The sequence below is a fragment of the Plantactinospora veratri genome (assembly GCF_036421995.1).
GTDB classification, from domain to species: domain Bacteria; phylum Actinomycetota; class Actinomycetes; order Mycobacteriales; family Micromonosporaceae; genus Plantactinospora; species Plantactinospora veratri.
The window spans coordinates 171811-229481 of sequence record NZ_JAZGQL010000027.1 but is presented as its reverse complement, the minus strand read 5'-3'; the positions used below and the strand labels follow the sequence as shown (position 1 = coordinate 229481).

The following is a 57671-nucleotide window of genomic DNA, read 5'->3' as shown; positions in this document are numbered from 1 at the left end:
CCCGGGATCCGGAGGTCAAGCGGGAGGCGGTCTGGTCCGGGCCGCTGCTGCGCCCGTCGACGCTGCTCGCCGAACGCGCCGGGACCGCGCTGCGGCTCCGCGACGGCGGCTCGTGGCTGGCGGTGCCGGACGCGGTGCACCCGTTCGACAGCATGCTCAGCGAGTACACCGATCCGCAGCGCGCTCCGGAGCTGCTCACCGTACGCGAGCGGATTCGCTCCTGGCGCTTCTACGACCATCTGCGTACCGACGTGGCCGCACCGGCCCGGCAGCCGCAGGTCGGTACCCGGACCCCGGTGCTCGGCCCGGACGGCGCCGACCTGGCCGCCGCGTTGCAGACGATCCGGGAGACCGGTGACGCCTCGGCGCTGGCGTCCGCCGTGGACACGGCGTTTCCCGGCACCGAGCTGGCGATCGGGGTCGAGTCCGGGCGGTTCGAGGTGCGGCTGCACCAGCCGGGCCTGCTGCGCCCGCTCGGCGGTGCGGAACTCTCCGACGGCACGCTGCGGTACCTGCTCTGGGTCGCCGCGCTGCTCAGTCCGCGACCTCCGGCGCTGCTGGTACTCAACGAGCCGGAGACGAGCCTGCATCCGGAGCTGCTGCGGCCGCTGGCCGGGCTGATCCTGGCGGGCTCGGCACGTACCCAGGTGGTGGTGGTCAGCCACTCCCGGGCGTTGACCGGCGCGCTGGAGCACGACGCGGCCGAACTGAGCACGATCGAGCTGGTGAAGGAGTTCGGCGAGACCCGGGTGGCCGGGCGGGGGCGTCTGGACGAACCGGCATGGCAGTGGCCGAAGCGCTAGGCAGCGGGCGTTTTCCCGCAGGGGTGGGGAGGTGACGACGTGTCGAGGCGCGGCACCGCGAGCTATGCCGGGGTGACCGGGCTGCCGCCGATCGTGTCGGCGGCGGTGGCGCTCGCCGAGGAGCTGGGGTTCGGGTGCTCGTGCCGGCTGGAACAGGGGCGGTTGCTCTCCGCGCTGGCGGCCGGCGCGACCACCGTCATCGGCGAGACCGGTACGGGCTGCGGCGTCGGGTTGGCCTGGCTGGTCGCCGGCCGGCGGCCCGGGGTCCGGGTGGTCAGCGTCGAGCGGGATGCCGAGCGGGCCGAACGCGTGGCCGGGCTCTTCGCCGACGTCCCGGAGGTCGAGGTGGTCTCCGGTGACTGGACCCGCATCGAGGCGTACGGCCCGTTCGACCTGCTGGTCCTCGACGGTGGTGGCAACGGCAAGCAGGGTGTGGCGGCGGATCCCGAGCGGCTGCTCCGGCCGGCCGGGTCGGTGGTGGTCGACGACTTCACGCCGCTGACCGGGTGGCCGCCGATGCTCGGTCCCGCGCCGGACGCGGCCCGGCTGGGCTGGCTCGACCATCCGGCGCTGCTCGCCACCGAGGTCCGGCTGGCGCCGGATCTCTCGACGGTGATCGGCACCCGCCGCCCCTGACCGGCCTCCGCCGACCGGCTGTGTGGGGGGCCGGCGCCATCCGGTCCGGGCACGCCGACCCTGGCGCGACCACTATCTCGTCTGCTTATCATAAGAGTTAGTCGATGTCTTCGACGAGCATCAGCCGCCGCCGGGTCCGCCGGGATGCCGGCCACGAAGGGTCTAGAGTTTCGCCGTGAAGCGCACCTCCAGGGACATCCGGATCGCCAACCGTTTCGAGGTGCTGCGCCGGATCATCGGCGTACCGATGGTGTCGCGGCAGCAGATCGCCCAGGACACCGGGCTCAGCCTCGCCACCGCGGCCAACCTGATCGGCGAGTTGCTGGAGCTGGGGCTGCTGGTCGAGGTGGGCTACCAGGACTCCGGCGGAGGGCGGCCCCGGGGTGTGGTCTCGGTCAACCCGGCCGGCGGCGCGCTGGTCGGCGTCGACGTGGCCGAGACGTACGTGCACGTCGACCTCTTCGACGCCGGGCTGGGAGTGCTGGCCAGCGTCGAGGAGGAGTTGCACCCGACGGAGAATCGGCCCGAGCAGGTGGTGACGCACATCGCCTCGGCGGTCGGCGCGGCGTTCGCCGAGGGCGGCGTCGACCCGGATCGGGTACTCGGGGTCGGGGTCAGCGTGCCCGGCCAGGTCGACCGCGAGGGCGGGGTCTCGGTGTACGCCCCGAACTGGGACTGGCACGACGTACCGCTGCGCGACCTGCTCGCCGGTTCGCTGGACCTGCCGCTCTATCTGGACAACCCGCTGCGCGCCTGCGTGGTCGCCGAGCTGTGGTTCGGGGCCGGCCGGGGGCGCGACGACGTGGTGGTGGTCAACCTCGGCACCGGGGTCGGCGCCGGCCTGGCCTTCGGCGGGACGCTCTACCGGGGCGCCACCAACAGTGCGGGGGAGTGGGGGCACACCACGCTGGTGGTCGACGGGCGGCTCTGCCACTGCGGCAGCCGTGGCTGCGTCGAGACGTACGTCGGGGCACCCGGCATCATGCAGACGCTGCGCGACCTGGCGCCGGACAGCGCGCTGCTGCACCCCGAGGACCAGACCTCGACCATCGAGGCGCTCGCCGCCGGGGTCGCCGCCGGAGATCCGGTGGCCGCCAAGGTGGTCACCGAGACCGCCCGCTATCTCGGCGTCGCCGTCGCCGACCTGGTCAACCTGGTCAACCCGGAGGTGATCGTGCTCAGCAGCTGGGTCGCGGCCCGGCTCGGCGAGGCGTTGCTGCCGGAGGTACGGGCGGTGGTGACCCAGCACGCGCTGAGCCGCCCGCTGGCGGCGACCGAGATCACGCTCTGCCGGATCCCCGGCAACCCGGTCAGTCTCGGGGCGGCGACCTTCGCCCTCAAACGGTTCCTCGCCGGCATCGGCACCACCGCCGGCGGCCTCATCCGGCAACGCTGACGTCCCGGCGGCGGATCTGCGCGCCCGATTGCTCGCCGCGTTCGACCGGGTCGACGCCACTACCTGCCACAGAGCCGCGTCCGTATATTCCCTGGGGTGACCTCACCCCTTCCCAGCACCGGCAACCAGCCTCCCCCGTTCGACCCACGCCGCGATGTCGGCCCGGTCTGGCTGCTGATCGGGCCGGCACTCGCCGCGTCGCTGGGTGCCTTCATGCTCGCCGTCATCATCGGGCCGGCATGGATCGCGATCCAGCGGGACATGGATCTGCCGGCGTCGGTACCACTCTGGATCTTCGTCGCCTACCTGCTGCCGGCGGTGCTGGCGGTTCCGGTCGGTGCCCTGGTCGGCCGGCGCTGGCCGACCGCCGTCACGTTGCCCGCGATCGTGCTGCTGACTTCCGGATCGCTGCTGACGGCGCTGGCCCCGGGGAGCGGTCCGCTGCTGGTCGGCCGCGCGGTGACCGGGTTCGGGGCCGCTCTGGCCTGGGGTGTCACGGCCGCACTGGTTGCGCGGGTGCGGGCACGGCGGGCGTGGACGGTGCCACTCGTCGCCGGCGCGGTGGTGGTGGGGCTGGCTCTCGGACCCGTGGCTGGGGCGCTGCTGGGCCAGACGCTCGGTTGGCGGTGGCCTGTCATGTTGGCCGTGCCGTTCGGGGCGGCGGCGTTGCTGGCCACCGCGGTGAGCGGGATCGTCGTGCTGGTGCGGCACGCGTCCCCGCCGGCTCAGCCGCCGGCCGTACCGTTGGCATGACGAAACGGGCGGTGTAGGGCAGTCCGGCCAGACCGATGGAACCGCTCGATCCGGCGATGCAACCGGCGCCGCTCGGCGGGCCACCGCTCAACGTCGACATTCGCCACCGGCTGTCCGAGGCACCCGAGCACCACTCGACGCGCCCGGTGCCGTCGCGGCGCTAGCCGGCCCGGAGCACGGCGAAGCCGCGCGGGGGGATCCGGACGCCGCCCGGCACCGGCTCGGCGCCGCGCAGCACCCGGCCGTCGACGGTCACCTCGACCGGGCCGTCGGTGTCGTTGGCCAGAAAGGTGTAGCGGCGGCCGTCGGGATGCCGGCGCTGGACCGCCTCGACCCCGGCCGGCGGGGCGGCCAGCACCGGCACCACGCCGGCCCGGCCGGCGAGCCGGGTCAGCAGCCGCCCGAGGTCGGCGTCGGCGAGGTGGGTACCGAGGTAGTGGGCGGTGCCCAGGCCGTGCCGCCGCCGGGTCAGCGCCGGAGCGCCGGCCAGCGGTCCGGCGGCGTACGTCAACAGCACCTCGGCGGTCTGCGCGGTGGCCAGCTCCGTCCAGAGTCGACCGTACGTGCCGTCGTCGAGCGGTACCCGCTGGCCGTCGTCGAGCGGGAAGAACTCCTCGACCCGTACGCCGAGCAGTTCAGCCCAGGCGCCGTACCCGCCGAGCCGGATCCGGTCGTCGGGGTCCACCACCCCGGCGTACGGGCCGATGAGCACGGTGCCGCCGTCGGCGACGTACCGGGCCAGGTTGTCGGCGTCGGCGTCGCTGACCAGGTGCAGCGCCGGGACCAGCACCAGCCGGTACCGGCGCAGGTCGCCGCCGGGCCGGGCGAAGTCGCAGGTGACGGTGGCGGTACGCAGCACCCGGTGCCACTGCTCCAGCAGCGCCACCGGTTCGGCGTCCACGCTGGGCTGGCTGGGATGCTGCTGGGCCCAGATACTCGACCAGTCGAGCAGTATGGCGACGTCGGCGACGACCTCGCTGCCGACGATCTCGGCCAGCTCGTCGAGTTCGGTGCCGAGCGCGACCACCTCGCGCCAGACCTTGGTGTCGGTGCCGGCGTGCGGCACCATGCCGGAGTGCCACTTCTCGGCCCCTGACCGGGAGGCCCGCCACTGGAAGTAGAGCACCGAGTCGGCGCCCCGGGCCACGTGTGCCAGCGAGTCCCGGCGCAGCCGTCCGGGCGGCTTGGCGAGGTTGCGCGGCTGCCAGTTGACGGCACTGGCGGCGTGCTCCATCAGCGCCCAGGGCCGGCCGCCGGCCAGCGACCGGGCCAGGTCGGCGATGAAGGCGAGATCGGCGTACGGGTCGGCGCGGTCGGCGCTCAGGTAGTGGTCCATGGCGACCACGTCGACCTCGCCGGCCCAGGCCCAGAAGTCCACACTCCAGCGGTCGACGAGGAAGTTCGTCGTCACCGGTACGCCCGGACTGAGCCGGCGCAGGACGTCGCGTTCGGCCCGGTAGCAGGACAGCAGTTCGGCCGAGGAGAAGCGGTGGAAGTCGAGCTGCTGGGTGGGGTTGGTGAAGCTCGGGGTCTGCCGGGGCGGGAGGATCTGCGCCCAGTCGGTGTAGCGCTGCGACCAGAACGCGGTACCCCAGGCGGTGTTGAGCGCGTCCAGGGTGGCGTACCGGTCGCGCAGCCAGCTCCGGAACGCCTCGGCCGAGGTGTCGCACCAGCAGCGGGCGACGTGGCAGCCGTACTCGTTGTTGACGTGCCACATGGCCAGTGCGGGGTGGTCGGCGTAGCGGGTGGCGAGCCGCTCGACCAGCGCCACCGCCGCCGCCCGGTACGCCGGTGAGCTGGGGCAGAACGCCTGCCGGCTGCCCCACCAGAGCCGACTGCCGTCCGGGCCGACCGGCAGCGACTCCGGGTGGGCGTGGCTGAACCAGGGCGGCGGGGCGGCGGTGGCGGTGGCCAGGTCGGCGGCGATGCCGTGCCGGGCGAGCAGGTCGAGCAGGCGGTCGAGCCAGTCGAAGTCGTAGCGGCCGGGCTCGGTCTCCAGCATCGCCCAGGCGAAGACGCCGACGGTGACCAGGCCGACCCGGGCGTCCTTCATCAGCCGGACGTCGGTGGCCCAGACCTGCTCCGGCCACTGCTCGGCGTTGTAGTCGCCGCCGAAGGCGAAGCCGGGCAGGGCCGGGAGATCGAAGGCCATGGCTAGATCGTCCGACCTGGACGCCGGGGCCGTCAACCGACCACAGAGGCTTATTCTTTGTCCTTGACGAAGTAGTTGCAGAAGCCTAGGCTACGGCTCACCCCAGCGACGCCATCCACCAGCTCCAATGCCCGCGCCGTTGCCGCGCGAGAAGGAGGGCGCACCATGAGCGGTACCCGTTCCGGCCTGTCCCGACGGCGCTTCCTCGGCGGCTCGCTGCTGGTCGTCGGCGGCGCCGTACTGCCGGCCTGCCAGTCCGACCCGACCGGCGGCGGGGGGTCGGCCAAGGTCACCCTCAACCACTGGTACCACGAGTACGGCGAGCAGGGCACCCGGGAGGCCGCGCTGCGCTACGCCGCCGACTACACCAAGCAGAACCCGGACGTCGCGGTCAAGGTGACCTGGGTGCCGGGCGACTACAAGACGAAGTGGCAGTCGTCGGTGCTCACCCCGGAGGGCCCCGACGTGTACGAGATCAACGAGGTCACCCCGGACATGGTGGCGCAGCAGCAGGTCGCCGTCCTCGACGACATCCTCGGCCCGGCCAAGGCGGAACTCAACCCGCACGCGCTCAGCCCGCTCACCCACGGCGGCAAGGCGTACGGCGTACCGATGATCATCGACGTGATGCTGCTCTACTACCGCAAGAGCCTGCTCGCCGGGGCCGGTCTCGCGGCACCGGCCACCCTCACCGACCTGGTCGCCGCGGCGAAGGCGCTCACCAAGGGCAAGACCAAGGGCATCTTCGTCGGCAACGACGGCCTCGCCGGGATGCGCGGGGTGCTGCCGTTCTCGGTCGGCCAGGCCGTGCTCACCGACCGGAAGGTCAGCTACGCCACCCCGGAGATCGCCGACGCCTTCGCCGTCGCCCGCCGGATGTTCACCGAGAAGTCGATGCTGCTCGGCTACGCCACCGAGTGGTACGACCCCGGCGCCCTGATCACCGGCGCCACCGCGATCGCCTGGGGCGGGCTCTGGGCGCTGCCCCGGATCAGCAAGGAACTCGGCGACGACTTCGACCTCGTCCCGTGGCCGGCGCACGGCCCGACCGGCAAGCCGGTGGTGATCCTCGGCGGCTGGTCCCAGGTGGTCAACGGCAAGAGCAAGCACGTCGACGAGGCCAAGAAGTACGTGCAGTGGCTCTGGTTGCAGAACAACGAGGTGCAGCAGGACTGGGCGCTGAGCTACGGCTTCCACGTGCCGCCCCGGGCCGGCCTGGCCGCCCAGGCCGAGCCGTTGCGGACCGGGCCGGCGAAGAAGGTGGTGGACCTGCTCAACCAGTACGGCACCCGGACCACCGCGCTCTGGGCGCCGACGGTCAGCAAGCCGTACGACGATGCCGCCTCCGACATCATCCGCAAGAACGCCGACCCGCTGGCGACGCTGACCGCCGCGGCGGGCCGCTCCCAGGAGGCGCTCGACAAGCTGCCCACGGTCTGAGGCCCGGTGTCCGTGCGTACCGGTCCACTCCAGACCGACACCGGGCCGGCGGCCCGGCCGGCGCCCGCGCCGGCCGGGCGCCGCCGGGTCGACTGGTCGGCCTGGCGGGCCTTCGTGCTGCTGACCGCGCCACTGGTGGTCGGGCTGCTGCTCTTCAGGTACGTCGCGATGGGCTGGGGACTGCTGCTCAGCTTCAGCAACGCCCGGGGCACCATCGCGCTCGGCGACTGGGCCGGGCTGGCGAACTACCGGACCCTCTTCGGCGATCCGCGGTTCCGCACCTCGCTGTCGATGATCGTGGTCTTCACCCTGGTGATCGTGCCGCTGACCTTCGCGATCGCGCTCGGGCTGGCCGTACTGGTCAACCGGCTGCGCCGGGGTCGGGCACTGTTCCGGACCACCTTCTTCCTGCCGGCCGCCGTCTCCTACGTGGTCGCCTCGCTGATCTGGAAGATGAGCCTGTTCAGCGGCGTACCGTCCAGCGCGGCCAACTCGCTGGCCGCCCTCTTCGGCCAGGAGCCGACCGCGTGGATCGCCACCGTCGACCCGCCGCTGTACTGGATCGTGCTGATCACCGTCCGGCTCTGGTTGCAGATCGGCCTCTACATGATCCTGTTCCTGGCCGGCATGCAGGAGATCCCCGGCGAGCTGTACGAGGCGGCCCGGGTCGACGGCGCGGCGGGCGAGTGGCGGCTGTTCCGGCACATCACCTTCCCGCTGCTGCGCAACACCTCGGTCGCGGTGACCCTGCTGCTGGTGATCGCGGCATTCCAGGCGTTCGACGAGTTCTACAACCTGCTCAGTACCGGCCTGGCCGGCGCGCCCGGTCCGGACGGCCGCCCGCCGCTGGTCTACCTCTACGACGTCTCGCTGGTGCAGCAGGACTACGGCCTGGGCTCGGCCGGCGCGTTCGTGGTCACCCTGCTGATCGTGCTGGTGACCCTGGTGCAGGGCCGGCTGGTCGGCTTCGGCCGGAGGGACGGATGATGAGCGACGACCGCCTCCCGCGCCGCCGTACCGCCCGTCCGATCGGCCGGGCCCGGATCGGCAGTTACCTGGCGGCCGTCGTCTTCGCGGTGCCGTTCCTGCTGCCGTTCTATCTGCTGCTGCGCAACTCGTTGATGACGCAGGCCGAACTCGGCGCCCTGGAGTGGCGCTGGTGGCCGGAGCGGATCGACCTGACCGGCTTCACCGACGCGTTCACCAACAGCAGCGCCCCGCTGGGCCGGGCACTGCTCAACTCGGCAGTGGTCGCGATCGTCTCGGCGCCGATCTCCACGCTGTTCGCCTCGATGGCCGGCTACGCGGTGGCCCGGATCCGGGTCGCCGCGGCAAGACCGGTCTTCCTGCTGGTCGTGGCAACCATGATGGTGCCCGGCGCGGCCACCTTCGTGCCGACCTTCGTGGTGGTCGGTTCGCTGGGCGGGGTGAACACGCTGTGGGGACTGATCGTGCCGGGGCTGTTCAACGCCCTCGCCGTGCTGCTCTTCCGCGGCTTCTACCTGCGTTTCCCACAGGAGATCGAGGACGCCGGCCGGATCGACGGGCTCGGCCACCTCGGCGTCTACCTGCGGCTGGCGCTGCCCAACTCGGCGGGGCTGCTCGCCGCGCTCGGCGTACTCTCCTTCATCGAGCACTGGAACTCGTTCCTCTGGCCGCTGGTGATCGGGCAGGACCCGGCACTCTGGACCGTCCAGGTGGCGATGTCGACCAACCTGACCGCCCAGGCGATCAACCTGCCGGCGCTCTTCGCCAGCGCGGTCGTCTCGGTCGTCCCGCTGGCCCTGGTCTTCCTGGTCGCCCAACGCTGGATCGTGCGCGGGATCATGGCGACCGGGATCAAGGGCTGACCGACGCCCGGCCCACCAACTCCCGGGGCATGGGGATCGGCATCACTTCGATGTCGGGAAATGTGTGACGGCAGGCCATGTCGGCGGATCGTCTGCGGGTCGTAACGTCGCGGCAACTTCCACCGTGATCCAGCCCACACCGCCGCCGGAGGTCCACCATGCGCCACAGATCCCGTCCTCGCCGCAGACCTCTCCTGGCCCGCCTGGTGCGGGCCGCCCTGGTGCCCGTACTGGCCGCGGTCGGCGTACTCGCCGCCACCGGACCCGCCCAGGCCGCCACCTTCGGCCAGGTGACCGGCTTCGGCTCCAACCCCGGCAACCTCACCATGTACGCGTACCGGCCGGACAACCTGCCCGGCAACGCTCCCGCGGTGGTGCTGCTGCACGGCTGCGCGCAGAACGCCAACGGCTACTTCGGCAACTCGGGCTGGCGCAAGTACGCCGACCAGTGGGGATTCGCGCTGATCGTGCCGGAGCAGAAATCGGCGAACAACTCGACCTCCTGCTTCAACTGGTTCGAGCCGGGTGACACCGCCCGGGGCCAGGGCGAGGCGCTCTCCATCAAGCAGATGGTCGAGCACGCCCGGAGCAGCTTCGGCATCGCCGCCAACCGGGTCTACGTCAGCGGGCTCTCCGCCGGTGGGGCGATGGCGGCGACGATGCTCGCCACCTACCCGGACACCTTCGCGGCCGGGTCGATCGTCGCCGGCATCCCCTACCGCTGCGCCACCAGCATGGTCAACGCGTTCAGCTGCATGAACCCGGGCGTCGACCGGAGCCCGGCCCAGTGGGGCGACCTGGTCCGGCAGGCGTACCCGGGCTACTCCGGCGCCCGGCCGAAGGTGGCGATCTGGCACGGCACCGCCGACTACACGGTCGGCACCGCCAACGCCACCGAGTCCCGGGACCAGTGGACCAACGTACTCGGCCTCCCGCAGACCCCGACCGGCACCTCGACCCTGCCCGGCGGCACCACCCTGGAGACGTACGGCGCCGACCAGGTACGCCTCTACCGGGTCGCCGGCATGGGGCACGGCACCCCGGTCGACCCGGGCTCCGGGGCCGAGCAGTGCGGCACCGCCGCCGCGTACTTCCTGGACACCATCTGCTCGGCATACCGGGACGCGCTCTTCTTCGGCCTCGGCACCGGTACCGACCCCGGCGACCCGGGGGATCCGGGAGATCCCGGTGACCCGGGCGAGGACCCGGTCTGCGTCACCGCCAGCAACTACGCGCACGTCCAGGCGGGGCGCGCCTACCAGTCCGGCGGGTACGCCTACGCGCTCGGCTCGGGCGCCCGGATGGGCCTCTACAACGTCTTCGCCACCACGACCCTGCGGCAGACCGGTCCCGCCCACTGGGTGATCGGCTGCTGAACGGACCCGTCCGGCGTCCTCCCCTGGCGGCGCCGGACAGCCGGTGGACTCCGGCCGGTCGGACACCTCGGCCGGAGCCACCGGGCCGGCGACTCAGCCCGCCGGGTCGGTCTCGCCCAGCTCCTGGGTCAGGTTGACCATGTTGCCGTCCGGGTCGTGCAGGTGGACCACCCGCTGGCCCCACGGCATGTCGTTCGGCGGACCCAGCACCCGCCCGCCGAGCGGCGCCACCTCGTCCAGCAGCCCGTCGACGTCCGGCACGGCCACGCTGAGGGCGATCCTCGACGGGGTCGAAAGGTCGACCTCCGCCTCGCTGACCACCCCGAGGTCGGAGTCGCCCAGTCGCAGGGAGACGTAGAAGACCGGCCCCTCGTCCGGGAACCGGCGTACCTCCACCGCGCCGAGCAACCCCTGGTAGAAACGCAGCAGGCGGGGCAGGTCGGGGGTGACGACGATCGGCTGCACGGTGGTCATGTCAGTCTCCTCGGGATCCGTCGTAGCACTCTCATCGAGAGGTACGGGGCGGAACGCCGGAACTCATCGGTCGACCGGCGGCACCTCGGCCGGCTGCCCGAAGAGGGTCACCAGCCGATCGGCGTCGAGGAACGTGGTCACACCCGTCACCAGCCCGTCGGCCACGTCGAGCAGGACCAGCCCGAACGGCCGGTACCCGCCCTCGGGAGCCGGCCGGAGCTGCCAGAACGCCGGGGAGCCGTTCGCCGCGACCGGGACGAGCCGGGCACCCGCGCACGACGCGGCCGGATCCAGCAGGGCCAGCCGGATCTGGTCCCGGCCCCGCAACCAGAACCGGACCGGCGGCATCGACATCGTGGCGTCCTCGTGCAGCAACGCCACCATCGCCTCGACGTCGTGGCGCTCGAACGCGTCGCAGTACCGGGCGAGCAGGTCCCGCTGGCCCGGGTCGGCCGGCCGGAACGGTTCGCCGGGGGCCCGGTCCACGGTCCGCAGCGTCGCCCTCGCCCGCTGCAACGCACTGGTCACCGACGCGACCGTGCTCTCCAGCAGTTGGGCGACCTCCTCGGCCCGCCAGCAGAGCACGTCGCGCAGGATCAGTACCGCCCGCTGCCGGGGCGGCAGGTGCTGCAACGCGGCCACGAACGCCAGCCGGATCGTCTCCCGGCGTAGCGCCAGATCGGCGGGATCGCCCTGCATCGACAGCGCGACACCGTCCGGGACCGGCTGGACGAAGACCCGCTCCGGTGCCGGTGCGCCGATGCCCGGCCCGTCGGCGGCCGGCCCGAGGTCCATGGCCAGCGCCCGGCGTTGCGGGCTGCGCAGCATGTCGAGGCAGATGTTCGTCGCGATGCGGTAGAGCCAGGTCCGCAGCGAACCGCGCCGCTCGTCGTACCGGTCGAACGACCGCCAGGCCCGCAGCATGGTCTCCTGGACGGCGTCCTCGGCCTCGAACCCCGAGCCGAGCATCCGGTAGCAGTAACCGGTCAGCTCCGTCCGGAACGGCTCCAGCCGGGACGTCTGCGCGTCCAGCCGGGATGTGCCCACCGGCGTCGTCTCCACCACCGGTCCGACCATACCCACCCCGGCCCGCACGGCCACCCGGAGGAACTGCCCGGGGACCGATGAGTTTCCCGCGCCCACCTCGTATCACCGGTAGGAGCGCCGGGGCGATGCGGCCGGACTGGAGGAGAGTTGATGAGTGAAGATCATTTGTGGGCCGAGGTACGGGCGGAACGCCAGGAACAGGTGGAACTGCTCGCCACGCTCCGCCCGGAGCAGTGGGACGCCTCCACGCTCTGCGCCGGCTGGCGGGTACGCGAGGTCGTCGCACACACCACGTTGCCGTTCCGGAACTCGTTCGGGCGTTTCGTCGTGGACCTGGTCAGGGCCCGGGGAAGCTTCGACCGGATGGCCGACCGGCGCGCCCGGCGCGACGCCGCCGAACTACCCGCCGAGCACCTGCTCGGATCGCTGCGGGACAACGTCGCGCACACCTGGACACCACCCGGCGGCGGCGTGCACGGCGCGCTGTCGCACGACGTGATCCACGGACTCGACATCACCGTCGGACTCGGGCTGGACCGCCGGGTACCACCGGACCGGGTCGGCCTGGTGCTGTCCCGGATGCGGCCGAGAAACATCCGGTACTTCGGAGTGGACCTGCGCGGGGTGGCGCTGCACGCCACCGACCTGGACTGGAGCTACGGCACCGGCAGCCCGCTCCGGGGTCTCGCCCAGGATCTGCTGCTGGTGATCTGCGGGCGTCGGCTGCCACCCGGCCGGCTCGACGGCGAGCACGCGGCCCGGTTCTCCGCGCAGCCCACACCCCACTGACCCGCCCCCCGCCGGGACGGTGCCGCCGTCGACCAGGGCCACCGGTGCTGGATTGGCCCGGCCGGCAACCGGTCGACCGTCGGTAGCATCGGGCCTCCCGCCGGTGGCGCGAGATCACCACCGAACCGCATCCGACCAGGGAGGAAACCCTCGTGCGTGACGCCTTCGCCGAGCTGTCAACGCCGTTGGTCGCCGACGCCTGCGTACGCCTCGGTGTGCCGCTGCGGATCGCCCCGCCCGGCATCGCCGCCGTCGTACCCGGGCAGCGGCTCGCCGGACGCGTACTGCCGGCCCGGCACTACGGCAGCGTCGACGTGTTCCTGGAGGCTCTGGAGGCTGCCGACCGGGACGACGTCCTGGTCGTCGACAACGGCGGACGGGCCGACGAGGCGTGTGTCGGTGACCTGGTGGTGCTGGAGGCCCGGGCGGCCGGGCTGGCCGGTCTGGTGGTCTGGGGCCTGCACCGCGACACGCCGGACCTGGTGGAGATCGGTCTGCCCGTCTTCAGCTACGGCAGCTACCCGGCCGGTCCGGTACGCCTCGACGAACCCGAGCCGGCGGCCCTGGCCAGCGCGCGCTTCGGTGCGCACTCCGTCGGCGCGGCCGATGCCGTCTTCGCCGACGACGACGGGGTGCTCTTCGTCGCCGTCGACCGGACCGAGGAGGTGCTGACGACCGCGCGGCAGATCCGGCGGACCGAACGCGACCAGGCCGCGCGGATCCGGGCCGGGCGGTCCCTGCGCGAGCAGACCCGCTTTGCCGACTATCTGGCCCGGCGGGCCGCCGATCCGGCGTACAGCTTCCGCCGGCACCTGCGCCGGATCGGCGGCGCCATCGAGGAGTAGGTCGATGGGGGAGTGGGCCCACCAGGGTCGGGGTCGGTCGGCGAGCCGGACGGCCCGAGGGGTCGGACCCCGCCAGGCGGTCGCTGTTGCGACGGGTTGGCACCTGCTGCGTTGTCGCGTGCGTACATGAGCACGTAATCTCGGCGGAGACGCCCGTACCGGGCCGCCACCGCAACCGGCCAGCCCGGCCGACAGGGAGGCAGCGGCGGATGACCGACAGCCACGACCACGGTCGCGACCACCTCCAAAGCCACCGCCACCATCCCGACCACGGCCACGGCCACGGCCACGGAGGCCGGTGGCGGGGGCTGTGGCACCGCCTCGGTCACCTCCTCACCCCGCACGCGCACGACACCGCGGACAAGGTCGACGGCGCCCTGGAGACCTCCCGGGCCGGCCTGCGGGCACTGTGGATCTCGCTGGCCGTCCTCGGCGTGACCGCCGGGTTGCAGGCGCTCGTCGTGGCGATGTCAGATTCGGTGGCGCTGCTCGGCGACACCCTGCACAACGTCGCCGACGCGCTCACCGCCGTACCCCTGGGCATCGCCTTCCTCCTCGGCCGACGCGCCGCGACCCGCGCCTACACCTACGGCTACGGCCGGGCCGAGGACCTCGCCGGAATCGCCATCGTCGCGACCATCGCCGCCTCCGCCGCCTTCGCCGGGTACGAGGCCGTCCGTCGGCTGCTGGATCCGCAGGACGTCCGGCACCTGCCGTACGTCGCCGCCGCCGCGCTCGTCGGCTTCCTCGGCAACGAGCTGGTCGCCCGCTACCGGATGGCCGTCGGTCGGCGGATCGGCTCCGCCGCGCTGGTCGCGGACGGGTTGCACGCCCGCGCCGACGGCTTCACCTCGCTGGCCGTGTTGCTCGGCGCCGGTGGTGCCGCGCTCGGCTGGCGGTGGGCGGACCCGGTGGTCGGACTGCTGATCACCGCCGCGATCCTGCTGGTGCTCAAGGACGCCGCGCGGGAGGTCTACCGGCGGCTGATGGATGCCGTCGACCCGGTTCTGGTCGACCGGGCCGAGGCGACCCTGCGGGCCGTGCCGGGCGTCCGGCAGGTGACAGCGGTACGGATGCGCTGGATCGGCCATCGGCTGCACGCCGAGGCGACCCTCGTGGTCGACGCCGACCTGACCCTGTTGCAGGCCCACGAGGTCGCCGCCGACGCCGAACACCAGCTCGGACACGCCGTACCACGGCTCGGTGGTGCCACCGTGCACACCGACCCGGCCAGCCACCCCGGCGACCATCACCATGCCGAGCTGTCACACCGGCGGCGCGGTCAGGACGGCCGCCCGAGCATGGCCAGCCGATCCGGGGACCCGGCCGCCTCGGGCACCCCGAGCATCCGGTAGAGGGCGTGGGCGGCATCCCAGTGCGTCTCGGCCCGCCCGTCGTCACCGGCCGTCCGGTACGCCCGGCTGAGTCCGGCGTGCGCCCGGGCCTGCTCGTACGCGTCCCCGATCTCGGTGGCCAGGCTGAGCGCGCTGCTGTGCTGCACCCGCGCCGGGTCGGGCCGGCCCAGCCGGTGCAGGATCTCGCCGAGACTGTTCGTGGACGAGGCCTCGCCGGCCCGCTCACCGACCCGACGCAGCAACGTGAGCGCCTGCTCGACCAGCTCCAGTGCGGACTCGTGGTCTCCCTGCCACAGGCGTACCCGGCCGAGCCCGTCCAGCGCGAGCGCCCTGCCGGCCTGGTCGCCGACCGCCTCGAACAACGCCAGTGCCCGCCGGTGCCGGCCGGCGGCGGTGAGCAGCCGTCCGGCGCGCAGGTGCAGCTCGCCGAGACTGGTCAGCGCGTACGCCTCGCCGGTCGCGTCGGCGATCCGCCGGCAGAGCACGGCGGCGGTACGCAGGTGCACCCCCGCCTCCCGGTAGTTGCCCTGGCGCAGCAGTACGTGCCCCAGGTTGCCGCCGGCCCGGGCTTCGCCGGCCGGGTCGGCGGCCCGTCGGCAGAGCGGCAGCGCGGCGCGCAGTGCCTCGGCCGCCTCGTCGTACCGGCCCTGCCGCTGCTGGACGTGGCCGAGGTTGCCCAGCGCCCGCGCCTCACCCGCACTGTCGCCGTTCTCCCGGCTCAGCGCCACCGCCTCACGTAGCCGGGCGATCGAGGGCGCGTACCGGCCCTGCTGGGCGTACATCACGGCGAGCCCGGTCAGCAGGTGCGCCTCGGTGACCCGGTCACCGTCCTGCCGGGCCGCCGCCAGGGCGTGCGTGTGCATCCGTTCGGCGTCGGCGAAGTATCCGCCGCTCTCCAGATAGCGCAGCAGGGTCAGGGTCAGCCGTACCGCGTGGGCCGACCGGCCGCGTTCGGCGGCCCGGACCGCCGTCGCCACCAGGGTGGGCCGTTCCGCGTCCAGCCAATCCCGGGCCGCCTGCGGGTCCGGCATCGGCGGTGGCGGGACCGGCGGCCGGTGCACCGGTGCCCGGCGGTGCCGTTCCGCCGGATAGAGCGTGTCGATCGCCGCCGTCGCGGCGGCCAGTTCGTAGTCGAAGAGGCGGTCGGCGGCGGCGTCGGCCGCCGAGGCCGGCTCGTCGGCGGCACAGCGTTCGGTCGCGTACGCCCGGAGCAGGTCGTGGAAGGTGTACCGGTGGTTGCCCGCCGTCTGCACGAGGTTCGCCCGGGCGAGCGTGTCGAGCAGGTGCCGGGCCTGCTCCGGCTCGGTGTCGAAGAGCGCCGCCGCGGCGTACCGGTCGACGTCCGGTCCGGGATGCGGCCCGAGCATCCGGAAGGCCCGGGCGGCGGCGGACGGCAGTTGCTGGTACGACCAGGAGAGCACCGCTCGGACGCCGGTACGCGGGTCGCCGCCGGCGTCGAGCAGCCGGAGCCGGTGCTGCTGGTCGGCCAGCTCGGCGACGAGGACCGCCAGCGGTGCGGTCGGCCGGGTGAGCACGAGTTCGGCGGCGACCCGCAGCGCCAGTGGCAGGTGGGCGCAGCGCTCGGCGAGCGCTGCGGCGGCCGCCGGTTCCCGGGCGACCCGCTCGCCGAGGGTGCGCCAGAGCAGCTCGACCGAGTCGGCGCTGGAGAGCAGGCCGAGTTCGATTCGCTCGGCGCCGTCCCGGGCGACCAGCCCGGCCAGGGTGTCCCGGCTGGTGACCAGCACCGCGCAGGAGGCGCTGCCGGGCAGCAGCGGCCGGGCCTGCGCCACCGAGGCGGCGTTGTCCAGCACGATCAGCATCCGCCGGCCGTCCAGCGCGCTGCGGTAGCGCGCCGCGCACTCGTCGAGCTCGAACGGCACCTCGGTGCCGGGCACCCCCAGCGCGCGGAGGAACCCGGCCAGCGCCTCCTGCGGCGGCATCGGCCGGTCGACGTCGTAGCCGCGCAGGTTGACGTAGAGCTGCCCGTCGGGGAACCGGTGCCGGGCGTGGTGCCCCCAGCGCAGTGCGAGGGCGGTCTTGCCGACTCCGGCGGTGCCGGCGAGCACGACGACGGGGACGGTCGACGGGTCCGGCCGGGTGTGGTGATCGGAGCGCACCAGCAGCCTGTCCAGCCTGGCGAGTTCGGCCGAGCGGCCGCAGAACCCGGGTACGTCGGCGGGGAGCTGCGCGGGAACGGCCGGCGACTCGTCCGGCGCGCCGCCGGTACCGGTCGGGATCGCCGGTGCCGCTGTCTCGGCGGCCCGCAGCGCGTCCCGGTAGGCGCCGGCCAGCTCGGGGCCGGGTTCGACTCCCAATTCCTCGACGAGTCGCCGACGGGCCGTGCGGTAGACCGTGACGGCCCGGTCCCGGCGTCCGAGCGCGTGGTAGGCCCGGATCAGCAGTGCCTGGGCGGTCTCGTCCAGCGGGTTGCCGGCAGCGAGTTCCTCCAGCGCCGGGAGCACGTCGGCGGCCCCGCCGGCAGCGATCATGACCTCGCCGTACCTGCGTACCGCCGCGCGGCGTTCCTCGGCCAGCGCGACGACCTTGGGGTGCCGGGCGAGTGAGGGGACGTCGACCAGCGGTTCGGCCCGCCACAGCGCGAGCGCCCGCTGCCAGAGCCGGACCGAACCGGCCAGGTCGTCCCGGCGGTACGCGTCGGACGCCGCGCCGGCGAGTTCCCGGAACACGCAGAGGTCGAGGTTGCGGGCGGGTACGCCGACCGCGTACCCGTCGCCGACCCGGGGCAGGACGGCGCTGGCGGTGTGCGTGCGCCGGTCGGGTTCGAGCAGTCGGCGAAGGTTCTTGACGTGCGTCTGGATCACGTTGGTGGCCGTCGCGGGCGGCGCGCTGTCGTCCCAGAGCACGTCGATGATCTCGGATCGGGTCATCGGCCGGCCGGCGGCGAGCGCGAGCAGGCCGAGCACGGCCCGCTGCCCGGGTGAGGAGAAGGCGATCTGTTGCCCACCGCGCCAGGCCCGCACCGAGCCGAGGATCTCCAGCCGTACCGTGTCGACGCCGCCGTCGCCGGACTCCCCGAAAGCGCTGACACCGTATGCGCTTTCGTGAGCTACGACCATGCCGCCCCCATGTCTAACAGGGTGGCGTGCGGACGAAACCCAGGCAAGGGCCCGAATGCCTGAAGCGGTGATCCGACACGGGAGGTGAACCGCGGAGTGGCCGGTCCGCCGTACCGGCCATCCGATGTTCAGCGGTAGACGCGTACGTAGTCGACGAGCATCCGGGACGGGAACGGCGTACTCGAGTCGACCGGTCCGGGGAAGTCACCGCCGACGGCGAGGTTGAGGATCAGGTAGAAGGGGTGGTCGAAGACCCACGGGCCGCGGGTCGTCTCCACCGTCTCCTTGCTGGCGTAGAAGACCGTCTGGCCGTCCACCTTGAACGTGATGCCCCGGCTGTCCCACTCCGCCGCCCAGACGTGGAAGCCGGCGGCGAAGTCGACCCCGCCCGGCGCGGGATACTTCTGCCCGTAGCCGCCACCGCCGTTGTACTGCGGTGCGTGCAGCGTCGAGTATCCCTCCAGGGTGTTCCGGCCGAGCACCTCCATGATGTCGATCTCCCCGTTGTACGGCCACGGCCGCCCGGCGAGGAAGTCGGCGCCCATCATCCAGAACGCCGGCCAGAGGCCGTTGCCCTTCGGCACCTGGATCCGAGCCTCGATCCGGCCGTACTGGACGTGGAACTTGTTGCCGGTGTTCATTCGGTGCGAGGTGTAGTCGCGTCCGCCGGCCGTCTCCCGACGTGCCTCGATCACCAGGGCGCCGGTGCCGTTCATCGAGGCGTTGTTGTTGTTCGTGTAGTACTGGATCTCGTTGTTCTGCCCGGTGCCCGGGTCGATCGTCCACTTCGCCGGATCCGGCTTGCTGCCGGCGGCGCCGTTGAACTCGTCGCTCCAGACGAGGTTGTTGGCCGGGAAGGTCGGGTCGGGCGGCATCGCCGGTGGCGCCGTCGGGTTGCCCCCGGTGCCGTAGACCTTGAACTCGTAGAGCGAGTAGCCGTACGGGCCGACCCGGGCGGTGCCGTACATCCGGACGTACCGGCCGGTGCCGGTGACGTTCAGCGTCTCCTTGAAACCCCGGCCACTGGTGGTGGAGTAGATCGGGGTCCAGGTGCTGGCGTTCGCGGAGACCTGGATCTGGTAGGCGGTCGCGTAGGCCGGGTCCCACTGCAACACCACCTGGGTGATGCTGGCGGTGGCGCCGAGGTCGACGTAGATCCAGCCGGGGTCGACCCATCCGGTGGTGGTGCTGGTCGCCCACCGGCTGGCCGGGTCGTTGTCGAAGGCGCGAGCGGGCAGGCACTCGAAGCAGGTGCCGTCGTTCTGGTTGCTGGAGGCGACCGCCGGCTTCTGGTAGGAGAGCAGCACGCTGCCGCCGGGCGGCGGGGTGGTGGTGGGCGGGGGAGTGGTGGTCGGCGGGGTGGTCGGGCCGCTGCCGGTCCGCACCGCCAGTTCCCAGAGCGAGTAGCCCCACCCGGTCGCCCGGGCGGTGCCGTACATCCGGACGTACCGGCCGGTGCCGCTGACGGTCAGGTTCTGCGTTCCGCCCGTGCCGGTGGTGCTGGTGTGCACGGTGGTCCAGGTCGAGCCGTCGGTCGAGGTCTGGATCTGGAACGCGGTGGCGTAGGCGGCCTCCCAGACCAGGGTGATCCCGCAGATCGACCGGGTGCTGCCGAGGTCGACCCGGAGCCACTGCGGGTCGGCGGCGGCGCTGGCCCAGCGGGTACCGCTGTTGCCGTCGACCGCGGCCGAGGCCGGGTAGGCGGCGGATTCGGTGGAGGAGGCGGTCGCCGGCCGGCCCTGGGCGGCGTTTCCGGTGTCGCAGGCGGTGGTGCCGGTCTCGCCGTACACCTGGAACTCCCAGAGCGACACCCCGTACGCGGTGCCCCGCTGGGTGGCGTGCAGCCGGACGTACCGCCCGGTGCCGGTGACGCCGATCTCCTGGTTGCCGCCGGTGCCGGTGGTGCTGGTGTGCACGGTGGTCCAGGTCGAGCCGTTGGCGGAGGTCTCGATGGTGAAGGCGCGGGCGTAGGCGCCCTCCCAGTTCAGCACGATCCGGCTGACCGGGGTGACGGCGCCGAGGTCGACCTGTATCCACTGCGGGTCGGCGGCGGCGCTGGACCAGCGGGTGCCGGTGTTGCCGTCGACCGCGGCCGAGGCCGGGTAGCTGGCGGACTGGGTCGAGGAGGCGGTGGCGGGCCGGCCCTGCGAGAGCAGGGTCTCGGCGGCGCCGGCCGACGTACCGGAGATGGCGAGATAGCCGGCGAGCAGCGCCGGGATCGCGACGGCCGAGCCGGCCAGGACGCGCCAGCGGCGGGCCCGGGATGGTCGGCGGCGGGGTGGGGACAGAGCGCTGTCCATCAGTGCTCCCTGAGGTGAGGCCCGCGACGGTTTCGGGCCGGTTGCGGGCGGGTGACGATCGGATGAGAGAGCGCTCTCCCGATACTGTGAATCAATCAGCGAGAGCTGTCAATGTCGCCCGGATCGCCGGCTCCGTCGCGGGTCTGTCGCGATCCGGCGGCGCCTGAAGTGTAAGGACTCTTTACAGTTGTGCTCTCCGGTCCCTATCATTCGGCGGACGCACCTTCGTCGATGACCCTGATCCGTGGCGATCGCCCGCCGTCCGCGCCCGCACCGCCCCGGGCCACCGGGGACGAGCCGGTGCCCGGCGGGCGCCCGCCCCAGCCGCAGCAGGAGGGCGTGACAATGCAGAGGCCGGACCCGTCGACACCACCACCCCGCGACAGGCGTACCGCAGCCAGGGGCCGGGCCCGGCTCGGCCGGGCCGCCCTCGGGATAACCCTCGTGGCCCAGAGCCTCGTGCTGGCGGGTCTCGGCACCCCGGCCGCCCGAGCGACCGCCGCGCCGAGTGAGGCCGCCCAGGTCCCGGTGGCCGGCCAGGTCGTCCCGGTACCGGTCAGCGCGGTCCCGGTGCCGGGGGAGACCTTCACGCTCGGCCGGGAGAGCCGGATCGTCGTCGCCCCGGGCGGCGGCGCCGAGACCAGCTCGGTGGCCGACGGACTGGCCGCGCTGTTGCGGCCACCCACCGGCTATCCGATGCCCGTCAGCGTCGCCGCGCCACGCGTCGGCGACATCGAACTGCGGCTGGTGGCCGCCGCCGAACTCGGCGCCGAGGGCTACCGGCTCGACGTCACCACCGCCGGGGTACGCCTGGCGGCGGCCCGACCGGCCGGGCTCTTCTACGGGGTACAGACGCTGCGGCAGTTGCTCCCACCGTGGATCGAGAGCCGGACCCTCCGACCCGGACCGTGGACGGTGCCGGGGGTGCGGATCGAGGACGTCCCCCGGTACGGCTACCGGGGCGTGATGCTCGACATCGCCCGGCACTTCCAGTCGCCGGCCGTGGTCAAGCGGCTCATCGACCAGGCCGCGGCATACAAAATCAACACGCTGCACCTGCACGTCGGCGATGACCAGGGCTTCCGGATCGCCATCGACGGCCGCCCCGAACTCACCGAGATCGGGGCGCAGTTCTCCATCAACAACGACCCGGGCGGCCACTGGACCCAGGCCGAGTACGTCGACGTCGTCGACTACGCGGCGGAACGCTTCGTGACCGTCATCCCCGAGGTCGACACGCCCGGCCACACCAACGCGATCATCATGTCGTACGCCGGCCCGGAGGCGGACCCGGTGCTGCCGGACGTCAACTGCAGCAACCGTACGCCGCCGGTGTGGAACCTCAGCACGGACGTCGGCTACAGCGCGCTCTGCCCGGAGAGCCCGAACACCTGGGCGATCCTCACCGACATCGTCGCGCAGCTCAGCGCACTGACCCCCGGCCCGTACTACCACTTCGGCGGCGACGAGGTGCCGGCCTCCATCCTCTCGCACGAGCGCTTCGTCGACTTCGTCGACCGCAAGGCCGACCTCGTCGCGGCGCACGGCAAGACCGCGATCGGCTGGGCCGAGATCTCCCAGGCGAACTTCGACCGGCCCGGTGCCGCCCCGGCCATCGCCCAGTTCTGGAACAACGGCAACCCGGCCGGTGCCGGCGGCGACACCGCCCGGCGGGCCGTGCAGAAGGGCATGAAGGTCGTGATGTCCCCGGCCAACCACACCTACCTGGACATGCGGCAGTGGCCAGGCAGCCCGCTCGGGCTCGGCTGGGCCGGCATCCTGGACGTGTCGCACTTCTACCACTGGTCCGGCACCAGCAGCGACCCGGGCAGCTACATCCCGGCCCGTACGCTCAACGGCGAGACCCTGCCGGCGGTGACCGACGAGCACATCCTCGGGGTCGAGGCGCCGATGTGGTCGGAGACGCTGCTCACCGGCGCCGACATCGAGTTCCAGGCGTTCCCCCGGATGCCGGCGACGGCGGAGATCGGCTGGTCGCCGAACGTCCACCCGGAACGCAGTCTCGACTCCTTCGTGCACCGGCTGGCCGGGCACGGCCTGCGCTGGCAGCTTCGGGGACAGAACTTCCACGCCTCGCCGCAGGTGCCGTGGCGGGTCGACGTGACGGCCCCGGACGTCGCCCGCGACACGCGTACCGTCGACGGCGCGCTCGCCACGATCTCCGCGCCGGGTGTCGCCCCCGATCAGGTGACCGCGACCGTCGACTGGGGCGACGGCACCACCTCCCCGGCCACCGTCAGCGGCACGGCCGGCAGCGTCACCAGGATCAACGGCCTCTACACCGCCACCGCCAGCCACCGGTACGCCCGGGACGGCGTCTACCGGGCCACCGTCACCGCGACCCGGCCGGGCGGTGTCACCAGCAGCGCCGAGTTCACCGTCACCGTCGACACCTGCACCACCCGGGTCTCCGGCCAGCACCGGGGCGCCCTGGTGGTCGGGGCCGGCGTGACCTGCCTGGCCGGCGCCACCGTCACCGGCCCGGTCACCGTACGGCCCGGCGGCTCGCTGATCGCCACGGCGGCCTCGGTGCGCGGGCCGGTACAGGCCACCGGTGCGGCCACCGTGGAACTGCTCGGTGGTTCGGTCGCCGGCCCGGTGAGCCTGACCGGCACCACCGGACAGCTCGTCGTCGAGGGCGTACGGGTCGGCGGCCCGCTCGTGGTCACCGGCACCGGTACCGCCCCGGCACCGGTGATCGCCGGCAACACCGTCGGCGGCCCGCTGGTCTGCACCGGCAACACCCCGGCACCGGTCGACAACGGCGTACCGAACACGGTGCGGGGCCCGGCCACCGGGCAGTGCCGGGGACTCTGACCCGCGAAGCCGGCCCCCGGGCGTGTCCCGGGGGCCGGTGACGTCGACCGGTCGGGCGGCGATCTCCGACATACCGCCCAGCGGACGCGATCCGGCCGTGCCTGGCCCGGACGTCCCGGCCGCCCCGGACGGGCGGAGCGCGCCCACGGACGACAGGGTGGTCGTCCGGTACCAGTCCGGCCGGTTCAGCCCGCCGGGCCCGGCCGACCTGCGGCGCCGGCTCGGCATGAGCCGGGTACGCCGGGGTAGGTCAACAGTCGGGACGTCGAGAGGAGACCGCGATGAGCAACATCCAGCAGCCGGAGATGCGCCGCAGCGGCGAGACGGCGACGACCAAGCAGCGGATTCAGGACGCCAACCCGACCGACCCGCCGGGCGGCAGCCACGACAAGACGGCGAAGCGTCCGGTACCGAAGGGGCAGACCTCACCGTACGGGCCGGGCGGCAAGGTGGCCGACGACGAGTCCTGACGACGACGCGCGCCGGGGAGGGCCGCTTCCGGCAGCGACAGCTTCGAGTCGCGCCGGAGGGGCCCTCCCCGGCACCAGATGGGTCGTCCGGCGGGGTCGTCGGAGGCAGACGGGCCGGCTCGGCCGCTCCGCTACCCGCCGCCAGGGCTGACCAGGCCGGTCTCGTAGGCGACGACGACGGCCTGAACCCGGTCCCGGAGCCCGAGTTTGCCGAGGATGCGGGCGACATGGGTCTTGACGGTCGCCTCGGAGAGGTGGAGGCGGGCGGCGAGTTCGGCGTTGCTCAGCCCCTGGGCCAGCAGTCGCAGCACCTCGAGTTCACGTGGCGTCAACGTGGACAGGTCGCGGTGCGGTGCGGCCGGGTCGGCGCTGCGGCTGGCGAACCGCTCGACGAGCCGCCGGGTGATGGCCGGGGCCAACAGCGCGTCGCCGGACCGGACCATCCGGACGGCGGCGACCAGATGCTCCGGAGTGACGTCCTTGAGCAGGAAGCCGCTGGCACCGGCGGAGAGCGCCGCGTAGACGTAGTGGTCCAGGTCGAACGTGGTCAGGATGATCACCTGTGGATCGCCGGTGGCACCGGTGAGGATGCGCCGGGTGGCCTCCAACCCGTCCATCTCCGGCATCCGGACATCCATCAGTACGACGTCCGGCAGGGTACGCCGGACCGCGTCGACGGCCTCGGTCCCGTTGGTCGCCTCGGCCACCACGTCGATGCCGTCGGCAGTCAGAATCATCCGGAAACCGGTACGGACCAGCGCCTGGTCGTCGGCGACGACGACCCGCAGCGGTGCGGTCATGGCGCCTCCAGCGGAATCCGCGCGGTGACCGAATAGCCCCCGCTGAGTCGTCGTCCGGCCTGCAGGGTGCCACCGTAGACGGCCAGCCGCTCGCGTAGACCGATCAGACCGTGCCCGTCGCCGGTCGCCGCGGCGACGCCGGGGGTGCCGCCGGTGTCGGTCGCCTCGACCCGCAGCTCGTCGGTGCCGTACTCGACGAGGACCCGGGCGGTCGCCCCGGTGGCGTGTTTGACCGTGTTCGTCAGCGCCTCCTGGATCACCCGGTAGGCGGTCAGCTCGATTCCGGAGAGCAGGGGGCGGGGCTCGCCGGTCACGGCCAGCTCGACCGGTATCCCGGTGTCGCGTACCCGCTGCACCAGCGCCTCGACCCGGTCGAGGCCCGGCTGCGGGGTCAGTCCGCTGGTGGCCGCCGGGTCGGCGCCGTCGCTGTCCATGGTCAGCAGCCCCATGACGTGCCGGAGTTCGGCCATCGCGGCCCGGCCACCGGCCTCGACGGAGAGCAGCGCGTCCCGGGCCTGGTCGGGATCGGCCCGCATCACCTTACGGGCGGCGCCGGCCTGGATGACCATGACGCTCACGTTGTGCGTCACCACGTCGTGCAGTTCGCGGGCGATGCGGGCGCGTTCGTGCTCGGCGGCCCGGCGCAGCGCCTCGGCCTGCTCGTGTTCCAGCGCGGCCAGCCGGGCCCGGTCCTCGTCGGCACGCCGTTTCCACCGCCGCAGTCCGTTGGCGGCGAGGACGATCGGGATGAGGATCAGGAACGGGACGGCGTTGTCCGGCACGGTGGGCACCGCCGGCTCCCGGAGCTGGGTGTAGATGAACGCCGCCACCGGCAGGCTGGCCAGCGCGGGCAACCGGTACGGGCTGTAGACGGCGGCCGTGTAGGCGGCGATGACGCAGGCGTAGAAGGAGACCCGCAACGCGGCGTTGAAGTCGCTGGCCAGCGGAGCCGTGGCGAGGACGACCCAGAGTACGGCGAGCGGGTACCGGCGGCGGAGGACCAGCGGCACCACCACCACGAGGAGCATGAGGATCGTCCCGGCGATCTCGTAGTCCTCGATCGGCAGGAAGGGCTCGGGCACTTCCCGGCGCCGGAACGGATCGGGCGGGATCGGCGGCAGATCCGGCTCGGGTGGCGTCGGGGGTGGAAACGGCTCGGAGCGGTCCCGGTGGTCGAACCCGACGACCGACGCCTGCCCGCCCCGGTCCTGACTGTCACCCTCGACGATCGCGGCGAGGAGGAGGCCCAGCGCCAGCAACCCGTCGAAGATCTGGCCGCGCCAGGAGAGGGTCGGCAGCGGACCGGACGGCTGTAGCAGCAGCCTGACCCGGGCCCAGAGCCGGCTGGGCAGCGCTCCGCTCCTCACCGGGTCATTCTCACCCACCGTCTCCGGCCCGCGATATCCGCCGAGCTGACCACCCGGCTACCTCCGTCGACTACGTCGCAGGGATGACCCCGGGTCCGCTCATCCCGGGGCGGTACCGGATTTGCCTCCGGCGGCCGACGCCCGCGATCCCGGGCCGGACCTAGCGTCGACCGGCCAGAGGCGCAACGAGCAGGAGAGGATTCACCATGACGGCACCGGTGATCGAGCTGAACGACGTGAGCCGCAGGTACGACGAGGGTCCGCCGGCCCTGGACGCCGTGTCGCTGCGGATCGCGGCCGGGGAGGCGGTCGCGATCCTCGGTCCGTCCGGCAGTGGCAAGTCCACCCTGCTGAACCTCGTCGCCGGGCTGGACCGGCCGAGCAGCGGCACGGTGACCGTGGACGGTGTCCGGGTCGACGAGTTGGGTGAGGCGGGCTCCGCCCGCTACCGACGGGCGAAGATCGGCATGGTCTTCCAGTTCTTCAACCTGCTCGACGACCTGACCGTGGTGGACAACGTCATGTTGCCGGCGCAACTGGTCGGCACGGCCCGTACCGCCGCGCGGCGTCGCGCGATGGACCTGCTCGGCCTGCTCGGCATCGACCGGCACGCCGCCGCCTACCCCGGCCGGCTCTCCGGCGGTGAGCGGCAGCGGGTCGCGGTGGCCAGAGCGCTGATGAACCGACCGGCGCTGCTGCTCGCCGACGAACCGACCGGCGCGCTGGACACCGCCTCCGGAGAGGAGGTCCGGCACCTGCTCACCGCCCTGCACGCCGAGGGCCAGACCATCGTCCTGGTCACCCACGACCTGACCCTGGCGCAGTCCTGCGCCACCCGCACGGTCCAGCTCGTCGACGGCCGGATCGCCGCCGACAGCAGGATGGAGCCGGTCCGATGAGTGCGCTGGGCGGGGTGATCCGGTCCGGGGTGGGGCGTCGGCGGGTACAGACGGTGGTGATCGGGCTGGTGGTGATGATCGCGGTGACCGCCGCCGTGCTCGGCGGATCGCTGATGGTGGCCTCCACGGCACCGTTCGAGCGGGCCTTCACCCAGCAGCGCGGCGCGCACCTGACCGCACAGTTCGACGGGACCCGGAGCACGGCGGCGCAACTGTCGGCGTCCGCGCAAGCGGCCGGGGTGACCGCTGCCGCCGGCCCGTTCCCGACCACGACGATCACGCCGGCCGAGGACCGGGGACCGGTACGACCGATCACGGTGGTCGGGCGGGACGATCCCGGCGGACCCGTGGACGCCGTCACGCTGACCGCGGGGCGGTGGGTGACCGGCCCCGGCGAGATCGTGGTGCAGGGCGACATCCGGCGTCCGCCCAGCATGCAGCCGCGGGTCGGTGACGTGCTGTCGCTGCCGGACCTGCCCGGTGGCCCGACCCTGACCGTGGTGGGGGTGGCCCGCTCGGTCAGCGAGACCGCCGGCGGCTGGGTGGTCCCGGAACAGATCGCGGCGTTGACCGCGCCGGGCGCGACCGCCGACTACCAGATGCTCTACCGGTTCGCGGCGAGCGGCACCGCCGCGCAGGTCGACGCCGGCCGGGCGGCGGTGCAGGCGAGCGTGCCCGCCGAGGCGCTGACCGGAGCCCGGTCCTGGCTCACCACCAGGACCAACAGCGCCGGCAGCACCGTGCTGTTCGTACCGTTCCTGCTCGCGTTCGGGGTGCTCGGCGTACTCATGGCGGTGCTGATCATCGGCAACGTCATCGCCGGGGCGGTCGGCACCGGTACGCACCGGATCGGCATCCTCAAGGCGCTCGGGTTCACCCCGGGCCAGGTGGTCCGGGCGTACACGGTCCAGGCGCTGGTTCCCGCCGTGGCCGGTGCCGTTCTCGGCGTCGCCGCCGGCAACCTCCTGGTCCTTCCGGTGCTGGCGCAGACCAACGAGGTCTACGGCACGACCGACAGCGGGGTCTCCCCGTGGGTCGACGCCGTGGTGCTCGCCGGGGCGCTGGCCCTGGTCGCCGGGACCGCGTGGGCGGCGGCGTCCCGGGCCGGACGGCTGCGCACCGTCGAGGTGCTGGCCGTCGGCCGTACCCCGGGGCCGGGGCGGGGTCAGTGGGCGGCCCGGCTGGCCGCCCGGCTGCCACTGCCCCGGCCGGTGACCCTCGGTCTGGCCCAGCCGTTCGCCCGCGCCCTCCGGTCGGCGACCGTGGTCGCGGCGATCGCGTTCGGCGCCGCCGCCGCGACCTTCGCCGTCGGCCTGGGTGCCTCCCTGAACGAGGTCCGGGCCACCGAGAAGCACGGCGACGTCGTCATCCATCCGGGTCACGCGATGTCCGGGCCGCCGCCCGAGGGTGGGCGACCGGCAGAGGGCGGGCCGAGGGTCGCGCCGGGGCCGCCGCCCGCACCGGACCCGGTCGCGGTCGTCAACGCGATCACCGCACAGGCCGGTACCGACGGTTACAGCGGTGTCGCGCAGACGGAGGTGACCACCCCGGGGCTGACCAGCTCCCTGGAGATCCTCGCCTTCACCGGCGACGGCTCCGCGCAGAGCTATCAGATGATCTCCGGTAGCTGGTTCAGCGGGCCCGGGGAGATCGTGGTGGCCACACCGTTCCTGACCGCCACCGGCACCCGGGTCGGCGACAGCATCGTGCTGACCGACCACGGTACGCAGATCCCGGTCCGCATCGTCGGTGAGGTCTTCAACATCGAGTCCAGAGGCATGCAGGTGCTCACCGCCGCCGCGACCCTCGCGGCCGCCCAGCCGGACCTGCGGGCCCTCGAGTACCACATCACGCTCACCCCCGGCACCGACCCGGCGGCGTACGTCGAGGCGCTGAACACCGCGCTGGGGTCGGTGGAGGCGACCGCGGAGGTCGTCGAGCAGGAGGCCGAGGAGGTGATCATCGTGATCAACACGCTCACCACCCTGCTCACCCTGATGCTGGTCACGGTGGCCGCACTGGGCGTACTCAACATGGTCGTGCTGGAGACCCGGGAACGCGTGCACGACCTCGGCGTGCACAAGGCGCTGGGCATGACCCCACGGCAGACCGTCATGATGGTCATCGCCTCGGTCGTCGTGACGGGGCTGATCGGCGGCGCCGTCGGCGTACCCGTCGGCGTGCTCATGCAGAGGGTGATCGTCGGTGAGATGGGCCGGGTCACGGGCTTCACCATGCCGGCCTCGGTCCTGGACATCTACCACCCCGCCGAGCTGGTGCTCTTCGGCCTCGGCGGCCTGCTCATCGCCGTGCTCGGCGCGCTGCTGCCGGCCGGCTGGGCCGCCCGTACCCGTACCGCCACCGCACTGCGCACCGAATAGTCTGCAAGGAAGGGCCCCCTCTTATCGCTTTTTGTATAAGAGGGGGCCCTTCCTTGCACCTGTGGCGGGGTCAGCCGGGGGCTGGGCCGGTCGAGTCGCGGATCACCAGCGCGTGTCCCGTCGGCCGGCGCCGTGGTCGCTTCGACCTGGGCCTGAGGGCCAACTCCAGGGCCATCCGACCCATGTCGGTCATCGGCAGTCGGACCGTGGTGAGGCCGGGCGCCAGGTCCGCGGCGACCGAGACGTCGTTGAAACCGACCACCGAGACCCGCTCCGGTACGCCGACCCGGTGCGCCCGCAGCGTCGAGAGCACTCCGATCGCCATCGAGTCGTTCAGCGCCACGATGGCCGTGCTGTCCGGGTGGTCCCGCAGGATCCGTTCGGCGGCGATCCGGCCGCCGTCGCGGGTGAAGTCGGTGTGTACGACCGGCAGATCGTCGAGGGCCAGCCCGTGCCGGCGCAGTGCCGCCGCCACCCCGGCGAGCCGGTCGATGACGGTGGTGAGCCCGCCGGTGGCGGCGACGACCGAGATCCGGCGGTGCCCCAGCGCCAGCAGGTGTTCGCCGAGGGCCCGCCCGCCGGCCTGGTTGTCCGGCAGCACCGCGTCCACCCCGAGGGGATGCCGGCCGATCACCGCGACCCGGCCGCCGAGGCTCTGGTATGCCGCCAGTTCCCGCCGCGCCTCGGCCTGCACGCGCGGGTCGTCGTAGCCGGAGCCGGCGATCAGGATGATGCCGACCCGCTGGGCGATGAGGTGCCGCAGTTGCCGCAGCTCGTGCTCGGGGTCGCGGCCGGAGTGGCAGATCTGCACCAGCAGGCCCTGTTCGTCGGCGACCCCGATGACCCCGCCGGCTATCTCGGAGAAGTACGGGTCGTCGACCTGGTGCACGACGAGTCCGACGGTCGAGCTGACGCCCCCGGCCAGGGTGCGGGCGTACGGGTTGGCCACGTAGCCGAGTTCCCGGGAGACCTGCCGGACCCGGTCGGCGACGGCTGGGCTGACCCCGTCGCGGCCGGCGAGTGCCCGGGAGGCGGTCGCCAGCGACACACCGGCCTGTTCGGCGACGTCGACGAGGCGCAACCGCCCGCCAGGCTTCGGCATCGACAACTCCCGGAACAACATCAACTACCGCGGCGGTACCTATTGCGAGTGACGCAGGACACAGCCTATGGTACGAAAGCGCTTACGAAAGCGCTTTCCTCACCCTCTGCAGAGGAGCGTCAGGAATGACATCCCGAGCGACACGTGCACGACGGGCAACGGCCCTCGGTGCGGCGGTGGCACTTCTGCTGGCGGGCTGCGGCGACGACGGCGGGTCGGGCTCCTCCGACGATCCGATCGTCGTCGGGATCTCGCTCCCGCTGACCGGGGACTTCTCCGAGCCCGGCAAGGGTGTGCAACGCGGCTACGAGGCCTGGGCCAAGATCACCAATGACAACGGCGGACTGCTCGGCCGGCAGGTCGAGCTGAAGATTCTCGACGACCAGTCCAGCGCCGACCGGGTGGTCGCCGACTACGAGCAGTTGATCGGCAAGGACAACGTGGACATCGTGGTGGGTCCCTTCTCGACCCGCCTCGTCGTCCCGGCCGCCCGGGTGGCCGAGGAGTACGGCATGCTCTTCGTCGAGCCGGCCGGCGCGGCGAAGGAGGTCTTCGCACAGGGCTTCAAGAACCTCTTCTACGCGGCACCGGCGGTCGCCGACGACCACTACAACCACCTCGCCGAATACCTGCTGGCCCTGCCACCCGGCCAACGGCCGACGACCGTCGCGTACGCCGCGATGGACGACCCGTTCGCCCAGGGCACCGCGTACGGGCTCAAGGCGAAGCTGGAGGCGGGCGGGGTGCGTACCGTCGTCGACGAGGTGTACCCGCCGAACACCACCGACTTCGGCACCATCGCCGCCAAGATCGCGGCCTCCAGGGCGGACATGGTGGTGGGCGGCTCGCAGTACCAGGACGGCGTGAACCTGATCGTCGCGCTGCAACAGCTCAGGTACCAGCCCAAGCTGGCGGCCTTCTCGACCGCGCCGACCAGCCCCGAGTTCGCCGCCGCGATCGGCAACAAGACCGAGGGCATCCTCGCGCCGACCGGCTACACCCAGAAGGCGCCCTACCCGAGCAACGTCGAGTTCGTGCAGAAGTACACCGCCCAGTTCGGCTCGCCACCGGAGGAGGACGAGGCGAACGCGTACACGACCGGCCAGGTGGTGGCCGCCGCCGTCACCGCGGTCGGCTGCGCCGAGCAGGGGGAGTGCCAGCAGAAGCTGGTCGACTGGATCCGCGGCAACAAGGTGGAGACCGTCGTCGGGCCGCTCACCTGGGACGCCACCGGCAAGCCGCAGGGCGCGCACATGATCCAGCAGTGGGTCGGCGGGCAGATCCAGATCGTCCTGCCCACCGAGGCGAAGGAAGTCGACCTCGTCTACCCGAAGCCGGCGTGGTGAGGTAGCGGATGCCGTCCGGCGCCCTGCTCTTCCAGAGCGTCATCCTGGGCCTGCTGCTGGGTGGGCTGTACGCCCTCCTGGCGGCGGGCCTGACCCTCTACTTCGGCATCATGCGGGTGGTGATGATCGCCCACTCGGCGTTCCTCATCCTCGCCGCCTACCTCGCCTGGTGGTCGCACGCCAGGCTGGGCGTCGACCCGCTGCTGTCGATGGTCGTCACCGTCCCGCTCTTCTTCGGCCTCGGCGTGCTGCTGCAACGGCTGCTGCTGGCCCGGCTGCGCCCGGTGACCCTCACCATGATGTCGGTACTGCTCACCTTCGCGATCGCCGTACTCATCGAGGGGCTGCTCGGCTACGCCTTCACCGGTACCCAGCGGCGGATCCAGCTCGGCTACGGCTCGGCCAGCCTCGGCCTCTTCGGCGCCCGGATCGCGGTGGTCAAACTGATCGCCTTCGGGCTCGCCGCGGTCGCGCTGCTCACGCTCTACCTGCTGCTCAAGCGGACCAGGTTCGGCTGGGCGCTGCGGGCGACGATCCAGCACCCCGACGCCGCCCGGCTGCTCGGGATCGATACCGACCGGGTCGCCGGCTTCGGCTTCGGTGTCGGGCTGGCCACCGCCGCCGTCGGCGGTACGGCGCTGGCCCTGGACACCACCATCTACCCGTCGCTGCACTGGCACTGGATCGGCCCACTGATGGCGATCATCGTGGTCGGCGGGCTGGGCAGCGTACCGGGGGCGGCCGTCGCCGCGATGCTGCTCGGGCTGGTGCAGAGCCTGTTGCAGATCCCGCTCGGCACCACCTGGGCACAGACGACCTTCTATCTGGCCCTTTTCGCGACGCTGGCGTTCCGCCCGCAGGGATTCTTCGGAGGCCGGCTTGCCCAGCGCTTCTGAGCTTTCACCGGCACCGGCACCGGCCCCGGCCCCGGCCCCGGCCCCGGCACCGGCTACGGCTACGGCCCCGGCACAGCGGTTCGCCGGGCCGCTCCGGGTGGTCGTGATCGTGGCCCTCGCCGCCGCCGTACTCTCCTTCCCGTCCTGGGCGCCGAACCCGTACATCCTCTCTGCCGGCATCGTGGTGCTGAACTACGCGGTGCTCTCGACGGCGTGGAACTTCGTCGGCGGCTTCACCGGGTACATCTCGCTCGGGCACGGCGCGCTGGCCGGGCTCGGCGGCTACGCCACCGGCCTGCTGGTGGTCCGGGCCGGACTGCCGAGCTTCGTCGCGCTCGCCGTGGCGACGCTGCTGGTCGCGGCGTTCGCGGTCCCGGTCGGGTACGCGGCGCTGCGGGTGCGCGGTGCGTCGTTCGTGATCGTGTCGATCGCCCTGGTGCTGATCCTGCTGCTGGTCTTCCAGAGCTGGGCGTCGTTCACCGGCGGGTCGCGCGGGCTGGTCGTGCCGCGCCCGTTCCCGGGACTGCTCCGGCCGGAGCACCACCGGGTCTTCTTCTATCTGTTCGCCGCCCTGCTCGCGGTCGCGCTGCTGGTCTGGTGGCTGGTCGACCGGTCCCGTTTCGGGCTCGGCCTCAAGGCGATCCGGGAGGACGAGGACAAGGCGGAGTCGCTCGGCACCCCGACCTTCGGGTACAAGCTGGTGGTCTTCGTGGTCTCGGCCGGCTTCACCGGCCTGGCCGGCGGCCTCTACGCGCTCTGGTTCGGCGACCTCGACCCGGTCTTCCAGTTCTCCATCCTGACCGGCGCCTACCTGGTGCTGATGGCGCTGCTCGGCGGGGTACGCCACCTCTTCGGCCCGCTGGCCGGCGCACTGATCGTCGGCATCGGACTGGAGTACTTCAAGGTGGAGTTCGGCAACACCCCGCTGCACCTGGTCGCCACCGGACTGCTGCTGGCCCTGGTGGTGATGTTCATGCCCGACGGGGTGCTGCCGGCGGTGGGCGCCCTGCTCGACCGGTTCCTGCGGCCGGCGCAGAGTTCGATCCGCGAGGTGACGGCTGCCGAGTTGCGCGACCGCGCCACCAGCGGCCCGGGCGGTGGCCCGGCGACGGACCCGCCGGCCACGGTTCCGGTCGGTGCCCCCGACGACCGGGCGAGGGAGGAGCGGCCGTGACCGGAGAGCAGACCGGGCCGACGGGTCCCGCGACGAGCGGCACGTCGAGGGCGGAGCGGGCGGGCGGCCCGGAGAGCCTGGCCACCGTCGGGCTGACCAAGGCGTTCGGCGGGGTCACCGCGCTGGACGCGGCCACCGTGGCGTTCCGGCACGGGCAGGTCAACGCGCTGATCGGGCCGAACGGCTCCGGCAAGACGACCTTCTTCAACTGCGTCACCGGGATGATCCGGCCGGACAGCGGGCGGACGTCGTACCGGGGCGAGGAGATCACCCGGCGGAGCCCGCACGCGATAGCCCGGGCCGGCATCGGTCGTACCTTCCAGCTCTGCCGGGTCTTCCCCCGGATGTCGGCGCTGGACAACGTCCTCGCGGCGGCCCGCCCGGTCGGGTTCCTCGGCCAGCTGCGGGGGGCCCGGCGCCGGGCCGAACTGGACCGGGCCCGGGGCTGGCTGACCCGGCTCGGCATCGAGCACCTGGCCGACGTCGAGGCCCGGAACATGTCCTGGGGGCAGCAGAAACTCCTGGAACTCGCCGGGGTGCTGATGAGCGGCCCGGAGACCGTGCTCCTCGACGAGCCGGCCGGCGGGGTCAACCCGGCACTGCTGGACCGGATCGGCGCGCTCGTGCGCGAGCTCAACGCCGAGGGGAGGACCTTCGTGATCGTCGAGCACAACATGGACCTGGTGATGGGCATCAGCGACCACATCGTGGTCTTCGACCGGGGACGGCCGATCGCCGAGGGACCGCCGTCGGTGATCCGCTCCGACGAGCGGGTGCTGGGGGCGTACCTTGGCGTCTGAGATCGAACTCGTCGACGTCCAGGCCGGGTACGGGCGGGCGGCCCCGGTGCTGCGCGGGCTCTCCGTCTCGGTCGAAGCCGGCTCGATCGTCTGCCTCGTCGGTCCCAACGGCGCCGGCAAGTCCACGGTGCTCAAGGTGGCCAGCGGGCTGCTCAAGCCCCGGTCCGGCCGGATCCTCGTCGGCGGGGTCGACGTCACCGGCCAGGGGCCGCAGCGGATGCTCGCCGCCGGGGTGGCGCACGTGCTCCAGGGGCACAGCGTGTTCCGGGAGATGACGGTGGCCGAGAACGTGCTGCTCGGCGGCTACACCCTGCGGGACAAGGCGCTGCTGGCGCGGCGGGCCGACTTCGTCCGGGACGTCTTCCCGGTGGTCGCGCAGCGCTGGGGCAGCCTCGCCGGACTGCTCTCCGGCGGGCAGCAGAAGCAGGTCGAGTTCGCCCGGTCGCTGATGGTCGAACCCCGGGTGGTGCTTCTCGACGAGCCGTCGATGGGGCTGGACCCGAAGGCGACCAGCACGGTCTTCGAGCAGGTCATCCGGATGCGCGACGCCGGCACGGCGGTGCTGCTGGTCGAGCAGAACGCCCGGCGGGCGCTGGAGGCCGCCGACCTCGGCTGCGTGCTCGACCTCGGCCGGGTGCACATCGCCGGCCCGGCGGCCGAGCTGCTGGCCGACCCGCAGCTCGGCGACCTCTACCTCGGCGGCCGGCCCGGCGAGTCGCCACCCGCCGTCGGCACGGCGGCCCGCAGCTCCACCGACCAGGCGGGTGACGACGGCACCGGCGACCCCACCGGTTAGGGCTGGCGCGGAACCGACCCGCCGGCGTCAGCTCGCCGCGACGCACAGAGAGGTGTACGCGATGTCGAGACCGAAACGTACCGTCGTGGCCGGCACCGCCGCCGTCCTGGCCGCGCTGCTGGTGGCGACCGGCACGGCGACACCGGCCCACGGGTACGGCGACCGCCACCGCGCCGTCCACCCCGAACTGCGGCACCGGCTCGTCGCGCACTACGACTTCGACCACCCGCTGCGCGGCGACCCGGCCCGGGAACGCGACCTCGGCCGTTCCGGCACCACCCTCGACCTGGTCAACGGGGGCGCCGCGATGCGGGTGCCGGACCGGGCCCACCGGGGCAGCGGCCGGGCGGTGCAGACCCGGCAGGTCGCTCCGGCGGTGGCCGGCAACGACGACTGGAAGGCCGGCGTCTACGCGCCGACCGGGCTGCCCAGCCTGCACGCCTTCAACGGCGCCGCCGGGGCGAGCGTGCTGGGCTGGTTCAAGATGCTCGGCGACGGGCCGGCGCCGAACTCCAACACCGCCGACCCCGGCGACCGGTTCAACGCCGTCGGGCTGGCCGGGATACTCACCGGCGACTCGGACGGGCACGCCGTCCGGGCGCTGCTCGAACTCATCACCGTCGACGGTGAACTGCGGCTGGTCGCCCTCGGCCGGCGGCTCGACGGGGGCGAGTCGCAGACCTTCGCGGCGGCCGCGGACTGGCGGACCCTGCTACCGGTCGGCGAGTGGGTCTTCCTCGCCGCCACCTTCGACTTCACCGACGGCAGCATGGCGCTCTATCGCAACGGCCGACCGCTCGACGGCTTCTACACCCGTACCGACGACCCGTGGCAGGTCGCCGGCCCGGGGCGGCACCGCAGCACCGCCACCGACCCCCGGGGCATCAAGATCGGCGGCAGTTTCCCGCAGGACACCCGGGAGCAGAACCCCTGCGACTGCCGGATGGACTCGCTGATGTTCCTCGACCGCGTCGTCCCGGCGCGCCAGGTCGAGAAGCAGTACCGCCACGTGACCGGAGGACGTTGACCCCCATCCGCCGAAGTTCCCTCCCGAGAACGGAGTGACCCCGCGTGCGTACTTCCACCCGTCGGCTCCGCAGGCCGCTCGGCACCGCCTCGCTCGCCACCGCCGCGCTCGTACTCTCCACCCTGGTCGGTGCGGCACCGGCCCGGGCCGCCGACGCGGTCTACGATCCCGTACCCGAACAGCAGATCCAGTCGCGGCTCGGGCTGGTCCTGACCGAGTACGCGGCGTTCCCGAAGTCGGAGCCGACGCCGGCACCCACCGATCCGCGGTTGATGCGGCAGGCCCGGATCAACACCATCATGGAGCTGCCGGACGGGTCGGGCCGGCGGGCGGTACCCGACCTCAACGGCAGCCTCTATCTGGTCTCCGACGGCGTGCCGCACGTCTACCTCGACGTGGCCGGCACCTTCGCGCCGCGCTTCTTCTCCGGTCAGGGCCTCGGGCAGGGCTTCGGATACGTCGCCTTCCACCCTGACTTCGGGCGCAACGGCCGGTTCTACACGGTGCACACGGAGTCGGCTCCGTCGACGACGGTGGTGCCGGACTACAGCCAGCCCGACACCGTCTTCCACGGGATCATCACCGAGTGGACCGCCGTCGACCCGGCCGCCGACACCTTCGCCGGCAGCCGGCGCGAGGTGCTGCGGATCGGTTTCGGCGGTCGGGTACACGGCATCCAGGAGATCAACTTCAACCCGACCGCCCGGCGCGGCGACGCCGACTACGGCCTGCTCTACATCGCGGCCGGCGACGGCGGCGTCGGGGTGCGCAACACCGACCCGCAGAACCTGGCGATGCCGCACGGCAAGCTGCTCCGGATCGACCCGGCCGGCAGCAACGCCCCGAACGGCCGGTACGGCATCCCGCCGTCGAACCCCTTCGTCGGCCGGGCCGGCGCGCTCGGCGAGATCTACGCGGTCGGCATGCGGGATCCGCACCGGTTCAGTTGGGACCGGGCCACCGGCAGGATGTATCTCGGGCACATCGGCGAGCACGCCATCGAGGCGATCTACGAGGTGCGGGCCGGCGACAACTTCGGCTGGAGCGAGCGCGAGGGCGCCTTCGTCTTCGACCGGACGCCGGCCGACCCGTGTGACCGGATCTTCCCGCTGCCGCCGGACGACGCCAGCTACGGCTACACGTACCCGGTCGCCGCCTACGACCACGAACCGGCACCAGGCTGGAACTGCACCTCGGACATCGGCGTCGCAGTGGCCGGCGGTTTCGTCTACCGGGGCCGGGACGTACCGGCGCTGCGCGGCAAGTACGTCTTCGGCGACCTCGTCGACGGCCGGGTGCTCTACACCGAGGTCGACCAGATGCGGCGGGGTGCCGACCTGGCGCCGATCCACCGGCTCGCCCTCTTCGACGCGGCCGGCACCCCGGTGCGGATGCAGGACCTGTCCGGTCCCGGTGCGCCCGGTGACCCGAACCGGGTGGACCTGCGGTTCGGCACCGACACACAGGGCGAGTTGTACGTCCTGGCCAAGGCCAACGGGAAGATCTGGAAGGTCACCGGCACCCGGGAGTACGCCGGTGGACCGGTCGGCACCACCAGGGTCCGGGACACCATGCGGCCGACCAACTGGGCTCCGGTCACTCCGGAGAAGTGGCGGTTCACCGGCAGCCAGGTGATCCTGGCCGAGGCGGGTGCCCAGCGCCCCGGCCCGCGCCGCCCGTACGAGTACGCGGTGCTGACCGCCGGGCCCGAGTTCGGCGCGGTGGAGGTCAACGCGGAGGTACGCCTCGACACGCCGGTCGAGGAGCCCAACCGGGACGTGATCATCGTCTTCGGCTGGCGGTCGGACGCGGAGTTCTACTACGCGCACCTCTCCACCGACAACACGATCTATCCACACAACGGCATCTTCAAGGTGGACAACGCCGACCGGGAGCGGATCGACCACCAGTGGAACGGGCGCTCCGAAGGGGCTGCCCCGGCGATCACCGACGACCGCTGGCACCGGGTCCGTCTGGTCCACCGGCCGGCGACCGGTGAGATCGCGGTCTATCTCGACGGTTCCCGGGATCCGCTGATGACCGCTGCGGACCGCACCTTCGGCTCCGGCCGGGTCGGCTTCGGCTCGTTCGACAACGTCGGCCGGCTGCGCGACCTGACCGTACGCGGCACGCCCCGCTGATCCGCCCGGCGAACCCCCTCCGGCCGTTCCGGTAGCGCGGGAGGGGGTCCGCCGGCCGGCGGACCGGGCATGGTCGCCGGCCGAACCGGTCCGCCGGATCAGCCCCGAGGGCCTAGACTGCCGGGATGACCGAGCCTTGGACGCCGTCCGACCCGGGTGTGCTGCGCCTCCCGTCGGGTCGGCTGGTGCGCGGGCGCGGCCTGCGCCGGCCCCTGCCGCCCGGACCCGTGCCGACGTTCGGGGTGTACCTGCTGGGCGACACCCCGCCGGAGACCCCGTGGCAGAGCCGCTGGGTGCGCTGGCCGGACTTCTGGCTGCCCCGCGACGGCGCGGGGTTCCAGGCCACTCTCCGGGAGGCGTGGGAGCGGGCGGCGGACGAGCGGGTGGAGTTCGCCTGTGGTGGCGGCAAGGGCCGGACCGGCACCGCGCTGGCCTGCCTCGCCGTGCTCGACGGCGTACCGGCCGAGCAGGCGGTCGCCTTCGTGCGCCAGCACTACGCCCGGGGCGCGGTCGAGACGCCGTGGCAGCGCCGCTACGTCGCCCGGTTCGCCCCGATCCCGGCCTGACCGGGCTCGCCGAGGAGCGGACCGCCGCCGACGTCAGCCGCTCTGCCTCCGGCACCGGGCCGCGGATCCTGCTGGCGGTGGCGATCCTCGGCGCCACCGGCAACGCCTGAGCCGCCCTGGAGCCGGGCCCGCACCGAGGGCTCGGCTCCCGGGCATGTGAACGCTAACGAAGCAGAGGACGCGATCGCCGCATGGTTGACAGCCAATAACGATCTATCTATGTTAACGCTCATCCATGTCGGCCGCCGCCTTGACGCGGCGGGCGGCTACCGGGCCGACCGGCAGCGGACGGAGGAGCGATGTCCCGATCCCGCCCGACCCGTGCGCTCGCGGGCGCCCTGGCGCTGACCGGTGTGCTCGGCACCGTCCCCGCCGCCGCCTCCACCGCCTCGGCCGCACCCGGCACCGGCTACACCGTCGAGGTCGACGCCGCGGGGACCGGCCCGGCGATCTCCGACACCATGTACGGGGTGTTCTTCGAGGACATCAACCGGGCCGCCGACGGCGGGCTCTACGCCGAACTCGTACAGAACCGGTCCTTCGAGTACGACCCGGCGGACAACGCCGCCTACACCGGCATGACCTCCTGGGCCCCGACCGCGCCGGACGGGGTCCGGGGCACCGTGGCGGTGGTCGACGACACCGGACGGCTCAACGAGCGCAACCGCCGCTACCTGCGGCTGGAGCTGCCGGCGGGCGGCCAGAGCTACGGCGTGGTCAACGCGGGATACAACTCCGGCATCCGGCTCGACCGGCAGCGGTACTACGACTTCTCGCTCTGGGCCCGTACCAGCGCCGCCGCCGGCACCCCGCTGACCGTCCGGCTCACCGACCCGGGCGGCGCCGACCTCGCGGCACCGCTGCGGATCGTGGTCCGGGGCGACGGCTGGACGAAGTACACCGGCAGCTTCCGGGCCAGCGTGACCAGCGGCACCGGCCGGCTGGCGGTGACCGGGACCGGCGGCGGCACCGTACGCCTCGACATGGTCTCGCTCTTCCCCCGGGACACCTTCAAGGGCCGGCCGAACGGGATGCGCCGCGACCTGGCCGAGAAGGTCGCCGCGCTGCGCCCGGGATTCCTGCGCTTCCCCGGCGGCTGCCTGGTCAACACCGGCAGCCACTACGGCTACACCGCGCCGGACTACGAGCGGCGCCGCTCCTACCAGTGGAAGGACACCGTCGGGCCGGTCGAGGAACGGGCCACCAACGCCAACTTCTGGGGCTACAACCAGTCCTACGGCCTCGGCTACTACGAGTACTTCCAGTTCGCCGAGGACATCGGCGCGATGCCGCTGCCGGTGGTGCCGGCGCTGGTCACCGGCTGCGGGCAGAACCGGGCCACCGAGGACCCGGAACTGCTGCGCCGGCACATCCAGGACACCCTGGACCTGATCGAGTTCGCCAACGGCCCGGCGACCTCGCGGTGGGGCGGCCTGCGGGCCCGGATGGGTCACCCGGCGCCGTTCGGGCTGACCCACCTCGGGGTCGGCAACGAGGAGAACCTGCCGGACGAGTTCTTCATCCGCTTCCAGCAGTTCCGGGCGGCGATCGAGGCCGCGTACCCGGAGATCACCGTGATCAGCAACTCGGGGCCGGACGACGCGGGCGGCACCTTCGACCGGCTCTGGCAGCTCAACCGGGATGCCGGGGTCGAGATGGTCGACGAGCACTACTACAACAGCCCCGAGTGGTTCCTCCAGCACAACGACCGGTACGACTCCTACGACCGCAACGGTCCGAAGGTCTTCCTCGGCGAGTACGCCTCGCAGGACAACCGGTTCTACAACGCGCTCGCCGAGGCGGCGTACATGACCGGGCTGGAGCGCAACGCCGACGTGGTGAGACTGGCGTCGTACGCGCCGCTGCTGGCGAACGAGGACTACGTGCAGTGGCGGCCGGACCTGATCTGGTTCAACAACAACACCTCCTGGCCGTCGGCGAGCTACCAGGTGCAGAAGCTGTTCATGACCAACGTCGGCGACGAGGTGGTGCCGAGCCGCGCCTCCGGGACACCGGGCACCACGGTCCCGATCACCGGTGCGGTGGGTCTGTCGACCTGGGCCACCAGTGCGGCGTACGACGACGTCACGGTCACCTCCGCCGACGGCACCACCCTGCTCCGGGACGACTTCTCGGGCGGCGCCGGGCAGTGGAGCCACCCCACCGGGCGGGGCTCGTGGTCTGTCGTGGACGGCGCGTACGTGCAGTCCGACGAGGTCGCCGAGGACACCATGGTGACGGCCGGCGACCCGGGCTGGCGCGACTACGACCTGCGGGTCACCGCCACCAAGCGGTCCGGCCGCGAGGGCTTCCTGGTCGCCTTCGGGGTGCGGGACACCGGCAACTTCTACTGGTGGAACGTCGGCGGCTGGAACAACACCCAGACGGCGGTGGAGAAGGCCAGCGGCGGCGGCAAGCAGACGATGATCGCCAAGCCCGGCAGCGTCGAGACCGGCCGCGCCTACGACCTGCGGATCTCGGTCCGGAACCGGACGGTGACCCTCTATCTGGACGGTCAGGAGTGGGGCAGCTTCACCGACGACCGGGTCGCCGAGCCGTTCCGTCAGGTGGTCACCCGGGACCGGTCCACCGGCGAACTGGTGCTGAAGGTGGTCAACGCGCAGGCGTCCGCGGCGGCGACCCGGATCGACCTCGGTGACCGGGTGCGGGTCGCCGGCACCGCCCGGGTGACGACCCTGACCGGCGGGCCGGACGACGTCAACACCGCCTCGTTCACGCCGATCCAGCCCCGCGAGTCCCGGCTGACCGGCGTCCGGAACACCTTCGCGTACACCTTCCCGGCGTACTCGGTGACGTTCATCCGGCTCGGCGTCGCGGAAGCAGGAACCGGAAGCGGAGCGGTGGAGAGGACAGCGCGGTGAGCACTGACGGAGTCAGCCGGCGTGGACTGCTGCACGCCGCCGGGAGCGGCCTGGTCGTCGCCGGAGCGGCCGGTGCACTGCCGCTGGCCGCCGGGGACGCGGCCTGGGCGGCGCCCGACACCGGCCCGGCACCCGGCACCGACCGGCGGGCCGAGTCGGCCGGCCTGACCACCCGGAACCCGCTGGTCGCCCAGCGCGCCGACCCGTTCATCACCCGACCGGTACGCGGCATGTACTACCTGACCGGCTCGGTGCCGGAGTACGACCGGATCGTGGTGCGCGGCGCGTCGACGCTGGACGGGCTGGCCGACGCGCGGGAGCGTACCGTCTGGCGGCGCCCGGCCGCCGGCCCGATGGGTGGCTACATCTGGGCGCCGGAGCTGCACCACATCGACGGGCGCTGGTACATCTACTTCGCCGCCGGAGACTCCGACAACCCGTTCCGGATCCGTACCTACGTGCTGGAGTCCGCCGAGCCCGACCCCCGCACGGCGGCCGGCTGGGTGCTGCGCGGCCAACTCGTCACCGCCTGGGACACCTTCACCCTGGACGCCACCACCTTCGCGCACCGTGGGGTCCGCTACCTCCTCTGGGCGCAGAGCGAGCCGGGGATCGCCACCAACAGCAACCTCTACATCGCCGCGATGGCCTCCCCGCTGGCGATCCAGGGCGACCCGGTGCGGATAGCCGTGCCGACGCTGCCCTGGGAGGTGCAGGGTTTCCGGGTGAACGAGGGTCCGGCGGTGCTGGTCCGCAACGGCCGGGTCTTCGTCACCTTCTCGGCCAGCGCCACCGACGCCCGCTACTGCATGGGGCTGCTCACCGCCGACGAGAACGCCGACCTGCTCGACGCCCGCTCGTGGACCAAGTCGGCGCAGCCGGTCTTCGCCACCAACGAGAACACCCGCCGGTACGGCCCGGGGCACAACTCGTTCACCGTCGCCGAGGACGGCGAGACGGACGTGCTCGTCTACCATGCCCGGGACTACCGCGACATCACCGGCGACCCGCTCTTCGACCCGAACCGGCACACCCGGGTGCAGCGGCTGTACTGGAACACCGACGGTACGCCCAGCTTCGGGGTACCGGTCGGGGACGGCGGGCCGGTGCTCCGGTTCTCCCCGCTCGACGCGCCGGAGGCGTACGTCCGGCACTTCGGCTATCTGCTCCGGGTCGAGGGCGGGGTGCGGGACGTCGCCGACACACAGTTCCGGCTCGTGCCCGGGTTCACCGGTCCGGACCGGGTGGCGGTGCAGTCGGTCAACTTCCCCGACCGGTACGCCCGGCTCGACGGCACCGTGCTGCGGATCGACCCGTACGAGGACAGCGACGCGTACGCCGCCGCGGCGAGCTTCGTCAGAGTGCGTGGGCTCGCCGACCGGGGGGCGGTGTCGCTGCGGCTCGCCGAGGACCCCGACCGGTACGTCACGCACGACGGCAACGGGCGGCTGACCGTCGGCCGGCCCGGCAACCGCCGCGCCGACCGGGAACGGGCCACGTTCCGGATCAGGTGACCGGCGGTGACGGCTGCGGTTGCCCGCCGCCGCGAGGCGACGAGGTCCGGGTGCTCCGCTCCGACCGCCACCCGGCCGCTCAGCCGACCAGCAGCGGCAGCAGGTTCAGCGAGTTGACCGCCGTGTGCAGTGCGACGATGGCCCAGACGTTGCGGTGGCGGGCCCACAGATAGCCGGCGAGAAGGCCGAATCCGCCGTTCCAGGCGAGCATCACCGCGACCATCTCCCACAGTGGACCGTCACCGATCCGGTGCACGTGCATCGCGGCGAAGAGTAGCGAGGTGGCGACGATCGCGGGCCAGCGTCCGTACAGCGCCTCCAGGCGGGTCTGCAACAGCGCCCGGTAGAAGATCTCCTCGGCGAGGCTCGCGGTGACGAAGGTCAGCAGGGTGGCGGCGAGCAGGTAGATCCGGTCGTACTGGCGGTAGCCCGACATGTCCTGGCTGCCGGCGAGCGGGCTGTAGTAGAGCAGGTACGCCCAGCCGACCAGGGCGGGCAGCGGTCCGAGCCAGTACCAGCGGCTCGGCAGGACGCGTCGGTGTGCCCGGCCGCCCCGCCACTCGGTCGGCCAGCACCTCAGCACCAGCGCGGCGCCGCCGAAGAAGAGGAGGAGCTTGATCGGCGCGTACCAGATGCCGGGGTCGACGGCGAGCACCACGGCGGGGAGCAGCAGGGCGATCCCGACCAGTCCGATCGCCTGCCGGCCGAGTGCGGGCCGCTCGGCGGCCCCGGCGGCCGGCATGGCCGGTAGCCGGAGCGGGACGAGCCGGACCAGCAGCAGGCCGACCAGGGTGGCGGCGACGATCCCGGCCAGCGGCTTGGCCGGGGCCTCGGCGTCGGCGGAGGTCCGCACCTCCGCCCCGCTGAACAGGGCCAGTGCCACCGGGGCGGCGATCAGCAGTGCGACACCGACGCCGGTGAGGATCCGTCTGGGCATGGTGCCAGCGTGCCGACCGGCTCGGTCTTTCTCCTCGCCCGCCATGACGATTCGTCGCTACATCCTTTGATCCATGCTGTCGCCCGCGCCGCGCTCGCCGGGCGTTCCGCCGTGCGCGCTGTCACCTCGACGTCGCGCGGTCATCCGGACGCCGGCGATCATCCAGACGGCGTGCGGCCTGCTCAGCGGCGTCCCGGCCGGGGACAGCGGGCTGGGCGCCGCCGTTCGGCCCGGGAAATGTCGGAGGTGCCGACGACAATGGCGCAGGGCTCCCGGTCAGGGGACCCAGGCTGGTCCGCCGACCCTGGGCTGGTCCGCCGACCCGGGGCTGGTCCGCCGACCCGGACGGTGACGGGGCCGGCGGGTTCGGGCAGTGACATCATCGAGCGGTCGTGACACGAGGGGGACGGGGATGGACGGCGCCACGGGGGAGAGCCAACCGGGCTGGCTGCGCGGGCCGCTGCGCCCGTTCCGCAACGGGCAGTACCAGCTCCTCGCCGGTGCCCTGACGATGTCGCTCTTCGCCGCCGGGGTGTGGATGATCGCCGTCGTCTGGCAGGTCATCGAGATGGACGGCGGGCCGGGCGAACTCTCCTTCGTCTCCGCCGCGATGGCGGCCGGCATGCTGGTCACCACGCTACTCGGCGGGGTACTGGCGGACCGCGTCCCGCAGCGCCGCATCCTGCTGGCGGTGGCCGGCGGCCGTACCGTCGCGATCGGCCTGGTCTCGGTGCTGGCCGTGACCGATCAGCTCCGGCTGTGGCAGCTCGCGGCGGTGGCGCTGCTGATCGGGGTCGGGAACGGCTTCCACTTTCCGGCATATTCGGCACTGCTGCCCTCGATCCTGCCGCCCGAGGACCTGATGCCGGCCAACGGTGTCGAGGGGATGCTGCGGCCGACGATCATGCAGGCCGCCGGGCCCGCCCTGGCGAGCGTGCTGATCGCCGCCTGGTCACCCGGTGCCGCGCTGCTGGTGGTGACCGTGCTGGAGGTCGTCGGTGTGGCGTTCCTGCTGGCGTTGCGTCCGGTGCCGCTGCGGCACCACCAGGCCGCACCGGCGGCCCATCCGGTCCGCTCGACGCTGATCGACCTGCGCGACGGCTTCGCCTACATGGGCCGTACTCCCTGGCTGCTCGCCACGCTCCTCTACGCCTCCATCCTGATCCTGCTGATCATGGGGCCGATCGAGGTGCTGATCCCGTTCGTGATCAAGGACCGGGCCGGTGGCGGCCCCGGCGACCACGCGTTGGTGATGGCCGCGTTCGGCATCGGCGGCGCGATCGGCTCACTGGGGATGGCCGCGTTCCGGATGCCCCGGCGGTACCTGACCATCATGAACCTCCTCTGGGGGCTGGGCTGCCTGCCGCTGGCCGTGGTCGGCGTCGCCGGCCAGGTCTGGGTGATCGCCGTGGCGGTCTTCGCCGTCGGGATCTGCTTCTCCGCCCCGATGGTCATCTGGGGCACCCTGCTCCAGCGCCGGGTTCCGCCGCACATGCTCGGTCGGGTCTCCAGCCTCGACTTCTTCGTCTCGCTGGTCTTCATGCCGCTGTCGATGGCCGTCGCCGGCCCGGTCAGCACCGGCATCGGCCTCGGTACGACATTCGCGCTCGCCGGCCTGCTGCCCGCCGCGCTCGCCGGGCTGGCGATCGTGCTGGCCCGGATGCCGCAGGACGAACTGGCGCACCCACTCGACGTACCGACGGAGCCGGTCGACGTACCGGCAGAGTCGCTCGACGTACCAGCGGAGCCAACCGGTGCGGCGACGGGGCCGGCCGACCCCGCCATCCCGGAGCCGGTCGTCCGGGTCTGACCAGCCCTGCCCCGCCGTCGTCCCGCGCTGGCCTGTCGCCGCGCCCCGCCCCGGGTGCCCCGGCCCGGCCCCGGGGCGGCGCGTCACCCGGACCAGATCCCGGTCGCGGCGGCCCGCCGGGCGAAGTCGCGGAAGTCCCGGGGCTCGCGGCCGAGCGCCCGCCGCACCCCGTCGCCCAGCCGCGCGTTGCGCCCGTCCAGCACCTCCACGAAGAGGTACGTCAACAGTGCTGCCACCTCCGCCGGCAGCTTCTGCTCCGCCAGCATTGCGGCGTACTCCTCGACGGGGATCGTCCGGAACCGGATCTCCCGGCCGGCCGCCTCGGCGATCTCGGCGACGGCCTCGGCGAAGGTCAACAGCCGGGGGCGGCCAGCTCGTAGAGCTGGCCCACGTGACCGTCCCCGGTCAGCGCCGCCTCGGCCACCTCGGCGATGTCGTCGGCGTCGACGAAGGGCTCTCCGACGTCACCGACCGGCAGCAGGAGTTCGCCGTCGCGCAGCGGCGCCAGCAACTCGCCTTCGTCGAAGCTCTGGTTGAACCACACGCCTGCGGCGGTCGGCCGTCAGCGGTCGTCGAGCTGGTCGTCGAACGGGTCGTGCCCGAGGAGTTCGAGGAACGCCTCCCGGACGTCGATCCGGGTCGACTCGCCGCGCGCGGCATGGTCGCGGAGGCGCTGGAACAGCGGCATCAACTGGCGGATCTCGTCGGCCGAGACGACCGTCACCAGCGGAGCGAGGTGCTCCGCGCGGTCGATCTCGATGCTGACGATGCCGGTCGCGGGGATCGCCGAGAACCGGAACGGGCCGAGCCGGTCCACCGTCACGGCGGGGGTACCGCTGCCGGTGCGCGCGGCCCGCAGCGCGGCGATCCGCTCAAGCTGGTACCGGGCCAGCTCCCGGAGCGTCGTCGACTTCTCCGGGTCGTCCCGGATCGCGCGTAGCCGGCGCTCGACGTCGTCGAGTTCGGCCGAACCGTCGTCTTCCCGCGAGCCTCGCATGACCGAAGGCTATCGATCCGCCAGGTGCGGCAGTCGCACACGAGGTGCGAAGCCGTTCGGATAGGAAAGCGCTTGCCCACGCAGTGCGGGTCGCCGACGACCCGCCGGTGCCTAGAGCGCCGCGACGATGCGGTCGGCGGTGATCGGCAGGTCGCGTACCCGGACCGAGAGCGCGTCCGCGACCGCGTTGGCGATGGCGGCCGCCGTCGGGCCCTGTGCCGCCTCGCCGGCGCCGACCGACGGCTCCGACGGGCGATCCACCAGGTGTACGTCGACCTGCGGCACCTCACCGAAGCGCAGGATCGGATAGTTCTCCCAGTCCGCGCTGGTGACCCGCCAGCGGTCGAACCGGACCCGTTCCTTCAGCGTCCAACTGGTCGCCTGGACGGCACCCCCCTCGATCTGGTTACGGACCCCGTCCGGGTTGACCACCCGACCCACGTCGACGACCAGCGTCAGCCGGCGTACCCGTACCTCGTGCCGGGCCTCCACCTCCGCCAGCACCGCGCAGTACGCACCCCGGTCCTTGTAGCGGGCGAAGCCGATGCCGTAGCCGACACTCTCCTCCGTACCGCGTCGCTGCCAGCCGCCGAGCGCGGCGGCGGTGGAGACCACCTCCCGGGCCCGGGGGTCGACGAGCTGGGCCAGCCGGTACGCCACCGGGTCCGTACCGGCCGCCAGGGCCAACTCGTCCATGAAGGACTCGATGGCGAAGACGTTGGTGAACGCGCCGAGCGAGCGCAGCGACGAGGAGCGCAGCGCGGTCCGCAGCACCCGGTGGCCGTGAATCCGGCGCTCCGGGAAGGTGTAGATCGGCCAGGCGTTGCGGGTCGTCCCGCCGCCGCCCCAGGCCGGTGGATCGGCCGCCGGTGGCGTCGGGCGGGACCGGTCCCGGTGCGTGGAGGCGAGCAGTCCGGGGCTGCCGGCGTAACCGGGCCGAGCCGTGTGCCCCTGACTCCACACGTCGTAGCTCCAGGTCAGCACCGTACCGTCGGCGCCGACACCGGCCTGGACCTCGGCCACCATCGCCGAGCCGAACGGTGCCCAGGTCAGCTCGTCGCGGCGGCTCCACCGCACGTGCACGGGCCGGCCGGGAACCGCCCGGGCGAGCAGTACGGCGTCGAAGGCGGCGTCGTCCGCGCCGTTGTGGCCGTAGCTGCCGGCGCTCTCGACGTGTCGCACGTCGACCCGGTCGGCGTCGAGTTCCAGGGCCGCGCCGATCGCCCGACCCAGCCCGTGGATGCCCTGGCTGTGGCTCCAGACGGCGACCGCCGTACCGTCCTCGGCCCAGCGGGCGGCACCGCAGCTCGGCGCCATCGACGCGTGGGCCAGGAACGGCCGGCTGTAGCTCGCCCGCAACCGCCGGACGACCGGCCCGCCGGCATGTCCTACCGCTGCGCCCTGCCGGGCGGCGCCGCCGGGCTCGGGTACCGGGATCGACTCGGCCGGACCCTCCCGGAGGAAGTTGGAGATGTCGTCCTCGTCCGGCAGGGTCGGCTCCTCGTGCCAGCGCGCCCCCTCGGCAAGTGCCGAGGCGGCCCGTTCGGCGTTCGCCTCGCCCTCGGCGACCACGCCGAGGAAGTCGCCGTCCCGGACCACCGCCTGCACGCCGGGCAACTCGCGGGCGGCGGCGGTGTCGACCTCGACCAGGGTCGCCGCCGGTGACGGCGGCCGCACCACCCGGCCGGAGAGCTGCCCCGGCAGGGCGAGATCCTGGATGAAGCGTGGCCGGCCGGCGAGCTTGTCGGGCAGGTCCAGCCGGGGCACGCTGGTACCCGCCCAGCGGGCCTGCCGCACCGGCTTCGGCCGGACCGCCCCGGTCGCTTCCCGAGCCAGGTCGACCCGCTCGGACAGTTCCCCGTAGGACGTGCGTCGTACGCCGGCCGCGTCGGTGATCACCCCGTCCTGGACCGTGACGGTCTCCGGATCGAGGGGGAGGGTCAGCACCGCCTCGGCGACGAAGCGGGCCCGTACCTCGGCACACACCTGGCGGACCGCGGCACCGGAGTCGGCGACGGAGAGGCTGCCGGCGGTGAGTCCCTCGTCCGGCCCCTCGGCGGTGCTGGCCGCCGCCATCCGGACGGCGGCGATGTCGACGTCGAGTTCGTCGGCGGCGAGCTGGGCCAGCGCGGTGAGGATGCCCTGGCCGACTTCGACCTTGCCGACCCGGACCGTGACGGTACCGTCCCGGTGCACGGTGATCCAGCGGGCGAGCCGTGGGTTGGCCAGCACCCCCCGGGGCAGCGGTGGCAGGTCGGGGGCGACCTCCGGACCGTCGGCGCTCACCGTTGGGCCGCCGTTCCCGTCGGCGCTCATCGCTCGACCGCCGTTGCCGCCACCCCGTCGCCTCGGTCAGCAGGATCCGCCCCGGTGCCACCGGCGTCGCCCGTGCCTGCCTGGCTGGTGCTGGTCCTGTTCGCGGCGGAGCCGTCGACCATGGACTGTCCGGCCCGGACCACGGCGCGGATCATCCGCCGCTGGGCGCCGCAGCGGCACAGGTGTCGGTCGAGCGCGGCGGCGACCGTCGCCTCGTCCGGCTGCGGCTGCGCGGCGAGCAGGGCCGCCGCGCTGACCAGGATCCCCGAGACGCAGTATCCGCACTGTGCGGCCTGCTCGTCGAGGAACGCCCGTTGGACCGGATGCGGTACGTCGCCGTCGGCGAGCCCTTCGACGGTGGTGACCGCTCGGCCGGCGACCGACCAGAGCGGGGTGTCGCAGGACGGCACGGGGCGGCCGTCCAACAGGACGAGGCAGGCGCCGCAGAGGCCCTGACCGCAGCCGAAGCGGGAGCCCTTGAGGCCGAGTACCTCGCGCAGCACGTGCAGCAGGGAGCTGTCGGCGTCGGCGTCGACCTTCCGGCGTTCGCCGTTGACGGTCAACTCGAATGTCTGTTCCATGCCCCAGGCTTCCCGGCGTCTCGGGTGTCCCGCACACCCTCGGGACGATGATCCACAATCGGTTGCAGCAGCCTCGCCTACGTCGGGGCGGACGTCAACCCGGCCACCGCCGGTCCGCCCGCCGCGGATCGGATTGTGCGAACGTGGCCGGTATGGGTTTCTTCGACCGTCCGGCCGTCGCACCGGATCCACAGCCGGAACCGCCCGCGCCACCCCGTCCGGCCTGGATGAAGCCCGAGGCCGTGTTTCCAGGCGTCGTGGCCGAGCATCGCCTGCTGGCACACACCGACAGCGCCGCGATCGCGATCACCGGCCTGCTCGCGTACCCCGAGGGCTTCGAGTTCACCGTGACCGCCGTGCTCCGGACGCCGGATCGCCGCCCCGGCCTTCGACAGTGTCCGGTCCACTTGAAGCTGGCACCGTCCACGGTTGTTGGCACCAGCGGTGGCACCGTCCGGATTGTGTTGGCACTGGTCTCCGGTCTCCGACATCTGGCGTCTGTCTCGCTGTAGCTGGTGACGGCCAGAGCGGTGTCAAACCTCGAAGGTGGGTGCTCGGTTCACCGAAGTTGGCTTGGAGACTGGTAGCGTGCGCGGCTTCCGAGACCTACGCGTCCGCGCCAGTTCATGAGGAGGAGCCGAACGATGACGGATACCGGAACGCGGTTGGAAGGCGGCGGCACTTCTGGGTCACGGAGCAGGCGAGCGGACGACTGGTTGGCAGACATCCGGATCTCCTACGACACGGTCGCCGACAGCTACTCCGACTACACACGGGTGGCTTTGGCTGGGGAGCCCTATCTGCTCGCGGCGTTGGCGTTGTTCGCCGATCTGGTCCACGCCGCCGGCGGTGGCCCGGTGGCGGACGTGGGCTGCGGACCAGGCCATGTCACTGCCCACCTGCATAAGCTGGGCGTCGATGCCTTCGGCGTCGATTTGTCACCCGCGATGATCGACATCGCTCGGCGGGAGCACCCCGACCTGCGGTTCGAGGTGGGTTCGATGACGGACCTACAACTCGCTGACGCCTCGATCACTGCCCTGCTCGCCTTCTGGTCGTTGATCCACATCCCCGACGACGAGATCCCGGCGGTTCTTGGCCACTTTCGGCGGGTGCTGCGTCCCGATGGACCTCTGTTGCTCGGCTTTCACGTCGGAGATGAGTCACGGCTGAAGACGGAAGGCTACGGCGGTCATCCGATGAAGGTCTACGTGCACCGCCGTCAGCCGGACCGGATGGCGACCTGGCTGCGCGATGCCGGATTCACGGTCAAGGCCCAGATGCTGCTCGGCCTCGACGAGAGCCTTCCAGGAGCGGTCCTCTTTGCACACCGCCGGCCCTAGCATCCCGGCCAAGTCCACTGACCCAGGCATCGGTGGTGATGCCGTTCGGATGTAGTTGGCACCGGTTTCGGTAGGGTGCCGGGGTGCTGCACGTGGTACGAGATCTTCACGGTCGGCTGGCGGCTGAGTTCGGGGTTGGGGCTGACGGCGCCGAAGGAGCGCCGGTCTCGACCGGATGACGGCTGATGGAGGCGGCTCCCGGCAGGGGCGGAACCGGCAGCGCTTGTCCACGGGTCGTCAGCGTCGGGTGAGTGTGCGGCTCGGCGAGGACGAGCACGACGATTTGGTTGCTGCGGCGCGGTTGGCGGGTTTGACGCCGACGGGGTACGTGGCGCAGGCGGCTGCGCGGGGGCGGCGGCCGAGTTGGGCGAGCCGGTGGTGGAGGGTGTGAGCCGGGCCGAGTTGGCGCAGGTGCAGCGGGAGTTGTTCGCGGCTCGGACGGCGGTGAATCGGCTTAGCGCGGACCTGGATCAGACCGTGGCGGACGGCGGGCCAGCGACGGACGGCGTGATCGGGTTGTGCGTGCGGTCGGTGCAGCGCTTGGACGATGCTGCTGTCGTGCTCGATCGGCTGCTACGTCGGGTCGGGAGGCGGGGCTGATCCCGAAGGTGCACCGGCGGGGGACGTCGGTGGGTTGGTTGCTGCGTTACCTGTTCGGCCCCGGTGAGAGTGGGGATCATCGGGATCCGCGTCTGGTGGCGGCGTGGGCCTTCGCCGGGGACCTGGCGGGGCTGCGACCGGTCATGGACGCTGCGGGCCGGCGTGAGGTGCGGCGTTTGATCGGGCTGTTGGAGCAGCCGGTGCACGCGGGGGTGAACCCGCCACCGTTGCCGGTCTGGCACTGCTCGGTTCACAACCACGGTGACGACCCGGTTCTGTCGGACGGGCAGTGGCGGGAAATCGCTGCCGAGATCATGGCCGGGGTCGGGCTGGCGCCGCACGGCGACGAGGCCGCGGTGCGGCGGGTGGCGGTGCGGCACGCCGAGAACCACGTGCACTTGGTGGCGACGTTGGTGCGGCAGGACGGTCGGACGGAGTGGGGGTGGCATGACCATGTGCGGGCGCAGGCGACCGCCAGGGATCTGGAGAGGCGGTTTGGGCTGCATCGGGTGGCGCCCAGGGGGCATTCCGCCGGGCGCCCTCCTGAGCCGGCGGAGCTGAACAAGGCGGCACGGCAGGGACGGGAGGAGGTTCCTCGGGACCGGCTGCGGCGAGAGGTCCGGACGGCGGCGGGTTTGGCCGTGGACGAGGCGAGCTTCTTCGACCGGTTGCGGGTGGCAGGGCTGCTGGTCCAGCCGCGTCGTGGTCGGCGCGGCGGGCCTGACGGGTACGCGGTGGCGACGGCGGATCACCGCAGCGCGGTCGGTGCCGTGATCTGGTACGGCGGGGGCCGGTTGGCGCGGGATCTGACTCTGCCGGCTTTGCGGCGCCGGTGGCGTGGGTCAGCGGGTTGAGGCTGTCGGCTCGGTACGGTGCCGGGGTGCTGCGTGTGGTGCCGGGCTCGGGCGACCGGTTGACTGCTGAGTTCGAGGTGGCGTTCGTCGATGGGGACGGGGTGGAGGTTCGGGCGTCGCTGGCGGACGCGGCGGGGGTGCCGTTCGAGGCGGTCGCACCGGTACGCCGGTTTCCCTCCTACAAGCGGCAGCGGCACTTTCCGGGGCTTTGGTGGTCGTCGAGCACCGGTGGACACGTCGGCTACGAGTCCTGGTTGGAGCGTGACCACCTGATGATGCTGGACTACGAGTCGGCGGTGGTCGGGCTCGCGTCGCAGCCGCTCTGGCTGTTCTGGGAGCACGAGGGACGAACCCGTTCGCACGCCCCGGACTATTTCGCCCGGTTGGCCGGTGGTGGTGGGCTAGTGGTCGACTGCCGGCCGGTGCGGCGGATCAAGCCGCGGGACGCGGTCGCGTTCGAGGCCACTCGGCGGGCGTGTGAGCTGGTCGGGTGGGAGTACCGGCTGGTCGGGGCGTTGGACCCGGTGCTGGCGGCGAACCTGCGATGGCTGGCCGGTTACCGCCATCCCCGCCACGAGTTGCCGGAGATGGCGGCGGCGTTGCGGGCGGTGTTCGCGGATCCGACGCCGTTGATGGCCGGAGCGGCGGTGGTGGGCGACCCGGTGGCGGTGCTGCCGGTGTTGTTCCACCTGCTCTGGCGCCATGACCTTGTCACCGATCTGTCCACGCCGCTGAGTGGGGACACGACGGTGGCCACGGCCGGGGCGGTGTGATGGGCGGGCGTCCGCCGGTGCTGCGGGTCGGGGACTGGGTGCGGTTCGACGGCGGCGAGCACCAGGTGGTGGCGTTGGCCGGTACGTCGGTGCGGCTGGTGGCCCGCTCGGGCGTCTCGCAGGTGGTGCTGCTGCCGTTCCTGCTCGCCGCTGCGGACTTCGCGCTGGTCGACGGGCCAGCGCCGGTGGGGGTGGAGCCGTTCGGGCTGCTGGACAGTTTGCCGGCGGAGACGGTGGCCCGTGCCCGGGAGTGGGAACGGCACCTGGTCGAGGTGATCACCGGGCTGCCGCCGGACCCGGCGCCGGGAGCCTTCCCTCGGCCGGGGTTCGACCCGGCGTCGACCACGATGAAGCAGCGCGACGCGGCGAAGGCCGAAGAGCTGACCGCTGGCGGCAAGCCGGTGTCCGCCCGCACCGTGATGCGGATGCGGGTGCGGTATGCCGAGCAGGGGTTGTGGGGGTTGGTTGACCAGCGGGCGGCCCGGGGCGGGGAGCCGACCGGGCGGGCGGATCCACGGCTGGTCGCGGCGATCCGCGCCGAGCTGGACGCGCAAACGCACGTCTCGACCGGCACCCGGGAGCGGCTGATGCGCAAGGCCGTCGCCGCGGTGGAGGCCGAACACGGCGCCGGGGTGGTGCCGCTGCCAGGCCGCAGCGCCTTCTACAAGCTGATCGGCGCGTTGTCGGCGGGGCGGCACTCGTTCGGGGCGGCGACGACCCGCCGGTCGCTGGCCAACCGTCCGGACGGGCCGTTCACCCCGACCGTCGCGGCCCGACCCGGCGAGCTGGTGCAGATCGACTCCACCCCGTTGGACGTGATGGTGCTGCTCGACTCCGGGGTCGTCGGCCGACCGGAGTTGACGATGGTGGTTGACGTCGCCACCCGCACGATCGCGGCGGCAGTGCTGCGCCCGGCCGGGACGAAGGCGGTCGACGCCGCATTGCTGCTGGCCCGGATGCTCGTTCCGGAGCCGATGCGGCCGGGCTGGTCGCCGTCGCTACGGATGTCGGCCTCCCGGCTGCCGCACGCCCGGCTGGTCGACATCGACACGCGGCTGACGCTGGCGGCGGCCAAGCCGGTGATCGCGCCGGAGACGATCGTGATCGATCACGGGAAGGTGTTCGTCTCCGAGGTGTTCCTGCGGGCCTGCGCCACGCTGGGCATCTCGGTCCAGCCGGCCCGGCCGCACACCCCGACCGACAAGGCGATCGCGGAACGCACCTTCTCCTCGATCAACACCCTGTTCTGCCAGTACGTCGCCGGCTACACCGGCGGCAACGTCACCCGACGGGGCGACCGGGTCGCCGACGAGGCGGTCTGGAGCCTGGCCGAGTTGCAGGACCTCCTGGACGAGTGGATCGTCGCCGGCTGGCAGTCCCGCCCGCACGAGGGCCTGCACGACCCACACACCCCCGGCCGGCCGCTGTCGCCCAACGACGCCTACGCCGCCATGATCGCCACAGCCGGCTACCTGCCGATGGCCCTGTCCGGCAACGACTACCTGGAACTCCTGCCGGTCCAGTGGCGGCAGATCAACGACTACGGCATCCGCATCGAGCACCGCACCTACGACAGCCCGGACCTGGCCCCTGGCGTCGGCAGCACTCAGGGGTGACCGCCCGACGCGGGCTCTGGGAGGTCCACTACGACCCCTACGACCTGTCGCACGTATTCGTCCGCACGCCGGACGGCTGGGTCACCGCCACATGGACCCAACTGCCAATGATCTCCGCCCCGTTCGCTGACTTCATCTGGCGCCACGCCCGCCGCCTCGCCGCCGACCAGGGCCTCGACCCGACCAACGAAACCGAGGTCGCCCGCGTCCTGGACGACCTGCTCACCCGCGCCGGAACCGGACCAGCACCAGACCGGAGCACCGCCCGGGTCGTCGCCCGCACCCGCGCATCACGCCCGGCCGTCCCCGACGCGCAGGTCATCGAGCTGCCAGTCCAGGAGCCGGCCGCCGACGCGCCGGTGGTCGCGTTCGGGATCTTCGATGCCGACGCCGAAGCCGAAAGGTGGCCATGACCGACCCCGCGCCGCAGCACCTGCGCATCGGCCCCGACATCGACGACCAGGACAAGGCGGCCGACCACCCGCTGACCACCAAGGAAGGCTGGGGACGGTTCGTCAACCACCGCCCGACCCCACCAGCCGGCGACGACGACGCCCGCATCGACTACCTGTCCGAGCTGGTCATGGTCAACACCCCGACCGTCGCCGAGGTCATCGCCTGCGCCCGTCGTCTCGTGTTACTCAACCGCCGGCAGGTCTCCGCCCGACGCGGGCTGATCGTCACCGGCGTCCCCGGCACCGGCAAGACCACCGCCATCACCGCCCTGGGCCGCGCCCACGAACTCGCGGTCCGCCGCCGCCACTCCCATGAACGCGACCGGCTGCCGGTCGTCTACGTCACCGTCCCACCCGCCGCCACCCCGAGATTGCTCGCCGTCGAGTTCGCCCGCTTCCTCGGCCTGCCCGCCGCGACCAACCGCGCCAACAACCTCACCGAGGTCGTCAACGCGGTCTGTGTCACCGCCACCAGGGTCGGCGTCGACCTGGTCCTCGTCGATGAGGTGCACAACCTCAACCTCGCCACGCGATCCGGCGCCGAGGTCTCCGACCAGCTCAAATACTTCGCCGAGCGGCTACCCGCGACGTTCGTCTACGCCGGCGTCGACGTCGAACGCGCCGGCCTGTTCGCCGGCCCCCGGGGCCGGCAGATCGCCAGCCGGTTCACCAGCATCCCCGCCGCCGGCTTCGCCTACGGCAGCCCCGACCAGCGCACCGCCTGGCGAGCCCTGGTCACCGGCCTGGAAGCCACCCTGCCCCTGCGTCAACAGATCCCCGGCAGCCTCGCCAAGCACGACGAATACCTGCACCGTCGCACCGCCGGGATGATCGGCAGCCTGTCGCACCTGGTCCGCGGCGCGGCGATCGATGCGATCCTCGACGGCACCGAACGCATCACCCGCTCCCACCTCGACGCCATCCGGCTCGACCACGCCGCCGAGTCCTACCACGCCACCCGACCCGCAGCAGCACGGCAACGGCCCAGCACGGCCAAGATCGGATGACGCAGCCCCTGCCGCCCCGGCTGCCGATCCGGATCCGTCCCGCCCACCACGAAACGCTCAACTCCTACGTCGCCCGCCTGGCCGCCGTCCACGGCCTGCGCTACGAAGACCTCTGGACCAACCTCAGCGCCCGGCGGCTATCAGGCACGCGACGGCTGATCGTGCTCAACCGGATCGCCGCCGCCACCGGCCACCCCCGGCAGGCACTCGAACGAGCGCTGCCGGAACTATCCGACCCGGCACCCGACTGGCAACAACTCCGCCACTACCCACAACACGCCTGCCCGGCCTGCACCGCCGGACACCCGGGCGGCCCGGTGCGCAGGCTCCACCGCCACCACCAGTTCCTCTGCACCCGCCACGGCTACTGGATCGGCCCGGCCTACCTCTTCGACAACCCACCACGACGACTCGCCACACAGATCCCCGAGCTGGTCCACAGCCAACGTCGTCACGACCGGCTGGTCCGCCGCCACGGCTGGCGCACCACCTACAACGCGATCTCCCGATCGTTCGTGTTCACCATCGACCTGCACTTCTACGGCGGCGCGTTCACCCCAGGCAACCCGCACGACCCGCGCATCTACCGACTCTTCCCCACCGGGCAGCCATTCATTACCACCCACTACATCGCAGCCTTCTACCCCGAGATCGTCCGCCTCGCCGAACTGTTCTGCACTACGCGTTGGCGCCCCGCCGCCGAACAAGCCCTCCCGTGGTTCCGCCGCCCCCTGGACTCGCCAGAGCCAACCAACGCCACCAGCCGCGACGCCGTCATCGCAGCCATAGCCACAGCAATCCGCTGCTCACCTGACCTGATCAGCCACCCCGACCACAGCCTGCGCATGGCGAACTGGCTCGAAAACATGATCGACGGGCCACGCCTCGTCCCCGACAAGACCTTCCCCGACACCCGCGTCCCCACCACCCTCGACGGCACTCCCAGCACCGACAACCAAGACGAACTGAAACGCGTACGCCAGGCAAGGCGACAATTCCAGACCAACGGGCCAATCGTCTCCTGGCTCCTCCCGACCAACGACCGAACCGAGCCAGACACAACGGCAGCACGGCACTGCACCACCCGAGG

Annotated in this window: 47 protein-coding genes and 1 pseudogene (2 of these 48 only partly in view); 35 read left to right on the top strand and 13 right to left on the bottom strand. The window is 72.5% G+C overall.

What is annotated here, in order from left to right:
* From V1634_RS28040 to V1634_RS28025, 4 genes are all read left to right on the top strand, one after another.
* Window positions 1-803: the 3' portion of an AAA family ATPase gene (locus V1634_RS28040; RefSeq protein ID WP_331208965.1), read on the top strand. It extends 364 nt beyond the left edge of the window; only the last 803 of its 1167 coding nucleotides appear in the window; its start codon lies off the left edge, out of view; the stop codon is at window positions 801-803.
* A gap of 39 nt (window positions 804-842) precedes the next feature.
* Complete coding sequence (locus V1634_RS28035; RefSeq protein WP_331208967.1) at window positions 843-1439, top strand: O-methyltransferase; 597 nt, start codon at window positions 843-845, stop codon at window positions 1437-1439.
* Window positions 1440-1614: 175 nt separating this feature from the next.
* A complete protein-coding gene (locus V1634_RS28030; protein WP_331208968.1) occupies window positions 1615-2835 on the top strand; it encodes an ROK family protein in 1221 nt (406 codons plus the stop codon).
* 96 nt (window positions 2836-2931) lie between these two features.
* On the top strand, window positions 2932-3588 hold the full coding sequence (locus V1634_RS28025) for an MFS transporter (RefSeq protein ID WP_331208969.1): 657 nt from the start codon (window positions 2932-2934) through the stop codon (window positions 3586-3588).
* Between the two features lie 160 nt (window positions 3589-3748).
* Here V1634_RS28025 and V1634_RS28020 read toward each other — a convergent pair whose 3' ends face one another.
* A complete protein-coding gene (locus V1634_RS28020) occupies window positions 3749-5740 on the bottom strand; it encodes a beta-galactosidase (protein ID WP_331208970.1) in 1992 nt (663 codons plus the stop codon).
* 165 nt (window positions 5741-5905) lie between these two features.
* On the opposite strand from V1634_RS28020, the gene V1634_RS28015 reads away from it, so the two are divergent.
* The 4 genes from V1634_RS28015 (at window position 5906) to V1634_RS28000 (ending at window position 10406) form a co-directional block, all read left to right on the top strand.
* Window positions 5906-7180 (top strand): ABC transporter substrate-binding protein, encoded by a 1275-nt coding sequence (locus V1634_RS28015; protein WP_331208971.1) that lies wholly within the window; start codon window positions 5906-5908, stop codon window positions 7178-7180.
* 6 nt (window positions 7181-7186) lie between these two features.
* Window positions 7187-8167, top strand: coding sequence for a carbohydrate ABC transporter permease (locus tag V1634_RS28010; protein ID WP_331208972.1), 981 nt, complete (start codon window positions 7187-7189; stop codon window positions 8165-8167).
* The gene (locus V1634_RS28005) at window positions 8167-9030 is read left to right on the top strand and encodes a carbohydrate ABC transporter permease (protein WP_331208973.1); all 864 of its coding nucleotides are present in this window, start codon (window positions 8167-8169) and stop codon (window positions 9028-9030) included. The genes V1634_RS28010 and V1634_RS28005 overlap by 1 nt, the downstream gene beginning before the upstream one ends.
* Before the next feature lie 158 nt (window positions 9031-9188).
* Complete coding sequence (locus V1634_RS28000) at window positions 9189-10406, top strand: extracellular catalytic domain type 1 short-chain-length polyhydroxyalkanoate depolymerase (RefSeq protein WP_331208974.1); 1218 nt, start codon at window positions 9189-9191, stop codon at window positions 10404-10406.
* 93 nt (window positions 10407-10499) lie between these two features.
* Here the strand turns inward: V1634_RS28000 and V1634_RS27995 are convergent, their stop codons facing one another.
* Together V1634_RS27995 and V1634_RS27990 are read right to left on the bottom strand one after the other, a co-directional pair.
* A complete protein-coding gene (locus tag V1634_RS27995) occupies window positions 10500-10880 on the bottom strand; it encodes a VOC family protein (RefSeq protein WP_331208975.1) in 381 nt (126 codons plus the stop codon).
* Between the two features lie 63 nt (window positions 10881-10943).
* The gene (locus V1634_RS27990; protein WP_331208976.1) at window positions 10944-11945 is read right to left on the bottom strand and encodes a sigma-70 family RNA polymerase sigma factor; all 1002 of its coding nucleotides are present in this window, start codon (window positions 11943-11945) and stop codon (window positions 10944-10946) included.
* Window positions 11946-12077: 132 nt separating this feature from the next.
* Here V1634_RS27990 and V1634_RS27985 point away from each other — a divergent pair, with 132 nt between their 5' ends.
* The 3 genes from V1634_RS27985 (at window position 12078) to V1634_RS27975 (ending at window position 14916) form a co-directional block, all read left to right on the top strand.
* The gene (locus tag V1634_RS27985) at window positions 12078-12716 is read left to right on the top strand and encodes a maleylpyruvate isomerase family mycothiol-dependent enzyme (protein ID WP_331208977.1); all 639 of its coding nucleotides are present in this window, start codon (window positions 12078-12080) and stop codon (window positions 12714-12716) included.
* 152 nt (window positions 12717-12868) lie between these two features.
* Window positions 12869-13561: an RraA family protein gene (locus tag V1634_RS27980; RefSeq protein WP_331208978.1), complete on the top strand. Its 693-nt coding sequence runs from the start codon at window positions 12869-12871 to the stop codon at window positions 13559-13561.
* A 209-nt stretch (window positions 13562-13770) separates the two neighbouring features.
* Window positions 13771-14916: a cation diffusion facilitator family transporter gene (locus V1634_RS27975; protein WP_331208979.1), complete on the top strand. Its 1146-nt coding sequence runs from the start codon at window positions 13771-13773 to the stop codon at window positions 14914-14916.
* Here V1634_RS27975 and V1634_RS27970 read toward each other — a convergent pair.
* Window positions 14844-17993: an AfsR/SARP family transcriptional regulator gene (locus V1634_RS27970; protein WP_331208980.1), complete on the bottom strand. Its 3150-nt coding sequence runs from the start codon at window positions 17991-17993 to the stop codon at window positions 14844-14846. The two genes, V1634_RS27975 and V1634_RS27970, sit on opposite strands and share 73 nt — an antisense overlap.
* 128 nt (window positions 17994-18121) lie before the next feature.
* Window positions 18122-20293, bottom strand: coding sequence for a discoidin domain-containing protein (locus V1634_RS27965; RefSeq protein ID WP_331208981.1), 2172 nt, complete (start codon window positions 20291-20293; stop codon window positions 18122-18124).
* A 345-nt stretch (window positions 20294-20638) separates the two neighbouring features.
* On the opposite strand from V1634_RS27965, the gene V1634_RS27960 reads away from it, so the two are divergent.
* A complete protein-coding gene (locus tag V1634_RS27960) occupies window positions 20639-23131 on the top strand; it encodes a family 20 glycosylhydrolase (RefSeq protein ID WP_331208982.1) in 2493 nt (830 codons plus the stop codon).
* A gap of 281 nt (window positions 23132-23412) precedes the next feature.
* Window positions 23413-23601, top strand: a complete 189-nt coding sequence (locus V1634_RS27955; RefSeq protein WP_331208983.1) for a hypothetical protein — start codon at window positions 23413-23415, stop codon at window positions 23599-23601.
* Window positions 23602-23732: 131 nt separating this feature from the next.
* Here the strand turns inward: V1634_RS27955 and V1634_RS27950 are convergent, their stop codons facing one another.
* Together V1634_RS27950 and V1634_RS27945 are read right to left on the bottom strand one after the other, a co-directional pair.
* Window positions 23733-24401, bottom strand: coding sequence for a response regulator transcription factor (locus tag V1634_RS27950; protein ID WP_331208984.1), 669 nt, complete (start codon window positions 24399-24401; stop codon window positions 23733-23735).
* Entirely contained in the window at window positions 24398-25768 is a 1371-nt protein-coding gene (locus V1634_RS27945) for a sensor histidine kinase (RefSeq protein WP_331208985.1), read from the bottom strand. Before V1634_RS27945 ends, V1634_RS27950 begins: the two co-directional genes overlap by 4 nt.
* Window positions 25769-25974: 206 nt before the next feature.
* Between V1634_RS27945 and V1634_RS27940 the strand changes: the two genes are divergently transcribed.
* Together V1634_RS27940 and V1634_RS27935 are read left to right on the top strand one after the other, a co-directional pair.
* Window positions 25975-26667, top strand: a complete 693-nt coding sequence (locus tag V1634_RS27940) for an ABC transporter ATP-binding protein (RefSeq protein ID WP_331208986.1) — start codon at window positions 25975-25977, stop codon at window positions 26665-26667.
* On the top strand, window positions 26664-29048 hold the full coding sequence (locus V1634_RS27935) for an ABC transporter permease (RefSeq protein WP_331208987.1): 2385 nt from the start codon (window positions 26664-26666) through the stop codon (window positions 29046-29048). Before V1634_RS27940 ends, V1634_RS27935 begins: the two co-directional genes overlap by 4 nt.
* 70 nt (window positions 29049-29118) lie before the next feature.
* On the opposite strand, the gene V1634_RS27930 is transcribed toward V1634_RS27935, so the two are convergent.
* Entirely contained in the window at window positions 29119-30150 is a 1032-nt protein-coding gene (locus V1634_RS27930; protein WP_331208988.1) for a LacI family DNA-binding transcriptional regulator, read from the bottom strand.
* A 176-nt stretch (window positions 30151-30326) separates the two neighbouring features.
* On the opposite strand from V1634_RS27930, the gene V1634_RS27925 reads away from it, so the two are divergent.
* The 11 genes from V1634_RS27925 (at window position 30327) to V1634_RS27875 (ending at window position 43292) form a co-directional block, all read left to right on the top strand.
* The gene (locus tag V1634_RS27925; RefSeq protein WP_331208989.1) at window positions 30327-31496 is read left to right on the top strand and encodes an amino acid ABC transporter substrate-binding protein; all 1170 of its coding nucleotides are present in this window, start codon (window positions 30327-30329) and stop codon (window positions 31494-31496) included.
* An 8-nt stretch (window positions 31497-31504) separates the two neighbouring features.
* Complete coding sequence (locus V1634_RS27920; RefSeq protein WP_331208990.1) at window positions 31505-32392, top strand: branched-chain amino acid ABC transporter permease; 888 nt, start codon at window positions 31505-31507, stop codon at window positions 32390-32392.
* A complete protein-coding gene (locus V1634_RS27915; RefSeq protein ID WP_331208991.1) occupies window positions 32376-33566 on the top strand; it encodes a branched-chain amino acid ABC transporter permease in 1191 nt (396 codons plus the stop codon). Before V1634_RS27920 ends, V1634_RS27915 begins: the two co-directional genes overlap by 17 nt.
* Window positions 33563-34366: an ABC transporter ATP-binding protein gene (locus V1634_RS27910; RefSeq protein WP_331208992.1), complete on the top strand. Its 804-nt coding sequence runs from the start codon at window positions 33563-33565 to the stop codon at window positions 34364-34366. The genes V1634_RS27915 and V1634_RS27910 overlap by 4 nt, the downstream gene beginning before the upstream one ends.
* Window positions 34356-35162 carry an ABC transporter ATP-binding protein gene (locus V1634_RS27905; RefSeq protein ID WP_331208993.1) on the top strand — a complete coding sequence of 269 codons (807 nt, stop codon included), beginning with the start codon at window positions 34356-34358 and terminating at the stop codon, window positions 35160-35162. The genes V1634_RS27910 and V1634_RS27905 overlap by 11 nt, the downstream gene beginning before the upstream one ends.
* A 61-nt stretch (window positions 35163-35223) precedes the next feature.
* Window positions 35224-36189: a hypothetical protein gene (locus tag V1634_RS27900; RefSeq protein ID WP_331208994.1), complete on the top strand. Its 966-nt coding sequence runs from the start codon at window positions 35224-35226 to the stop codon at window positions 36187-36189.
* 44 nt (window positions 36190-36233) lie between these two features.
* Entirely contained in the window at window positions 36234-38330 is a 2097-nt protein-coding gene (locus V1634_RS27895; protein WP_331208996.1) for a PQQ-dependent sugar dehydrogenase, read from the top strand.
* A gap of 125 nt (window positions 38331-38455) precedes the next feature.
* Window positions 38456-38896, top strand: a complete 441-nt coding sequence (locus tag V1634_RS27890) for a protein-tyrosine phosphatase family protein (protein WP_331208998.1) — start codon at window positions 38456-38458, stop codon at window positions 38894-38896.
* Window positions 38851-39006 carry a hypothetical protein gene (locus V1634_RS27885; RefSeq protein ID WP_331208999.1) on the top strand — a complete coding sequence of 52 codons (156 nt, stop codon included), beginning with the start codon at window positions 38851-38853 and terminating at the stop codon, window positions 39004-39006. Before V1634_RS27890 ends, V1634_RS27885 begins: the two co-directional genes overlap by 46 nt.
* A 189-nt stretch (window positions 39007-39195) precedes the next feature.
* Entirely contained in the window at window positions 39196-41778 is a 2583-nt protein-coding gene (locus V1634_RS27880) for an alpha-L-arabinofuranosidase C-terminal domain-containing protein (RefSeq protein ID WP_331209000.1), read from the top strand.
* Window positions 41775-43292 (top strand): family 43 glycosylhydrolase, encoded by a 1518-nt coding sequence (locus tag V1634_RS27875; protein ID WP_331209001.1) that lies wholly within the window; start codon window positions 41775-41777, stop codon window positions 43290-43292. The genes V1634_RS27880 and V1634_RS27875 overlap by 4 nt, the downstream gene beginning before the upstream one ends.
* Before the next feature lie 79 nt (window positions 43293-43371).
* Here V1634_RS27875 and V1634_RS27870 read toward each other — a convergent pair whose 3' ends face one another.
* Complete coding sequence (locus V1634_RS27870; RefSeq protein WP_331209002.1) at window positions 43372-44229, bottom strand: CPBP family intramembrane glutamic endopeptidase; 858 nt, start codon at window positions 44227-44229, stop codon at window positions 43372-43374.
* Window positions 44230-44641: 412 nt separating this feature from the next.
* Between V1634_RS27870 and V1634_RS27865 the strand changes: the two genes are divergently transcribed.
* A complete protein-coding gene (locus tag V1634_RS27865; protein WP_331209003.1) occupies window positions 44642-46039 on the top strand; it encodes an MFS transporter in 1398 nt (465 codons plus the stop codon).
* Between the two features lie 83 nt (window positions 46040-46122).
* Here V1634_RS27865 and V1634_RS27860 read toward each other — a convergent pair.
* The 4 genes and pseudogenes from V1634_RS27860 to V1634_RS27845 form a co-directional block, all read right to left on the bottom strand.
* Window positions 46123-46580: pseudogene (locus V1634_RS27860) on the bottom strand (NmrA family transcriptional regulator); the annotation flags it as partial.
* A gap of 21 nt (window positions 46581-46601) precedes the next feature.
* Window positions 46602-47036, bottom strand: coding sequence for a hypothetical protein (locus tag V1634_RS27855; protein WP_331209004.1), 435 nt, complete (start codon window positions 47034-47036; stop codon window positions 46602-46604).
* A 111-nt stretch (window positions 47037-47147) separates the two neighbouring features.
* Window positions 47148-49352, bottom strand: coding sequence for a xanthine dehydrogenase family protein molybdopterin-binding subunit (locus V1634_RS27850; protein ID WP_331209005.1), 2205 nt, complete (start codon window positions 49350-49352; stop codon window positions 47148-47150).
* A complete protein-coding gene (locus V1634_RS27845) occupies window positions 49349-49933 on the bottom strand; it encodes a (2Fe-2S)-binding protein (RefSeq protein WP_331209006.1) in 585 nt (194 codons plus the stop codon). Before V1634_RS27845 ends, V1634_RS27850 begins: the two co-directional genes overlap by 4 nt.
* A 152-nt stretch (window positions 49934-50085) precedes the next feature.
* Between V1634_RS27845 and V1634_RS27840 the strand changes: the two genes are divergently transcribed.
* The 8 genes from V1634_RS27840 to V1634_RS27805 form a co-directional block, all read left to right on the top strand.
* Window positions 50086-50445: a hypothetical protein gene (locus V1634_RS27840; RefSeq protein WP_331209007.1), complete on the top strand. Its 360-nt coding sequence runs from the start codon at window positions 50086-50088 to the stop codon at window positions 50443-50445.
* A gap of 132 nt (window positions 50446-50577) precedes the next feature.
* On the top strand, window positions 50578-51276 hold the full coding sequence (locus V1634_RS27835; protein ID WP_331209008.1) for a class I SAM-dependent methyltransferase: 699 nt from the start codon (window positions 50578-50580) through the stop codon (window positions 51274-51276).
* Window positions 51277-52052: 776 nt separating this feature from the next.
* The gene (locus tag V1634_RS27830; protein WP_331209009.1) at window positions 52053-52730 is read left to right on the top strand and encodes a relaxase family protein; all 678 of its coding nucleotides are present in this window, start codon (window positions 52053-52055) and stop codon (window positions 52728-52730) included.
* A gap of 26 nt (window positions 52731-52756) precedes the next feature.
* Window positions 52757-53503, top strand: a complete 747-nt coding sequence (locus tag V1634_RS27825) for a TnsA-like heteromeric transposase endonuclease subunit (protein ID WP_331209010.1) — start codon at window positions 52757-52759, stop codon at window positions 53501-53503.
* Window positions 53503-55119: an integrase gene (locus tag V1634_RS27820; protein WP_331209011.1), complete on the top strand. Its 1617-nt coding sequence runs from the start codon at window positions 53503-53505 to the stop codon at window positions 55117-55119. The genes V1634_RS27825 and V1634_RS27820 overlap by 1 nt, the downstream gene beginning before the upstream one ends.
* Entirely contained in the window at window positions 55116-55532 is a 417-nt protein-coding gene (locus V1634_RS27815; RefSeq protein WP_331209012.1) for a hypothetical protein, read from the top strand. The genes V1634_RS27820 and V1634_RS27815 overlap by 4 nt, the downstream gene beginning before the upstream one ends.
* Window positions 55529-56581, top strand: coding sequence for an ATP-binding protein (locus V1634_RS27810; RefSeq protein ID WP_331209013.1), 1053 nt, complete (start codon window positions 55529-55531; stop codon window positions 56579-56581). Before V1634_RS27815 ends, V1634_RS27810 begins: the two co-directional genes overlap by 4 nt.
* On the top strand, window positions 56578-57671 hold the 5' portion of the coding sequence (locus V1634_RS27805) for a TniQ family protein (RefSeq protein WP_331209014.1). Its footprint extends 73 nt past the window's final position; only the first 1094 of its 1167 coding nucleotides appear in the window; its start codon is at window positions 56578-56580; the stop codon falls past the right edge of the window. The genes V1634_RS27810 and V1634_RS27805 overlap by 4 nt, the downstream gene beginning before the upstream one ends.

Bases quoted from the DNA above. Each gene is read 5' to 3' on its own strand.
- V1634_RS28020 (WP_331208970.1), bottom strand. From the start codon at position 5,740: ATGGCCTTCGATCTCCCGGCCCTGCCCGGCTTCGCCTTCGGCGGCGAC.
- V1634_RS28015 (WP_331208971.1), top strand. From the start codon at position 5,906: ATGAGCGGTACCCGTTCCGGCCTGTCCCGACGGCGCTTCCTCGGCGGC.
- V1634_RS28005 (WP_331208973.1), top strand. From the start codon at position 8,167: ATGAGCGACGACCGCCTCCCGCGCCGCCGTACCGCCCGTCCGATCGGC.
- V1634_RS28000 (WP_331208974.1), top strand. From the start codon at position 9,189: ATGCGCCACAGATCCCGTCCTCGCCGCAGACCTCTCCTGGCCCGCCTG.
- V1634_RS27995 (WP_331208975.1), bottom strand. From the start codon at position 10,880: ATGACCACCGTGCAGCCGATCGTCGTCACCCCCGACCTGCCCCGCCTG.
- V1634_RS27985 (WP_331208977.1), top strand. From the start codon at position 12,078: ATGAGTGAAGATCATTTGTGGGCCGAGGTACGGGCGGAACGCCAGGAA.
- V1634_RS27975 (WP_331208979.1), top strand. From the start codon at position 13,771: ATGACCGACAGCCACGACCACGGTCGCGACCACCTCCAAAGCCACCGC.
- V1634_RS27970 (WP_331208980.1), bottom strand. From the start codon at position 17,993: ATGGTCGTAGCTCACGAAAGCGCATACGGTGTCAGCGCTTTCGGGGAG.
- V1634_RS27965 (WP_331208981.1), bottom strand. From the start codon at position 20,293: ATGGACAGCGCTCTGTCCCCACCCCGCCGCCGACCATCCCGGGCCCGC.
- V1634_RS27960 (WP_331208982.1), top strand. From the start codon at position 20,639: ATGCAGAGGCCGGACCCGTCGACACCACCACCCCGCGACAGGCGTACC.
- V1634_RS27955 (WP_331208983.1), top strand. From the start codon at position 23,413: ATGAGCAACATCCAGCAGCCGGAGATGCGCCGCAGCGGCGAGACGGCG.
- V1634_RS27950 (WP_331208984.1), bottom strand. From the start codon at position 24,401: ATGACCGCACCGCTGCGGGTCGTCGTCGCCGACGACCAGGCGCTGGTC.
- V1634_RS27940 (WP_331208986.1), top strand. From the start codon at position 25,975: ATGACGGCACCGGTGATCGAGCTGAACGACGTGAGCCGCAGGTACGAC.
- V1634_RS27935 (WP_331208987.1), top strand. From the start codon at position 26,664: ATGAGTGCGCTGGGCGGGGTGATCCGGTCCGGGGTGGGGCGTCGGCGG.
- V1634_RS27930 (WP_331208988.1), bottom strand. From the start codon at position 30,150: ATGCCGAAGCCTGGCGGGCGGTTGCGCCTCGTCGACGTCGCCGAACAG.
- V1634_RS27920 (WP_331208990.1), top strand. From the start codon at position 31,505: ATGCCGTCCGGCGCCCTGCTCTTCCAGAGCGTCATCCTGGGCCTGCTG.
- V1634_RS27900 (WP_331208994.1), top strand. From the start codon at position 35,224: ATGTCGAGACCGAAACGTACCGTCGTGGCCGGCACCGCCGCCGTCCTG.
- V1634_RS27890 (WP_331208998.1), top strand. From the start codon at position 38,456: ATGACCGAGCCTTGGACGCCGTCCGACCCGGGTGTGCTGCGCCTCCCG.
- V1634_RS27880 (WP_331209000.1), top strand. From the start codon at position 39,196: ATGTCCCGATCCCGCCCGACCCGTGCGCTCGCGGGCGCCCTGGCGCTG.
- V1634_RS27870 (WP_331209002.1), bottom strand. From the start codon at position 44,229: ATGCCCAGACGGATCCTCACCGGCGTCGGTGTCGCACTGCTGATCGCC.
- V1634_RS27865 (WP_331209003.1), top strand. From the start codon at position 44,642: ATGGACGGCGCCACGGGGGAGAGCCAACCGGGCTGGCTGCGCGGGCCG.
- V1634_RS27855 (WP_331209004.1), bottom strand. From the start codon at position 47,036: ATGCGAGGCTCGCGGGAAGACGACGGTTCGGCCGAACTCGACGACGTC.
- V1634_RS27850 (WP_331209005.1), bottom strand. From the start codon at position 49,352: ATGAGCGCCGACGGGAACGGCGGCCCAACGGTGAGCGCCGACGGTCCG.
- V1634_RS27845 (WP_331209006.1), bottom strand. From the start codon at position 49,933: ATGGAACAGACATTCGAGTTGACCGTCAACGGCGAACGCCGGAAGGTC.
- V1634_RS27840 (WP_331209007.1), top strand. From the start codon at position 50,086: ATGGGTTTCTTCGACCGTCCGGCCGTCGCACCGGATCCACAGCCGGAA.
- V1634_RS27835 (WP_331209008.1), top strand. From the start codon at position 50,578: ATGACGGATACCGGAACGCGGTTGGAAGGCGGCGGCACTTCTGGGTCA.
- V1634_RS27820 (WP_331209011.1), top strand. From the start codon at position 53,503: ATGGGCGGGCGTCCGCCGGTGCTGCGGGTCGGGGACTGGGTGCGGTTC.
- V1634_RS27810 (WP_331209013.1), top strand. From the start codon at position 55,529: ATGACCGACCCCGCGCCGCAGCACCTGCGCATCGGCCCCGACATCGAC.